Below are 56,965 nucleotides of genomic sequence, written 5' to 3'. Positions count from 1 at the left end.
GAGCGTGGCAACGCAGTACAGCCCCGCGACGCCGTCGTCGCCGAGCAGCACGGACGTGCTGGCCACGGTCTGCCCGGCCACCACGCCGGACAGCCGCACCAGTTCGCCGCGCGGCGGCCGATAGTCCCGCTCCGCACGCTCGGTGACGGGCAACGCGCCGTCCGGGATGCCGTTCGGCCCGGCGTACGCCCGCACGTACGCGCTCAGGTCGCCGTCGCGGATCACGGTCAGGCCGGGCACGGTCACCGGTGCCGGCACGTCCATGAGCTCACGCTCCATGAGCTCACGCTCCATGATCGGCACCTCGCCGGCCGGCTCCGCGCCGTGGGCGAGCAGCGCCTCCGCGGTGCCGGGGTCGCTGTCCGCGCCGGCCCACCAGACCCAGCGCACGCCGGCCAGGCGGGCCCGGGCCTCCGCGATCGCGTCGCCGATCGGCCGGTCCCGGACCCGGAGCACGCCGTTGAGCAGCGCGTGCGGGATCTCGGAGCGGTAGATGGGCAGGTCGGCGTCCGGGTCGCCGCCGGCGGCGCCGCTCCACCCCGTCCAGTAGGCGCGGTTGAGGCCGTGATGCCACACAGTCGTTGCGGTCATGCGCACTGGATGCCGGGAGACGCGGAAAGTGCGCCGATGAGACCCGGATCACACGACGCGCGGGTGACGCGACCATCGGCATAACGGCACAAAGGGAAATTTCCCCCACAATCCATGAACCTCCCGGCGCGCGGCGCGTTGAGAACCGGCATGCGGAGTTTTCTCTACGGCGCGATCGCACGGGCGCTGCGCGTCGCGGGTTGGGTCTGGTGGCACCTCGTGGTGCGGCATCGGGCGTCGTCACGGTCCCAATGATCGGCCGGTGCGCGGGCGCTGTCCTCGGACCACGGTCCGATCCGCGCAGCCGCCCCCGGGTGGCAGGATCAGATCATGGCTGATGCAGGCAGAGACCGGTTCGGCCCGCCGCCCGCGGGTGAGCGGCGCGGCGACCGGATCGACTACCGAGACGCGTTCGTGGCGCAGGAGCAGGGCTACCGTCCGCTGCTGCTCGACCTGGTCGTGCCGGCCGGCGCGGCCGGCCCGGTGCCGGTGGTGCTGTGGATTCACGGCGGCGGCTGGCTCAACGGCTCACCGAAGGTGACGCCCGACTGGCTGGCCGGGGAGGACCACGTGGGCCGACTGCTCGCGGCCGGGTGCGCGGTGGCACTCCCGGCATACCGGCTCAGTCGCGAGGCCGCGTTCCCCGCGCCGCTGCACGACCTCAAGTCCGCCATCCGCTACCTGCGTTTCTACGCCGCGGAGCTGGGCATCGACCCGGAGCGGATCGGCGTGTGGGGCGAGTCCGCCGGCGGGCTGCTGGCGTCGCTGCTGGCCCTGTCGACGGACGAGGGCGCGGTCGGCGTGACCGAGGGCCACTCCGCGGTGCAGGCGGCCGTGTCCTGGTACGGTCCGTCCAATCTGGCCACCATGCAGGCGCACCAGCACCCGCGCGCGACCGGCGACCACGACGCCGACGACTCGCCGGAGTCACTGCTGATCGGCGAGCCGGTGACCCGCTCGCCGGAGCGGGCGGCCGCGGCCAGCCCGGTCACGTATGCGCGTGCGGACGCGCCGCCGATCCTGCTGTTGCACGGCGAGGAGGACGTGGTCGTCGGCTACCGGCAGAGCGTCGAGCTGGCCGAGGCGCTGCGAGCGGCCGGCGCACCGGTCGAGCTGGAGCTGGTGCCGGGCGCGGATCATCTGTTCGGCGGCGCGGATCTGGGCGCGCAGGTGCGGCGCAGCGTGGAGTTCCTCACGCGTACCCTCAACGGCCCTCAAATGTGAAGGGCGACTAGTGCGAAAAGGATCTCTTCCGGCATAAGGTCTCACGCATGGCCAAGAACGCTCCCACCGACGACGTCGGAGACCGCGATCTCCATGTGGCACCGCCGAAGCAGGCCGCGGCCGGGGTGCCCGGCGTCCTGCACGGGCTGGCGGCCGCGCAGCAGCAGATGGGGGTTCGCCGCAGCGCACTCACCCTGCTGAAGCTGAACCAGGCCGGTGGTTTCGACTGCCCGGGGTGCGCGTGGCCGGAGCCCGCCCCGGACAAGCGCAGCCACTTCGAGTTCTGCGAGAACGGTGCCAAGGCCGTCGCCGAGGAGGCGACGCTGCGGCGGATCACGCCGGAGTTCTTCGCCCGGCACTCCATATCCGAGCTGGCGGGCCGGTCCGACTACTGGCTCGGCCAGCAGGGGCGGCTGACCACCCCGATGATCAAGCGGGCGGACAGCGACCACTACGAGCCGATCGGCTGGGGCGCGGCCTTCGACACGATCGCCGCGCAGCTCAACGCGGTCGAGCCGGACCAGTCCGTCTTCTACACCAGCGGACGCACCTCGAACGAGGCCGCGTTCGCCTACCAGCTGTTCGTCCGGGCGTACGGCACGAACAACCTGCCGGACTGCTCGAACATGTGCCACGAGTCGTCCGGGGTGGCGCTGATGCAGACGATCGGCATCGGCAAGGGCTCGGTCACGCTCGAGGACGTGCACCGGGCAAAGTTGATCATCGTGGTCGGCCAGAACCCGGGCACGAACCACCCGCGCATGCTGACCGCGCTGGAGAAGGCGAAGAAGGCCGGCGCCACCATCGTCGCGGTCAACCCGCTGCTCGAGGCCGGCCTGCTGCGGTTCAAGAACCCGCAGGCCCCGGACGGCGTGGTCGGCAAGGGCACGTCGCTCGCCGACCACTACCTGCAGATCAAGGTCGGCGGGGACCTGCCGCTGTTCGCCGCGCTCGGGCACCTGCTGCTGCCGCACGCGGACCGCGAGTTCATCGAGGCGCACACCGCGGGCTTCGCGGAGTACGCCGCCGCCCGCGCCACCGTGGACTGGGACGTCATCGAGACCCAGACCGGTCTGGAGCGCGCGCAGATCGAGCAGGTCGCGCGCCTGATGGCGGAGTCCGAGGGCACCATCGTCTGCTGGGCGATGGGCCTGACCCAGCGCTCCGACTCGGTGCCGACGATCCGCGAGGTCGTCAACGTGCAGCTGCTGCGCGGCATGATCGGCAAGCCGGGCGCCGGCCTGTGCCCGGTCCGCGGGCACAGCAACGTGCAGGGCGACCGCACCATGGGCATCATCGAGAGCCCGCCGCCGTGGGTCGACAACATCGAGCGTGAGCTGGGCATCGAGGTGCCGCGCAGGCACGGGTTCGCGGTGGTCGACGCGATCCGGGCGATGCGCGACGGCCGGGCCCGGTTCTTCATGGCGCTCGGCGGCAACTTCGCCGCCGCGGCCCCGGACACCGACGTCACGCTGGCCGCGCTCGCGTCCTGCGACATGACCGTGCACGTGTCCACGAAGCTGAACCGCACGCACGTCACGCCCGGCCGGGTCTCGCTGATCCTGCCGTGCCTCGGCCGCACCGAGCGGGACCCGGCCGGGTTCGTCACGGTCGAGGACTCGATGTCGGCCGTGCACGCGTCCACGGGCCGGCTCGCGCCCGCCTCCCCCGACCTGTTGTCCGAGCTGGCGATCATCTCCCGGCTGGCGCAGGCGACGCTCTCCGCCTCGCAGCTGCCGTGGTCGTCGTGGGAGGCGTCCTACCCGGCGATTCGCGAGGTGATCGCGAAGGTGGTGCCGGGCTTCGACGACTACGAGGCCAAGGTGACGCCGCGGGAGGGCTTCACGCTGCCGCACGGGCCACGGGACAGCCGCGAGTTCCGCACGCCGGACCGCAAGGCGCACTTCACGGTCAACACGATCGTCGAGCGCCACCTGCCGCCCGGCCGGCTGATGCTGCAGACGATGCGCAGCCACGACCAGTACAACACCACGATCTACGGGATGGACGATCGCTACCGGGGCATCTCCGGCGGGCGGCGCGTGGTGTTCGTCAGCGCGAAGGACCTGGCGGCGCTGGGCCTGACGGACGGGTCGATGGTGGACATCGTGTCCGAGTGGAAGGACGGCGTGGAACGACGCGCGCCCGGCTTCCGGCTGGTGGAGTACCCGATCGCGGCCGGCTGCGCGGGCGCCTACTTCCCGGAGGCGAACGTGCTGGTCCCGCTGGACTCCACGGCGGAGCTGTCGCACACGCCGACGTCCAAGGAGATCGTGGTCCGGCTGGAACCGGTCGCCTGACCGAACCGCCGTTCGCGCCGCGGGCATCCGGGCCGGCGAACCCGGGTCCCGCGGCCGCATCCCAGCCGTCCGGTTCCGCGGCGACCTTGCGGGCGCGCCGCGGCTCGGCCCGGACTCTCGTCTCGGCCGAGCCGCGGAGTGTGAAGGCCAGGTCGCACCGGGGTTCGGATCGCGGCGGATCCCGATGTGACCGGGGAGCCACGCCGGGCGGGCGGGCCGGTTACCGCTCCTCGCGGTCCTGCGGGCGGGACCGGACGCGCAGCGAGCCGGCATGTGCGGTGGCGGACGGGTCGCGGCGGACCTTGATCAGGCTGGCGACGATCGCGATGAACAGCACGCCGACGATGACGGAGAGCGACAGCGGCGTGGAGACCGTGGGGACCGCGTCGCTCAGGTCGTGTGCCCAGTGCAGGATCAGCTTGACGCCGATGAACGCGAGGATCACCGCGAGCCCGACGGACAGGTAGACCAGCCGGTCCAGCAGGCCCTTGACCAGGAAGAACAGGGCGCGCAGGCCGAGCAGCGCGAACGCGTTCGCGACGAAGACGATGTACGCCTCCTCGGTCACACCGAACACGGCCGGGATCGAGTCGAGCGCGAACAGCAGGTCGGTGCCGGCGATGGAGATGAGCACGATGAACAGTGGTGTGGCGACCCGGCGGCCGTCGACCCGGGCGAACAGGTGGCCGTCGTGGTACTCCGTGGTGGTCGGCAGCACTTTCCGGGCCACCTTGACCAGGCCGTTGTCCTCCACGTCCGGGTCCTCGTTGCGGTGCCGGAACAGCTGGACCGCGGTCCAGATCAGCACCAGGCCGAAGATCAGGAACATGAACGAGAACAGCGACAGCAGCGCCGCACCGAGCGCGATGAAGATGACGCGCAGCACGAGCGCGGCCAGGATGCCGAACGTGAGCACCTTGTGCTGGTGCTCGACCGGCACCGCGAACGTGCTGATGATGATGACGAAGACGAACAGGTTGTCGATCGAGAGGCTCTTCTCGACGATGTAGCCCGCGAAGTACTCGGTGCCGTACTCCCAGCCGACCTGCGACGCGAAGATCAGGCCGAACACGAGCGCGGCCGCGATGTAGGCGACGGACCAGGCCGTCGCCTCCCGGAAACCGACCGCGTGCGGGCGGAGCCAGCCGGCCATCAGGTCGATGGCGAGGAGCGCCACGATGGTGCCGATCGTCAGCGCCCAGCCGAGCGCGGATACCTCCAGCATGCGAGTCCTTTCGGTGCGGAGTCCGCAGCCTCTTACCCGGCGGACGCGTCCATTACGCGGCCCAGCAGGTCCTTCAGCTGTGCGATCTCGTCGGAGTCCAGCATGGCGTAGGGCGTGATCGCCAGCGTCGCCCGGATCAGCTCGGCACGAACGTCCCGGCCGCGCGTGGTCAGCGCCAGCACCCGGGAGCGGCGGTCCGCCGGGTCGGTGTCCCGGGTGACCAGGCCGCGGTCGATCAGCTGGTTCGCCAGAAACGTCAGGTTGGGCGCGTTGCAGTGCAGCCGGTCGGTCATCACCTTCATCGACGGCGGCGGCTCGGCCGGATCGATCGCCCAGAGCGCGTGCGCGGTGGCCGGGGTGAGCCGGTGCTCGGCCAGGAACCCGGTCAGCCGCTCGGTGGTCCGCATCTCGATCTCGAAGGCGGCGGCGACCACGGCGAGCAGATCCATGCCGCCCATCCTAGCGATGTTTCGAGTCTCGAAGTATGTGTTACGGTGCGAATTACTTCGAGTCTCGAAAGGAATCCCATGGACTACACCGGCATCACCGCGCTCGTCACCGGTGCGTCGAGGGGCATCGGCCGGGCATCCGCCCGCGAACTGGCCCGGCGCGGCGCACACGTCGTGCCGCTGGCCCGGTCGGCCGACGCACTCGACGCGCTCGCCGCCGAGATCCGCGCCCGGCACCCCGTCGACGTCCACCCGCTCGCCGCGGACCTGAGCACACCGGACGGCCCGGCGCTCGTGGTGCGCGAGCTGGCGGCGCGCGGCATCACGATCGACCTGCTGATCAACAACGCCGGCGCGGGTACGGTGGGGCCGTTCCTGCACCGCCCGTACGGGCCGCAGCGCGCCACCGTCGACCTCAACGTGCACGGGCTGATGGCGCTCACCCACGCGATCGGCGGGCAGATGGTGGCCCGGGGCCGCGGCGGCATCATCAACGTCTCGTCCACGGCCGCGTTCCAGCCGATGCCGTACCAGGCCGGTTACGCGGCCACGAAGGCGTTCGTGCTGTCGTTCACCGAGGCGCTCGCGCACGAGCTCCGGGACAGCGGCGTCCGGGTGATGGCGGCCCACCCGGGCGCGGTCGACACCGGCTTCTTCGACGGCACCACCGCGGTCATGGACCCGCGCGTCACCGACTCCCCGGACCGGGTGGCCGCGAAAACCCTCGACGACTTCGCCCGCGGCCGCCTCAACTCGTACCCGGGCCGGCCACTGCACCGCGCCCAGACCGTGGTCGCCCGGTTCCTGCCCCGCGCCACCGTCGTCCGCGCCACCGGCGCGGTGAACCGCCGCCTCGGCCACCACACGGCCACGGACGCCTGAGACACCGCCCCACGAACGTCGCCCGCCGGGCGCGAACACCGAGCCGGACCCCCATTTTCCCGCTCCCGGCGTGGTGCGGCCCGCATGCTCCCGCGGGCAAACCCGCGGCGGCCTCCGCCGCCGCTCGGCCGCCGCGTCGGAGCCGGTTCCGCGGGTGGCCCGGACGAGCACACGGGACCGGCCACCGGCACGCCGCCGGCTCCGGCTCGACACGGGACGGCCACCGGCAAGCCGCCGGTTCCGGCACGGCACGGGACGGCACAGCAACCGGCACGCCGCCGGTTCCGGCACGGCACGGAACGGCTCGGCACGGGACGGCTCGGCACGGGACGGCTCGGCACGGGACGGCTCGGCACGGGACGGCTCGGTTCGGCGCGGGTGGAGCCGCGTCGCCCGTGCCGGTACCGGCCCGCGGACGGTAACCGCACCGACCGCCACCGCGGGGACCGCACTCGACGAGCCCGTTGCCGGGTGCCGGCTACGCGGCCAGGACCGGTCCGGATTCGCGGGCGGGGCGGACGACGGGGAACCGTACGCCGGTGAGGTCCTCGGAGGCGGCCCACAGGCGCTGCTGGATCGTCACGTCGTAGGACTCCGGGCTGGACAGGACCGGGCGCGGGTGGCCCATGATCTCGTTGCGGCCGCCGGGCCCGTAGTACTGGCCGCCGAGCACCGCGGGGTCGGTGGCGGCGCGCAGCGTGGGCAGCGCACCCATCTCCGGTGTCTGGGTGACCATCGGCGCCAGCAAGTCGATCGGGAGCCGGAAGGCCGCGGGCGTGTTGCGGGTGAGCTCGGTGCTCGACAGGCCGGGGTGCGCGGCCACCGCGACGGTCGTGCCGCGCGCGGCGAGCCGGCGCTGCAGTTCGTACGTGAACATCAGGTTGGCCAGCTTCGACTGGCCGTAGGCGCCGGCCCGGCTGTACGACCGCTCCCACTGCAGGTCGTCGAAGTGGATCGCGGCCCGGATGCGGTGGCCGGTGCTGCTGACCGTCACCACCCGGGAGCCGGCGACCGGCAGCATCAGGTCCAGCAGCAGCCCGGTGAGCGCGAAGTGGCCGAGGTGGTTGGTGCCGAACTGCATCTCGAAGCCGTCCCGGGTGGTCCGTTTCGGGGTGTACATCACGCCGGCGTTGTTGATCAGCAGGTCGATCCGGCCGAGCCGGGACCGCAGTGCCGCCGCGGCGGACCGGACCGAGTCGAGCGAGGTCAGGTCCAGCGCCTGCACGGTCACGTCACCACCCATCCGGGTCGCGGCCAGCCGCCCCTTCGCGACGTCGCGCACGGCGAGCACCACGGACGCGCCCCGCCCGGCGAGCGCCTTGGCCGTCTCGTACCCCAGGCCGGTGTTGGCCCCGGTCACCACGGCCACCCGGCCGTGCTGGTCCGGGATGTCCGCGGTCGTCCACTTCGTACCCATGGCGAGCTCCCTAGCTTTAAAGTACCGGAGGTATCTTGCTACGTCGACGATAAAGTACCTCCGGTACTTTGGTCAACGTACCGGAGGTACTTAAGTTAGGCTGATGATCGTGACGTTCCAGCGGGCGCGAACCGAAGAGCAGCGGGAGATCCGCCGGCGGGCCATCCTCGACACGGCGTCGGCGATGCTCGACGAGATGCCCGTGGCCGCGGTCACCCTCAACGAGCTGTGCCGCCGCGTGGGCCTGGCGAAGCCGAACGTGCTGCGCTACTTCGAGTCCCGCGAGGCGGTGCTGCTCGAACTGCTGGACCACTTCCTGCGGCAGTGGCTGACCGAGCTGGCCGCCGAGCTGGCCGCCGGCATCGACGTGGAACTGCCCATGGCCGACCGGGCGGCGGCCGTGGCCGAGATCCTCAGCGGCTCGCTCGCCCGACGGGTGGTGATGTGCGACCTCTTCGGCGCGCAGACCGGCGTCCTCGAGCACAACGTGTCCGTCGAGGTCGCGACGCGTTACAAGCGCGCCTCCCTGGAACGCCTGACGACCATGACCGCGCTGGTCCGGAAGTACCTGCCGGAGCTCGGCGACAACGCATCGATGTTCAGCCTGCAGACCATGCTCACGGCCGGCGCGCTGCCCGCGTACAGCACGCCGCCGCCCAGCATGCAGGCCGTCTACCGGGCCGAACCCGACCTGGCCGGCTTCCACCTGAGCCTGGAGGACTACCTGCGGCCGGCGCTGACCGCCACCCTCCTGGGCGTGCTCCCCCGCCCCTGACCGGCCGACCGCCCGGCAACCGTGTCACCGGCCGCGACCGCGCGCCTGGTTGCGGTCGAGGAGTGCCATCTTCCGCAGCTGCGAGATCGGCAGCCACGCGGCCAGGACCGTCGACACCAGGATCGCCACCACGCACACCGGCCCGGCCACCAGCGGCAGCCAGCCGTCGGTGCCGGCGACCAGGACGGCCACGGCCGACGCCTCGCCGACGACGATCAGCGTGCCGCCCAGCACGCCGTTGCGGATCCACCGCCGGAACGCGTTCGCCGTCAGGACGTCCACGACCAGCCGCTTCTCCTCGGGATCGGAGAAGTACGATCCGGGCCGGTCCGGCGAGTTCGAGGCCGCGTAGTGCGCGAACACCCGCAGGTGCGCGCGCAGCACGGCGCTCATCTGCACCAGCAGCGCGATCAGCAGTGCCGGCAGCACCTGCGCGGCCGTCGAGTAGAACGCCTCGTTTCGCACGCCCGCCATCGTGTCACCGACCGGCCACTCCGGACGGCCACCACGATCCTCGACGACCCGGTCGACGGCCCGGCGGCCGCCGCGCGGTTGACCCGCGGGGACGTGCGGGCCGCGCACCACGCCGGAAGCGGGAGATCGTTCGCGTGGTCCTACTCGTGTGCCCACTCCCAGGCGGCCAGGAAGCCGCTGCCGGCGCCGGGGAGGAAGTAGCCCCAGGCCGGGGTGCCGCCGTGGTGGGTGCCGATCTCGGCGAAGGTGGCGCGGGCCAGGTCCTTGCGGCGGCCGAGGAAGGCGGCGAGCGCGAGCCAGTGGCGGCAGGTCATGGCGCGGCCCGGCGGGTGCGGTGCGCCGGCGCGCCACTTCGCGGCCCAGGTGTCGAGTTCGTCGCGGATCTCGCGGCGCTGGAAGTAGGTGGCGACGGCGGCGAGGGACGTGCGGTCGCGGCGGTCCCAGCCGAACTCGCGCATCGCGTACTCGAAGTGCGCCAGGTACGGGAGCATGACCGCGTTCGCGCCGGCCGGGGCGCCCTCGGCCACGGTGCGGGCCGCCTCGAACATCCGGGCGTGCGAGCCGTACCACTTCTCGCAGTACAGGCTGACCAGCGTCAGGTGCAGCTCGAAGTGGTACGGGGAGCGACGGCGGGCCTCGGTCGCCTGCGCGTCGAACTCGGGCGTGTCCACGGTGCGGCCCGCGAACGCGCCGTTGAGCAGGAGGATCAGCGGGCTGGGATCGTCCGGGCCGGCCAGGTCCAGCGCGCGGCGGGCGGCGCTGACGGCCTGGGCGGACAGCGCCTGGAACTCGGCGAACTGCTCGCGCGTGGTGTTGCGCGCGGACGCGCCGCCGCGTGCCTTGGCGGCCCGGCGGTGCAGCGACTCCGCGTAGATCAGCGCGGCGGCCGGGTCGTCCGGCGCGGCCTCCTGCCAGTCGTCGAGCCAGGCGCCCTCGGCGGTCGAGGCGTCCTCGCCGAGCACCCGCAGCCGGAACGTGCGCCGTTCCCAGTCGGTGCCGGTCTCCGCGACCACGTCGCGCAGCGCGGTCCAGTCACCGGTCGTGTGCGCCCGGTCGCGGGCCGCCCGCAGCCCGAGATCGTCCATGGCCGGGTCGGCGTCGATGATCGGCGGTTCCGGGCGCGGGCCGCGGCGAAACAGACGTGACAGCACGGCGGGATCATAGGACACCGAAGATCCGCCGGGGGTACGGACGGCCCGCACTGCGCCGGGCCCCGACCTTCTTTAGGCTGCCGGGATGCCAGCCGCGCGAAACGCGAAACTCTTCACGAAGTCTGCCCTGGTGACCCTCTCGCACGCGATGGAACGGGCCGCGCTGGCCGCGGCCGAGGACGGCCCGATGCTCGTCGTGGCGTTGTTCCAGCGCCTGCCCTACTTCACCCGCGAACGGCGGGTCTACGAACGCATCGCGGAACGGGCCGCGGTGACCGTCGTCGGCCTGGTCGGTGACCAGGCCGCGCAGCTGCCGGCCGGCACGCACCTGGTCACGCTGGACGGCGACGAGCCGTACGCGCGGGAGTGGACGGTCCTGGTCCTGACGCCCCGGTTCGGCGCGGTGCTGGAGGCGCACGACCGCGAGGAGGTGGACGGCGCGGCCACGACGCTGGAGGCGGGCCGGCTCTTCGACGGGTGGTGGAGCCTGCGCCGCGACGACGCGCTGCACAAGGCGCTCGCGTTGCAGGCCGCGTTCGCCGACCGGCTGCCCCCGGACGCGCGCGCCGCCCTGGCCGACGTGCTGTCCTACGTGCGTGACCTGCCCGCGGGCGCCGGGGAGAGCCGGGCGGACGCGCTCGCCGGGCTGCTGGTCGCGCACGCGGAGCGGACCGGCACCGAGCTGGCCGCGCTGCGCCGGCAGCTCGCGCCGGCCGACCGGTCACCGCTGACCGGGCCGGACGAGCTGCGGCGCTGGGCCGGCGACGCGTCCGGCACGCTGCCGGTGGCGCTGCTGGGGGTGCGCGTGCCGGCCCCGCACCGGTTGCCGGAGCAGACCGGCCGGCGCACCGGCGCGCTGCGCAACGAGGGTCTGCTCGCGGTGCTGTCCCGGGTGCTGCGCGACACCGACCGGCTGACCCGCCTGACCGAGGACGACTTCCTGCTGATGCTGCCGGCCCGCTCGATGGACGACGCGGTGCGGATCGCGCACCAGCTGCAGGCGGACCTGGCCGCGTCCGCGGCGACCAACGCGTTCCTCCCGGACGGCGCCTTCCAGCTGGTCATGACGACCCGGCGCCGCCCGTTCCCGGTCGACCGCATCGTCGCGGCACTCGACTGGGCCGAACAGGAGGGCGTCCCGATCGCCCAGCTGGACGACGACGGCCGATGACCGTCACCCGCCGATCCGGAACGTGTTCATCACCATCAGGTCGAAGTCGGCGATCAACCGGTCCGCGCCCGGTTCGTCGCCGTAGATCGCCAGCGACAGCGTGTACCGGGTGCCGCCGCCGTCGAACGTGTACTCGATGATCCGATCGCCCGGGCCCTGCGCGCCGGTGAACTCGCTCGCCGAGATGGTGGCCGACGACCGCTGCCCGCGTGCGCCGCTCGCGGTGGTCACCTCGGACACCTCGATGCCGGTGTAGAAGTCGGCGCTCGGCGTGTCGATCGGGCCGGTCGCCTCGGCGGTGCGCACCCACACCCGGTAGTAGATGAAGTCGGTGGGCACGCACTCCGGGATCAGGTCGGCGCGCTCGGCCAGCCAGTGGTTGAAGCTCGGATCGAGCCGGCACTCCTCGGACACCCAGGACGGCGGGTGGCGCAGCGAGTAGCCCTGGTCGGCGCTGGCGTACGCGGTCCAGCCGGCGGTCGGGTCCGGCGGCGCGGGCAGCGTGATCTCGGAGGCCTCCGGCAGGTCCGGGACGGTGAGCTGGTCCAGCACCGCCTCCAGCGCGTCCGGCGTCTGCGGGAACACCGGCGTGCCCGCGCCCGCCGCGCCGGCCAGCAGCGTGAGCCCTTCCCGCTCGGCCTCCGGGACCCCGAAGCCGACGAACCGGAAGTCGAGGTCGAGGCCGCTGTCGCGGATCCGCTCCTCGATCCGCGCGGAGACCGCTGCCTGGTCGGTGTGGCACGCGTCGGTGCCGTGGTGGGCGATCACGATGATCCGGTTGGTGAGCCGGCCGCGGAACGGGTACCGCCGGTCGAAGTCGCCGATCGCGGCGAGCACGCCGTCGAGCAGCGCGGGCCGGCCGGCGGCTTCGACCGTACCCATGGCGTCGGTGATCCGTTGTTTGTTCCCGGTGCCCGCGCCGACCAGCTCGCGCGTGGTGTCGCCGGTGCCGCACTCGCCACCGAACCGGCGCAGCGCCAGTGCGTCGCGATCGCCGGTGTTGCCGGCCGCGGCGCCGACGGCCGCGCGGACCGCGGCGGGATCACCACCGGCCGAGCCGTCGACCAGGAACGTCATCCGGTGATCGGGCACGGTCCGCAGCACCACGGCGGTGCCGACCGCGACCGCGGCGACGGCCGTGACAACCGCCACGATCAACACCCATCGGCGGGTACGGGTCATCGGGTCCCCTTCGGAGCGGTGGCGCGCAGCGCGGCGAGCGCCGTGTTCATCGCGTCGGCCTCGGCGTTGTACTCGTCCGCGACCGTGGCGAACGCGGCGTGCCCCGGTCCGAGCGGCTCGCCGTCACGCGCGTCCGCGAGCAGCGTCTCCGCGGACTCGACCACGTCACGCTGCAGATCCTTGAGCAGTCGCGCACGCCGGTGGAGATCCGTGGCCGCCTCGGTGCCGGTGCGGCCGTCCAGGTCCTCGAACGCGAGGTCCGCGGCCGTGATCGCGTCCCGGGCGTCGTCGATGCGCCGTTCGGCCACGTCGAGCCGGCCGTCCATGGTGGCGGCGACCGCCTCGTTGACGGTGCCGACGGTCGGGTTGAGCACGTCGACCACGGCCTTCGCGTTGCGCAGCACCGGCTCGACGTTCGTGAACCAGTCCAGTGCCGCGTCCAGGTCGGCGGAGGTGTCGACGAACATCGGCGCGGGCGCGCCGGACCCGGCCGCGAGCCGTGCCAACTGGTCCTGCTGCCCGTCCTCGACCTGATAGCCGATCATCCGGAACTCGATCTCCAGCCCGGCCGCCTCGATCCGGTCGCTGATCTCCCGCTGGACGTAGGCGGTGTCCGGGTCGCAGCCGTCCGCGCCCTGCCTGGTCACCACGACGATCCGGTTGACCTGCTTGGCGGCCTGCGCGAACGGTCGGCTGAAGTCCTCGATCGCCTGCACGATGCCGCGCTGCAGCGTCGCGGTCCCGCCACCGCGGACACCCGCGGCCGCCGCCGCGATCGCGCCCCGGTTGCCGGTGCCGAAGTCGACCAGCTGCGTGGTGTTGTCGTCCGCGCCGCACTCCCCGCCGAAGCTGCGCAGCGCCAGCGAGTCCCGGTCACCGGAGTTGCCGACCACGGTCCGCAGCGACTCGGTGATCTCCGCGAGCCCCGCCGGGTCGGCCGCGGCGGACGCGTCGATCAGGAACTCGGTCTTGTAGGTCGGCGCGAACTGCGGCAGCACCAGCCGCACCACCGCGGTCGTGGCCGCGGCTGCCACGGCGAGCGCGAGCACCGAGATCATCGTGACCCGCACGCTGCGCGGCAGGTCCATCCGAAAGATGTTGTACTGCCGATTGTGGTCGCCGCGCTGAACACCGAAGGCGCCCCTCGCGTCGACATCGGCCGGTTCGCGCGCCACTGCTGAAGTCCCCCCGGAATGCGTCGGCACGGTCCTTTGTAGCGCCGATCATCCACCGGCCCGCCGCGTTGTCCCGAACCTGACAATCGCCGTCCGCGAATGCGGCCACAGGCGACACCCGGCGGGCCGAACAGCCGCCGCCCACGGCCGGCCGGACGAGGTGACCGGGACGCGCGACCGGCGGGCCGATCAGGCATGATCATGCAGGTCGCCGGCCTGCTGCGGCGCACGGCGGCGGGGCACCCCGGCGGTGGCGGAAGGGAGCGCGGCGCATGGAGTGGTGGCAGACGCTGGCCGGTGTCGCCGCGGCACTGCTGCTGGCCTGGCTCGGCCTGCTGGTCGCGCTGCTGGCCGCCAAGCCGGACGGGGCCCGGCTCACGGAGGCGCTGCGGCTCCTGCCCGATCTGCTGCGGCTGCTGCGGCGCCTCGCCGCCGACCGGGACCTGCCGCGCGGGGTCCGGGTCCGGCTCGGGCTCCTGCTCGCCTACCTGGCCCTGCCCTTCGACCTGATTCCGGACTTCGTCCCGGTCCTCGGCTACGCCGACGACGTGATCATCGTGGTCGCGGTCCTGCGCTCCGTGGTCCGGCGGGCCGGCCCGGAGGCGGTCCGCCGGCACTGGCCGGGCACCGACGACGGTTTCGCCGCCCTCAGCCGCCTCACCGGGCTCGGCCGCTGAGCCACACCACCCACCCGGGCCACGACGGTCGCCGCACCGCACTCGGCCGGCCACCGCACCGCGAGCTCCCCGCCACGGGACCACCACCGGCCGGCAGGCCGACGAGAAGCCGGCGGCACCTCACCGCGGAGACCGGCAACCGGGTGGCCGGGCGACCAGCGGGCCGCGTGGCCGGGCGACCAGCGGGCCGCGTGACCGGGCGATCAGCAAGCCGCCTGGTCAGGCGACCAGGCGGCCGCGTGACCAGGCGGCCGGGCGAGCGGGCATGACCAACTGGCCGGGTGACCGAGCGACCGGCGACCGGGAGAACGCAACCGGCAGAGCAGCAGCCGAGGGGGCGGCCGGTCAGGCGGAGGTGCGCCAGATGATCGGCGACGGGAGGACGACCGGGTCGGGGTGTTCGCCGCGGATCTGGCGGAGGACGAGGTCGGCCGCGACCGCGCCGATCTCGCGGGCCGGCTGGTGGACCGTGGACAGGGGCGGCTGTGCCCGCAGCGCCCAGGAGCTGTCGTCGAAGCCCACCAGGCCGACCTCCGTGGGTACGGACCGGCCGGCGTCGCGCAGCGCCTCGAGCGCGCCGGCCGCGACCGCGTCGGAGGCGGCGAACACGCCGTCGATCGCGGGTTCGCGGGACAGCAGCTCGCGCATGCCCTTGACGCCGGACGCGTAGTCGTAGAGCGGCACCTCCGCGACCAGGCTCGGGTCGAAGCGGTCGCCGAGCGCGGCGCGGAAGCCGGCGAGGCGGTCGGCGCCGGAGTCGCGGTCGAGCGCCGCCGCGATCATGCCGATCCGGCGCCGACCGCCGGCCGCGAGGCGGGTGACCAGCGCGCGGGCGGAGCCGGCGTTGTCGATGCCGACCCACGGGGTGTCGCGGGCCAGGTCGGGTGGGTGGCCGACGAACGTGGCGGGCAGGCGGAGCGCGGCGATCACCCGGGTGATCGGGTCGTGGGTGCGGGCGGAGACCACGATCGCGCCGTCGACGAACCCGCCGCTGAGGTAGCGGGCGACGCGCTCGGTGTCCCGGGCGGAGTCGACGACGAGGCTGACCATCTGGTGCTCGGCGACGGACAGCTCCTCGTTCGCGCCGAGCATGATCGCGCCGATGTTGGGGTCCTCCAGCAGCAGCGAGTGCGGTTCGAGCGTGAGGAAGCCGACGGCCTGGGTGCGGCGCCGGACCAGGTTGCGCGCGGCCGTGTTCGGCACGTAGCCGACGTCGGCGATCGCGGCCTCGATGGCGGCGCGGGACTGGGCGGAGACGTACCCGCCGTTGAGTACCCGGCTCACGGTGCCGCGGGAGACGCCGGCCGCGGCGGCCACGTCGTGCACCGTGGCGCGCTTCTGCGGTTGCGTCCGTGCCACGCGGCACAGCGTAGCCGTGCGCGCTTGACCCTCGATCGGCCGCGTGACACCGTGTGCACGTTCACACACCCGATCCGCGGGCATCGTACGGCCTCGGTGTGTGCACGTGCACACACCGAGGGGGCGCTCCATGACCGGTCGCTGTGCCGCCCGGCGCGCCGGGTCCGGGCGGCCGGCGCGCGGCGATTCCCGTGCCACAGTGGTTCACGGGCGGCGCCGTCGCGGCACACCGGGGAGGCGCGGCGCCCGGCCATCGACACCGACCTCGCGGTCCGTACCCGGCAAGGAGTAGTGCCCTGATCCGCCAGCTTCGCGCCGCGGGTGTCAGCCTCGTGCTGGACGCTCGCGACGCACGACCGCCCGCCGTCGTCCACTGGGGTGCCGACCTCGGCGACCTCCCGGCCCCGGCGCTCGCCGCGATCGCCGACGCGTCGGTGCCCGCGGTGCCACCCAGCAGCATCGACGTGCCGTTGCGGCTGCCGCTGCTGCCGTCCTTCGCGGACGGCTGGAGCGAGCGCCCCGGGCTCGACGGGTTCTTCACCGACCGGTCACCGGTCTCGTTCCGCGACTGGTCCACCGACGCCGGTCCGGGCTGGACAAGCATCACCGCGGACGGCCCGCTGGCCGTCACCACCCGGCTGGAGCTGTCCGGGGAGGGTGTGCTGCGGATGCGGCACACCCTGGTCAACCGGGGCGCGTCGGACTTCGTGCTGACCGCGCTGGACCTGCAGCTGCCGGTGCCGGACCGGGCGCGGGAGGTGCTGGACTTCTCCGGGCTGTGGGCGCACGAGCGCCGGCCGCAGCGCGGCGAGCTGCGCCAGGGCGCGTGGATGCGCGAGTCCCGGCACGGCCGCCCCGGCCACGACGACGCGTTCCTGCTGGCCGCGGGCGTGCCCGGGTTCGGGTTCCGGAGCGGCGAGGTGTGGGCCGCGCACCTGGCGTGGAGCGGCGACAAGCGGGTCTGGGCGGCCCGGTCCGCGCTCGGCCCGGCCGTGCTCGGTGCCGGTGAGCTGCTCGGCGCGGGCGAGGTGACACTGGCGCCGGGCGCGCAGTACACCACGCCGTGGCTGGTCGCGGTCTGGTCGGACCGCGGGCTGGACGGGCTCTCCGACCGGCTGCACCCGTGGATCCGCGGCCGGTCCGAGCTGCACCGGCCGCGGCCGGTCGTGCTGAACACGTGGGAGGCGGTCTACTTCGCGCAGGACCTGGAGACGCTCGGCGCGCTCGCGGACGCGGCCGGCGAGGTCGGCGTGGAACGGTTCGTGCTGGACGACGGGTGGTTCACCGGGCGGCGCGACGACCGGCGCGCGCTCGGCGACTGGTTCGTCGACACCGAGGTCTGGCCCGCCGGACTGCACCCGCTGATCACGCGGGTGCACGACGCCGGCATGGACTTCGGCCTGTGGGTCGAGCCGGAGATGGTCAGCCCGTCCTCGCAGCTCGCCGCCGCGCATCCGGACTGGGTGCTCGGTGCGGAGTCCTCCCCGACCTGGCGGTTCCAGCGCGTGCTGGACCTCTCCCACCCCGACGCGTACGGGTACGTGCTGGAGCGGCTGAACGCGCTGCTCACCGAGTACCCGATCGCGTTCCTGAAGTGGGACCACAACCGGGACGTGCTCACCCCGGGCGTAGCGCACGCGCAGACCACCGCGCTCTACCGGTTGCTGCGCGAGCTGCGGATGGCGCACCCTGACGTGGAGATCGAGAGTTGCGCGTCCGGCGGCGGGCGCGTCGACCTGGGCATCCTGGAGCTGGTCGACCGGTTCTGGACCTCGGACACCAACGACCCGCTCGACCGGCAGAGCATCCAGCGGTGGACGTCGGTCCTGGTGCCGCCGGAGTATCTGGGCGGGCACCTCGGTGACCGGGCCGCGCACATCACCGGCCGCACCACGGATCTCGCGTTCCGGCAGGTCACCGCGCTGTTCGGCAGTGCCGGCATCGAGTGGAACCTGCTGCGGGCCACGCCCGAGGAGCGCACCACGATCGGGGAGTGGATCGCGCTGCACAAGCGGCTCCGCGAGCTGCTGCACACCGGCCGGGTGGTCCGCGCCGACACCGCCGACCCGGCCCAGCTGGTGCACGGCGTGGTCGCGCGGGACCGGCGCGCCGCGGTCGTCGCCTACGTGACGCTGGACGCGCCGCAGGCCGCGCTGCCCGCGCCGCTGCGGATCCCGGGCCTGGACCCGGACCGGCTCTACACGGTCCGCCCGCTGCTGACCGGCGCGGTCACCCAGGACGCGCCGCCGCCGTGGCTCGCGTCCGGCGCGGTGACGCTGCCCGGCCGGGTGCTGTCCGAGGTCGGGCTCGCGGTGCCGTTACTCAAGCCGCAGCAGGCCGCGCTGTTCGAGGTGTCGGCCGCCTGACGGTCCCGGTGAGCCGGGTGGCGAGGCGTTCTCGGCACCCGGCTCGCCGCGGACGGCCGGTCACCGCCGGCACCGGCGGGGGTTCACCAGCCCGCGCGCCAGTACTGCGGGGCGTACGGGCGGTCGGCCGCGGGGACGCCCAGGTCCGCGGCGGCCTGGGTGGCCCAGTGCGGGTTGCGGAGCGCGGCGCGGCCGACGGAGACGGCGTGTGCCTGGCCGGTGGCCAGGATCGTCTCGGCCTGGGTCGCGTGGTCGATCAGGCCGACCGCGCTGACGACGACGTCCGTGCCGGTCAGCGCGTCGGTGAGGTGGGCGGCCAGCGGCACCTGGTAGCCCGGGCCGACCGGGATGGTGGCGCCGTGGCCGAGGCCGCCGCTGGACACGTCGACCCAGGAGACGCCGTGCTCGTCGGCGAGCGCGCGGACCAGGCGGGCGGAGGCCGCCACGTCCCAGCCGCCGGGGACCCAGTCGGTGCCGCTGATCCGGATGCCGAGCGGCTTGTGTGCCGGCCACACCTTGCGGACCGCGGCGACGACCTCGTGCACCAGGCGGGTCCGGCCGCGCTCGTCCCCGCCGTACCCGTCGGTGCGGGTGTTGGTCAGCGGCGACAGGAACTGGTGCAGCAGGTATCCGTGCGCGGCGTGGATCTGGACGACGTCGTAGCCGGCCTCGTCGGCGCGGCGGGCGGAGTCGGCGAAGGCCTCGACGACGGCGGTGATGCCGGGCTCGTCGAGCGCGGTGGCCGGGTCGAGCGGGGGCAGGACCGGGCCGTCGGCCGCGCTGACCGTGGACCACCCGCGCTCGGCGACGGGCACGGTGGCGACGGGCATGCCGGGCAGCGAGGGGTAGGTGGAGGCCTTCCCGCCGGCGTGCGCGAGCTGGACGCCGGCGGCCGCGCCCTGGGAGTGGACGAACTCGACGATCCGGGCGTGCGCGGCCTGCTGCGCGTCGTCGTGCAGGCCGACGTCGCGCGGCGAGATCCGGCCGCGCGCCTCGACCGCGGTGGCCTCCGTGACGACCAGGCCGAAGCCGCCGGTCGCGAACGAGCCGAGGTGGACCAGGTGCCAGTCGGTCGGCACGCCGTCCTCGGCGTCGACGGAGTACTGGCACATCGGGGCGACGAACGCGCGGTTGCGCAGGCGCAGGCCCACGCCGTCGGCCGCGGGCAGGGTGAGGGGCTGGAACAGTCGGCTGGTCACGGCGGTCACGCTTCCCCGAGGAGATGAGATGCCCGGGACCTGCGCCGGCCCCGGAGGCGTCCTGTCGGTCGCCAGATTAGATGCACACGCGCATAGTTTCCAACGCGTGGTAACTGACGTCACGCGCCCGCGATCCGACTCAGGACGTGAAGATCAGGCCGAGGTGGGCGTCCAGCGCGCGCATCGCGGTGTCACCGTCGTAGTGGCCGCCGAGCACGTAGATCGACAGTCCTTCCATCGCCGCCAGCAGACCCGCGCCCGCGGCCGCCGGGTCGAGGCCCGGCGGGGCGGCACCCGCGGCCTGCGCGGCCCGCACCTGGTCGGCCAGGAAACCGGCCATCTGGCGCGTGTTGTCCCGCAGCAGGTCGGCGGCGCCGGGCTCGACCGCGGAGTACGCGAGGAACGCCAGGCCCACCCGGCCGTCCGCGCGCCGCTCATCGTCGAGCGGCAGCAGCGTGGTGAGCAGCATGCGGACCAGCTCGGCCGGGGTGACCGGCTGCGGCAGCCGGCCCGTCGCCGCCTCCACCCGGGCGGTCGTGCGCTCCACGATGCCGTTCAGCGCGAACCGCATCATGTCGTCCTTGGTCGCGAAGTAGTGCTGCACCATCCCGGTGGTGACGCCGGCCTCGGCGGCGACGTGCCGCAGGCTGATCGCCTCCAGACCGCCGGTCGCGGCGACCCGCATCAGCGCGTCGACGATGAGCTGGCGGCGTTCGCGGTGGTCGACCCTCTTCGGCACGCGACCCATGTTTTCACATTGCAGTCGTATTGACACCTCGGCCGGCGGCTTTTACATTACAGGTGCAACGTAAAAGAGGGGGGCGACATGATCAAGCTGCTCACGAAGGCCGTCCGGTGGGAGATCGCCCTCTGGGTGAGCCTCTACCGGCTGACGTTCCGGCGGCCGATGCCGATGGAGCCGGGCGCGAAGAGCTTCGGATACGTGCGGCCGGTCGCGCCGGTCCTCGGCGTCTTCATCGTGGTCTCCGCCATCGACATCGTCGCGATCGACCTCGCCCTGAACCATTTCCTGCCGAACTGGGGCTGGCTGCGCGTGGTCGCGCTGGTTCTCGGCGTGTGGGGCCTGCTCTGGATGATCGGCCTGGCCGCGAACCTCATCACCCACCGTCACCTGGTCGGCCCGTCCGGGCTGCGCGTGCGCAACTCGCACACGCTCGACCTGGCGATCCCGTGGCACACCGTCGCCACCGTCCGGGCACACAGCCGCTACCTGACCGAGAGCGACACCGTGCAGCGCGCCGGGGACGTGGTCAGCATCGCGACGGGCAGCCTCACCGCGATCGACGTCGTGTTCCGCGAGCCCGTCACGCTGGACCTGCCGAAGGGCCCCGCGACGGGCGTCACCGAGCTGCGGTTCCACACCGACACGCCGGACGAGCTGCTCGCGCACGCCCGCACGTTCCTGCCCGACCCGGTCACGGCCTGACCCGGCCGGATCCGGCCACGCCGATACGGGGCGGCGTGGCCGGATCGTGGTGGGTAAGGAGCGTCACGGTGGCGCCACCACCGTCCGTGACGTAATTTCGGAACTTAGCGAAATACCGAAGGATGGTACGTGTGCTGGACGAGTGCAAGGCGCTGGCGAACGAGACCCGCCTGAGCATCCTGGAGTGGCTGAAGGACCCGGCCGCGCACTTCGCGCACGGCGCCGGTGACGAGCCGCTCGGTGTCTGCGTGGGCCTGATCCAGCAGCGCGCCGGGTGCTCCGCCTCGACCGTCTCCGCGCACCTCGCCGTCCTGCAGCGTGCCGGGTTCCTGCAGGCCACCCGCCGCGGTCAGTGGACGTACTACCGCCGCGACGAGGCACGCATCCGCGCGTTCGCCGCACGCCTGCACCACGACCTGTAACCGGAAGGCGACATGATGCCCACCGCACTCTCCCTGCTCGACCTCGCCCCGATCGCGACCGGCCAGACCGCGCGTGACAGCTTCGAGGCCAGCGTGGAGCTGGCCCGCGCCGCGGAGCGCAGCGGTTACCAGCGCGTCTGGTACGCCGAGCACCACAACATGGCGACGATCGCGTCGTCGGCCACGAGCGTGCTGATCGGGTACGTGGCCGCGCACACCGAGTCGATCAAGCTGGGCTCCGGTGGGATCATGCTGCCGAACCACTCGCCGCTGGTCATCGCGGAGCAGTTCGGCACGCTCGCCACGCTCTACCCCGGCCGCATCGACCTGGGTCTCGGGCGCGCACCCGGCAGCGACCAGGTCACCATGCGCGCGCTGCGCCGCGACCACCTGTCCGCCGAGTCGTTCCCGCAGGACGTCCTCGAGCTGCAGGGCTACCTGACCGGGAGGACCCGCATCTCCGGCGTGCAGTCCTACCCGAAGCCGGACGGCGAGGTCCCGCTGTTCATCCTCGGCTCGTCGCTGTTCGGCGCGCAGCTCGCCGCGCAACTCGGCCTGCCGTACGCGTTCGCCTCGCACTTCGCGCCGGACGCGCTGCACCAGGCCGTGCAGGTCTACCGGGACACGTTCACCCCGTCCGTGCAGCTGTCCGAGCCGTACGTGATCGCCGGCGTGAACGTGATCGCCGCCGACACGCACGAGGAGGCCGAGGACCAGAAGACCCGCGCGTACCGCAACCGGACCCGCGCGTTCATCACCCGCGGGTCGGTCGGCCAGAACTTCACCGACGCGGAGATCGACGCGTTCCTCGCCTCGCCTAACGGGCAGCAGCTCGCGCAGATGACCCGGTACACCGCGGTCGGCACGCCCGAGGAGGTCCGCGACTACCTGGAGGCGTTCGCCGCGTCGATCCGCGCCGACGAGCTGATCACCGCCCACCACGCCGAGGACGTCGCGGCCCGGACCAGGTCCGTGGAGCTCACCGGCGCGGCCATGACCGCGGCCGCGGCCGCCTGACACCCGGCACCCCATCAGCGGGTACGCGCCCCGCGCCGTTCCCGGCGCGGGGCGGGCGTACCGCGCGCGCCGGCCTCGCGCACCCGGTGGGCCCCGGCCCGGAACGGCCTCCGGCCGAGGGCTCCGCACGCCGGCGGTGGCGCCCGGTGGCCGGAAAGTCCGGGGCCGCGGCGGCGAGGCGCGGTACCGTACCACTGTGGATGTCAGGGGCATGATCGCCGCGGAACGGCGTGGGATCGCCGACCTGATCGACTCGCTGGACGCCGGCCAGCTGCGCGCGCCCAGCCTGTGCGCGTCGTGGACCGTGCAACAGGTCGCCGGCCACCTGGTCGCCGCCGTGTCCGATCTGGACGCGGCCACACTGCTGTTGCTGGTGCGCAGCGGATTCCGCGTGCACCGGGCCAACGACCGCCTCGCCGTGCGGGTCGCGCGACGGCCGGCCGGTGAGCTGGCGGACCTGCTGCGGAAGAACGCGGACAACCCGTTCCGGCCGCCGGTCGTCGGCTATCCCGGGCAGCTCACCGACCTGCACGTGCACGGGCAGGACATGCGACGGCCGCTGGGCCTCCCGCACGCTCTCCGGCCGGACGCGCTGCGCGTGTCGCTGGACTTCCTCGTCGGCGGTCGCGCCGTCGGCTTCACGCCGAAGCGCCGCCCGGCCGGCCTGCGCTTCGAGGCGACCGACCTCGGCTGGTCGTGGGGCGCCGGCCCGCTGGTGCGCGGCACCGGCGAGGCCGTGCTGCTCGCGCTGACCGGCCGCACCGTCGTGCTCCCCGAGCTCGACGGGGACGGCGTGCCGCACCTGACCCGCCGCCTCCACGCCTGACCCGCCTGACGGCACGCTCTCCGCAGGCGTGCCGGGTCAGTCGGCGGAGCGGCGCTCGTGGCGGGACCGGGCCACTCCGTGCGCGGTGCGCAGCAGCTCGCGGACGGTCCCGGCGGTCCTCGGCCCGGGGTTCACGATCGACAGCCAGCCCATCGTGCCGTACACCGGATGGGGAAAGACCGTGTCCGGCTCGCTCGGGTCCGCGGAGACCCGGCCGGCGTCGCGGGGTGCGTGGCCGGTCAGCCGGGCGAAGTCCTCCTTCGGCACGTGCACGTTCACCCGGAACGCGTCCGGCCGGTCGAGGCGCGAGGACGTGTCGTCCAGGTAGTCCTTGGTGACGATCGTGGCGAACGGCTGGACCGTGGTGGGCACGGTGCCGTCCGGCGAGTGGTAGAAGAACGCGTCACCCCAGGCGATCTCCGGCGTGCCGTCGCCCTCCCGCGGGCGCAGCGTGAGCACGCCGCGGTCCAGGCCGGACACGTACGCAATGATCTCGTCCATCGTCATGCCTTCAAGCCTGCCATTGAACTGCTTGTGGAGACTTTCGCACCGCGAACCCGAGGCCGGCCCGGGTGCGGGTCTACAATCGGGCGATGCGGACGGTGGACGTGGCCCGGCGGTCCGGATACTCCGTCCAGCAGATCCGCAACCTCGAGCGCGACGGCGTGCTGCCGCCCGCGGCGCGCACCGCCACCGGCCACCGCGCCTACACCGACCGGCACGTGCTGGCCGCGACCGCCTACCGCGCGCTGGCCGCCGGCACCGGGCCGGCCGAGGCCCGGGCGATCGTGCGCGCCGCACACCAGCCGCCGCCCGCGCGCTCGCTGGCGCTGCTCGACGCCGCGCACGCGCGCCTGGACGCCGAGCGCCGCAGTCTGCGCCTGGCCCAGGAGGCCGCCCGGACGATCTCCGCCGAACCGATCCTCGACGTCCGCGCCGGTGACGCGATGACCATCTCCGAGCTGGCCGCCGCGCTCGGCGTGCGCGCGTCCACGCTGCGCCACTGGCACGCCGAGGGCCTGGTCGTCCCGGACCGGGACGCGGCCGGCCGGGACCGCGTCTACTCCCCCGGCGCGGTCCGGGACGCCCGCGTCACCGACCAGCTCCGCCGGGCCGGATACCCGATCGCCACGCTGCGCGCGCTGCTGCCGGAGCTGCGCCACGCCGACGCCGGCCCCGCGCTCGGCACCCGGGAGGCGGCCCTGACCGCCCGCTCCCACGCGCTGCTGCACGCTGCGGCCGCGCTCAGCGCACTGCTGCCGTCCGCGACCGACACGCCCGACTGGCCGGCGGGTTGACGCGCAGGTCACCACGCCGGCGCAGACCTCCCGAACCGTGCCGCCGGCTCAACCGCCATCCCGCGCCCGGCCCCGGGCGGGTGGTGGTCACGGGGTGCGGCGGAGCTCGCGGAGGACGCCGTGGCGGTGCAGCGTCCAGGCGAGGCGGCGGACGCCGGGGTGACGGACGAACAGCAGCGCGGCGCGGCGCAGCAGGCCGAAGCGGTGGCCCGCCACCTGGTCGTCGACCGCGGCCCAGATCAGCGCGCGGGCCCGGGCGTCGTCCAGCACCGCCCGCACCTCGCGCCGCACCGCCGGGTCCTCGGCCGCGGCGGCGACCGCGGCAGCCAGGGCCGGGCGGTCCGCGAAGGGTTCCGCGGTCGCGGCGACCAGCGGGCGGCGCACCTCGTCGCGCTCCAGCAGCAGCATCACGGCCTCCCGGATCTCGGCCCGGTCGAGCGCGGACCGCAGCAGCTCCAGCAGGCTGCGTTCGACCTCGCCGTCGCGCTCGGCATCGGCGACGGCGAGCGTGGCCAGCAGCATCGCGACCTCGTCGAGATCGATCAGGTGCCGGAGCCCGTCCCGGAACTCGGCCAGCTCCCAGGCGGCCCGCAGGCCCTTGACGAGGTTACGGTTCATGGCTCCTCGCTACCCGGCCCACCGGCCGCCGAACCGCCGCCCCGCGACGCCGCGGACCCGGCGCCGCGCACCGCTACGGCGCGGGCGTCTCCGGCGGCCGGAGCGCGAGGGTGGCGTGCAGTTGGCCGAGGCGGACCGTGGTGTCGAGGAAGCCCCAGAGCGCCTGGTCGACCCGGTCGGCGTTCTCGATGTCGCCGCGGAGGTCGCCGTACAACTGCTCGGCCTCGGCGACGAGTTCCTCCGCGCGGGTGGCGTGCTGCTCCGGGGTCATGCCGCCATGGTGTCACCCGGGCGCGACCCCGGAGCCGAAGAAGCGGACGATGTCGTCCGCCGCGGTCGGCGACAGCATCATCGCCTGGGCGCGGGCGGACGCCTCGGCGATCGGCCGGACCCGGGCGAACATCGCCGCCTCGTACGCCGGGATCGCCCCGCCCGGATCGGCGGCGAGCGCGGCCGCGAGCTCGGCGCACCTTGACGCGTCCACGGTGGACTCGCCGGCCGGCACCGACCCGGCCAACATCGCCAACCGTACGTACACCGGCGCCGGCACCCAACTGGAACCGACCACGGAGCTGCGCGGCCAGATGTTCACGGAGAACACCCGTGCCCGGCGCAGACACACCACCACGGCGGTCCTCGACGCGTTCGTCACCGCCACCCGGCTCGCGCTGACGGACTGACGACCTCTTCCGGCGGCCACGGCCCGACTGCTCCCGCGGGCACCGATGCCACTCGGCTTCCCGAGGGGCACGGGTCCGGACGCGGTCGGCACCGGGGCCCGGGCGGTGCCGCGGTCGCGGTCGATCGGGTGTCGTATCGTCGGGCCGTGCCCGATTCCGTGACGAACAGCGACAGCGCGGCTGCCCGGCGTACCACCGGCGCACCGCGTGGCAACGCCGGTGGACAGCCGCGTGGGAATGCCGGTGGACCGCAGCGCGGGAATGCCGGTGGACCGCAGCGTGGGAGCGCCGGTGGACCGCAGCGTGGGAGCGCCGGTGGACCGCCGCTCAAGACGAAGGCCGAGAAGCGCGCGGAGGCCAAGGTCGCCAAGGCCCGCGCCCGGGCGCGGCAGCAGCGGCGGCAGATCCTGACCGTGGCCGGCGCCGCCGCGATCGTGCTGGCGCTCGTCGTCGGCCTGGTCGTGTGGATCAGCACCGCGACGGGCCGGGATCCCGCGGCCACGACCGCGAGCCCGGACGCGGCCGCCCCGAGCCCCACCGTGGCCGCGACGGACACGGCGTTCCCGCCGCTGCCCGCGGGTGCCGACCCGGCCCTGGGCCAGAAACCGGCGGTGACCGCCGGCACCGGCGCGGTCGCCGAGCTCACGACGACGACCCTGATCAAGGGCACCGGTGCCGCGGCCCAGGCCGGTCAGACGATCAACGTGAACTACGTGGGCGTCACCCACGCCGACGGCGCGGAGTTCGACTCGTCCTGGAGCCGTTCGGAGCCGTTCACCTTCCAGCTCGGCGCCGGGAACGTCATCCAGGGCTGGGACCGGGGACTGGCCGGCGTGACCGTGGGCAGCCGGGTCCAGCTCGACATCCCGGCCGACCTGGCCTACGGCGACAACCCGGGCGGCGGCCGGCCGGCCGGCGCACTCCGCTTCGTCGTCGACCTGCTGTCCGCCTCCTGACCCCGCACCCAGCCACCGGCCGGCCGGCCGACCGCACCTCGGCCGGCCGCACCCGACGCGCGACGGCCGTCGCGACACGCGGCGGCCGTCGCGACCGGCAGCGGTGGCCGCGCGCGCTAGCGGGACCACCCGCGGCGGAGCGCCGGCGAGGGCTACGGCACGGCCAGCAGACGCTGCACCCGGTTGACCAGCTCCTGCGGCCGGAACGGCTTGGTCATGTAGTAGCTGGCGCCGAGCGTCATGCCGAGGTCGATGTCGTCGGCGGCGTCCCGGCCGCTGAGCATCAGGACCGGGATGTCCGTGGTGCGCGGCTTGGCCCGCAGTTCGTAGCAGATGTCCAGACCGTTCATCCCGGGCATCACCACGTCGAGCAGGATCAGCTCCGGACGGTGCTGGACCGCGAGGCTGAGCGCGGACAGACCGTCGCCGGTGGTGAGCACCCGGTAGCCGGCCGCCTCGAGGGTGAACTCGATGAGCGCGCGGACGTCCTCGTCGTCGTCCGCGACCAGGACGCACGGCGCGTCGGACGGGCCGTGCGGCTCCGGTTCGGGCAGCGTGGCGGGAACGATGAACGCGCTGGTCAGGTACGGCATGGTGGTCTGGCGCACGATGCTCGCCTCCTAGCGGCGCTGGATGCCGAGGTCGGGGACGTCGCCGTCGGGCAGCGGCGGCAGCGGGGCGTGCCGGGCGGCCGCGATCGGGCTCCGCGCGCCGGGGTCGAGCGCCACCGGATCGTGGGTACGAAGCGTGTTGGTCACCATGCCGCCGTCCTGTCTGCCGTCCGCGGGCGGCGGGTGGATCCGCCGCACACGATGATGAAGCCGTGGCCCGGTGGCGGGCCGGGTGCACCCCGGTTGCGGTCCGGTTGCGACCGCACGCGGGCGCGGCCGGACGCGCCGCACCCATTCCCTTAGGTCTATGTGATTGTTACCGTCCCGGCATGGGCGGCCGAGCCGACCGGTTCGGCCCTCGATGGGAGGTTCGGATGGCGAGACGAGTACGGCTGTCGATGGCGGCCGGGTTCGCGGTGCTGATCGGCTCGTTCGGCCTGCCGGGCGCGTCGGCGGCGGCACCGGTCGAGGGCACGATCCTCGCGGTGCCGGGCGCGGAGGTGGTGCCGGACAGTTACGTCGTGGTCCTGGAGGACGGCGCCTCGGCCGCGGACCTCGCGAAACGGCACGGCGCGACCGTGCGGGACACCTACGAGCACGCGGTGCACGGGTTCGCGGCGACGATGTCGGCGGCCCAGGCCCGGCGGCTCGCGGCCGCGCCCGGCGTGGCGTACGTGCAGCCGAACGTGATCCACACGGTGCGGGCCACGCAGCCGAACCCGCCGTCGTGGGGGCTGGACCGCATCGATCAGCGCAACCGGCCGGTCGACGCGTCGTACACCTACGGCACCACCGCGAGCTCGGTGACCGCCTACATCATCGACACCGGCATCCGCACCACCCACGGTGACTTCGGCGGGCGCGCGGTGAGCGGGTTCGACGCGGTCGACGGCGGCACCGCGGACGACTGCAACGGGCACGGCACGCACGTCGCCGGCACGGTCGGCGGCACCGCGTACGGCGTGGCGAAGGGCGTGTCGCTGGTCGCGGTGCGCGTGCTGGACTGCGAGGGCAGCGGCACGACCGCGCAGGTGGTGGCCGGGATCGACTGGGTGACCGCGAACGCGGACGGCCCGTCGGTGGCGAACATGAGCCTGGGCGGCGGCGCGGACACGGTGCTGGACGACGCGGTGCGCCGGTCGATCGCGGGCGGCGTGACGTACTCGATCGCGGCCGGCAACGGCTTCCTCGGCATCATCGCGCTGGACGCGTGCACGCAGTCCCCGGCCCGGGTCGCCGAGGCGCTGACCGTGTCCGCGACCGACTCCAGCGACCGGAAGTCGTCCTGGGCGAACCGCGGCACGTGCGTGGACCTGTTCGCGCCGGGCATCAACATCACGTCCGCGTGGTCGACGAACGACACGGCGACGAGCACCATCAGCGGTACGTCGATGGCCGCGCCGCACGTGGCCGGCGCGGCCGCGCTCTACCTGGAGTCCAACCCGGCCGCGACGCCGGCGCAGGTGAACGCGGCCGTGATCGCGGCGACGACACCCGGCGTGGTGGTCAGCCCCGGCACCGGCTCGCCGAACCGGCTGCTCTACACGGGCGCGTTCTGACCGCGGCGTGGGGTGCGGAGCCCGGCTCCGCGCCCCACGCACGCGCGGGCGCCGTCAGTAGGTGGCACGGCCGCCGCTGATGTCGTAGACCGCGCCGGTGGAGAAGCTGACCCGGTCGGACGTGAGCCAGGCGACGAGTTCGGCGACCTCCTCGGGACGCCCGACGCGGCGCATCGGGATCAGGCCGGTGATGTGGGCGAGCGCGTCCGGCGCGGTGTGCGCGTTCATCGGGGTCTCGATGACGGCCGGGGCGATCGCGTTGACCAGGACGCCGCTGGTCGCCAGCTCCTTGCCGAGCGACTTGGTGAGCCCGATGACCGCGGCCTTGGACGCGGAGTACGGCGACATGTTCGGGTTGCCGTCCTTGCCGGCCATGCTGGCGATGTTCACGATCCGGCCCCAGCCGCGCTCGCGCATGCCGGGCACGAACGCGCGGCAGGTGTTCACCGTGCCGTGCACGTTGACCGCGAACACGCGGTCCCAGCCGTCCCGGCCGATCTCCCACAGCGGCGCGTTCGGGCCGACGATGCCGGCCGAGTTGACCAGGATGTCGACCGGGCCGATCCGGCGGGCGGCGGCGTCGACGGCCGCGGTGTCGCTGACGTCGACGCGCACGTCGGCGCCGTCGGTCACGTCCAGCGTGAGCACCCGGACGCCGTCGGCGGCGAGCCGGGCCGCGGTCGCGGCGCCGAGACCGCTGCGGCCGCCGGTGATGACCGCGGTACGGGGCATGGTGTTCCTCCGTCGGTGGGTGCCGGCCGCCGGTGCGTTCCGGTGTCAGTGGGACTCGCGGGAGACCTGGTCGCCGCTGCCGCCGAGCAGGAAGTCGCAGTCGGCGCCGGTGTCGGCCTGCCCGACCGTGTCGACGTAGAGCCGTTCCCAGCCGCGGGCCGGTGCCGCGAACGCCTTGACCATCTCCGGCGCGGGCTCGCGGGCGGCCAGCTCGGCGTCGGGGATGTCCACGTCCAGCCGCCGGGCCTCCACATCCAGGACGATCATGTCGCCGGTACGGACCTTGCCGAGCGGGCCGCCGGCCGCGGCCTCCGGGGTGACGTGCAGGACCACGGTGCCGTACGCGGTGCCGCTCATCCGGCCGTCGCAGATGCGCACCATGTCCCGTACCCCCTCGGCGAGGAGCTTCGCGGGCAGCGGCATGTTGGACACCTCGGGCATCCCGGGATAGCCGCGCGGACCGCAGCCGCGCAGGATCAGCACCGAGTCCGCGGTCACCTCCAGGTCCGGGTCGTCGAGGCGGGCGTGCAGGTCCTCGACCGAGTCGAAGACGACCGCCGGGCCCCGGTGCCGCAGCAGGTGCGGGGACGCGGCCGCCGGTTTGATCACGGCACCGTCCGGCGCGAGGTTGCCGCGCAGCACCGCGATCCCGGCGTGCGGCTTCAGCGGGTCCGCGCGGGGGCGGATCACCTCGCGGTCGTAGACGAGCGGCGTGCCGAGCTGCTCGACCAGCGGCCGGCCGGTGACCGTGAGCGCGGCGGGGTCGAGCAGGTCCCGCACCTCGGCGAGGACCGCGTGCAGGCCACCGGCGCGATACAGGTCGTCCATCAGGAACCGGCCGGCCGGCTGGAGGTCGACGAGCAACGGCACCCCCGCGCCGGTACGGTCGAAGTCGTCCTGGGTGAGCGGCACGCCGAGCCGGCCGGCGATCGCGAGCAGGTGCACGACCGCGTTCGTGGAGCCGCCGAGCGCGGCCAGCGCCACGATCGCGTTCAGGAACGAGCCCCGGCTCAGCACCGTGCTCGGCCGGCGGCCGGTGTCGGCCAGCTCGACCGCGAGCACACCGGTGGCATGCGCGGCCTCCAGCAGCCGGGAGTCCGGCGCCGGGGTGCCGGCGATGCCGGGCAGCGTCATGCCGAGGACCTCGGCGAGCAGGCCCATCGTGGACGCCGTACCCATCGTGTTGCAGTGGCCCTTGCTCCTGATCATCGACGACTCGGAGCGCTGGAACTCGGCCGCGGACAGCGTGCCCGCGCGGACCTCCTCGCTGAGCTTCCAGACGTCGGTGCCGCAGCCGAGCGGGACGCCGCGGAACGTGCCGGTCAGCATCGGCCCGCCCGGCACCACGACCGCGGGCAGGTCGACCGAGGCCGCGCCCATCAGCAGCGCCGGGATGGTCTTGTCGCAGCCGCCGAGCAGCACCACCGCGTCGATCGGGTTGGCCCGCAGCATCTCCTCGATCGCCATCGCGGCCATGTTCCGCCACAGCATCGCGGTCGGCCGGACCTGTGTCTCCCCGAGCGACACCACCGGCAGGTTCATCGGGATGCCACCGGCCCGGTGGATGCCGTCGGCGACGCTGCGGGCCACCTCGTCCAGGTGCGCGTTGCACGGCGTCAGGTCGGAGGCGGTGTTCGCGATCGCGATGTGCGGGCGGCCGTCGAACGCGTCCGCGGGCAGACCGCGACGCATCCAGGCACGGTGGATGTAGCTGTTCCGGTCGTCACCGGCGTACCACTGAGCGCTGCGCCGTGCCTGCATCAGATGACCCCTCGCGATCTAGATCAGTCGATGGAATCGTGTTCGCATGGTAGGCATACCGGAACGCGCCTGCCCACTTTTCCGGACGTTCGGCACCGGCACCGCGATACGCGCCGGCCCGTCGGCGGCGTCCGTCCACATCGCACGGACCGCGCCGGGTGCGGCCGTGGTGGCGGTGCGGTGAGCTCGCGCGCGCCCGGGCCGCCGGGTGCCGATTTGCCCCGATCGGCGCCGCGGAGTTACATGGCCGGGTGCTCACCTTCGCCGTGCTCGGTCCGCTCGAGGTGCGTGACGGGGATCGGCGGGTGGAGCTGGGCGGGCGGCTGCCGCGCCGGCTGCTGGCGCTCCTGCTGGCCGCGGACGGGCAGCCGGTCGGCGACGACCGGCTGGCCGACGGCGTGTGGGCGGGCCGGCCGCCGCGCGAACCCACGGCGGCACTGCAGGTGTACGTGTCCCGGCTGCGCCGCGTGCTCCCCGGCGCGGGGCTGCGGCGCGCGGACGGCGGATACCGGCTGGCGGCCGGCACCGACGCCGGACGGTTCGCGGAACACGCGGCGCGGGCCCGCGCGCTCGCGGCGGCGGGCCGGCCGGGCGAGGCGCACGCGGCCTTCGAGGCGGCGCTGCGGCTGTGGCGCGGCGAGCCGTACCCGGAGATCGCGGACGTCGCCGCGGTGAGCGCGGTGCGCGCCGAGCTGGCCGAGCACCGGGAGAGTGCGCGGGAGGACGGCGTGGCCGCGCTGCTGGACGCGGGTGACCACGCCACCGCCGCCGCGGTGCTGGAGGGGCTGGTGCGGGACGCCCCCTACCGGGAACGCCGCTGGCAGCTGCTGGCGCTCGCGCTCTACCGGGCGGGCCGGCAGGCCGAGGCGCTCGCGGCCGTGCGCCGCGCCCGCACGCTGCTCGCCGGCGAACTGGGCGTGGACCCGGGTCCGCAGCTGCGCGACGTCGAACGCCGGATCCTCACCCACGACCCCACCCTGCTGCCCGCCGGCGGCGACCGGCCGCGCCGGCCACGCCCGCTCCCGACGCCACCCGCCGAATCCGCGCCACCCCCCGAACCCGCGCCGTCCGACGAGCCCGCGCCACTCCCCGAACCCGCGCCGTCCGACGAGCCCGCGCCACCCGCCGAGCCCGCACCGTCCGCCGGCCGCGCCCCCGGCCCAGGGCCGCGCGGGAACGGGCGGGTGCCGTCGCCGTCCGCCGGCCGCGAGCCCGATCCGGAACCGGTCGGGAACGGACGTACACCGTCGTCATCCGCCGGCCGCGAGCCCGATCCGGAACCGGTCGGGAACGGACGTACACCGTCGTCATCCGCCGGCCGCGAGCCCGATCCGGAACCGCCCCGGGACGGACGGCGTGGCGGGCGGGCGCTGTCGTCGTTCGTCGGGCGGGCGGCCGACCTGGCGCTGCTGGGCCGGCTGATGGCGGCGCACCGGCTGGTCACCGTGCTCGGCCCGGCCGGGGTCGGCAAGACGCGGCTGGCCGCCGAGTGGGCGCCGGCCGGCACGCTGATCCGGCTCGCCGACGTCACCGATCCCGCGCTGCTGGTCCCGGCGCTCGCTGCCGCGGCCGGCGTCACCGGCCCGGTCCGTGATCCGCGCGCGGCGCTGGTCGACCGGCTGCGCCGGCTGCGGGAGCCGCTGGTGCTGGACAACTGCGAGCATCTCGCGGACCACGTCGCCCGGCTGCTCGTCGACCTGCTGGACCGGGTGCCCGGACTGCGGGTGCTGGCGACCAGCCGGACCCCGCTCGGCATCGACGGCGAGCACGTCCTGCCGCTCGCGCCGCTGGCGCCCCCGGACGCGGTCACGCTGCTGACCGACCGGATCCGCGCGGTCCGGCCCGGCTGGACGCCGGCCGCCACCGACCGGCACGACCTGCGGAACCTGGCCGACGCGCTGGATCGTCTGCCGCTCGCGCTGGAGCTGGCCGCGGCCCGGGCCCGCACGTTCGGCCTGCGGGAGCTGACCGGCCGGCTCGACGACCGGTTCGCGCTGCTCGGCCGGATCCCGCGCGGCGCGGTGACGCCGCACGCCACGCTGCACGAGGCGGTCGCGTGGAGTTTCGACCTGCTGTCGGACGCCGAGCGTGAGCTCGCGGTGCGGCTGTGGCCGTACGAGGGCGGGTTCGGTCTGGAAGTGGCCGGTGACCGGCTCGACGACCTGGCCGCGCTCTGCGACCAGTCGGTGGTCACCGCGGACACCGGCACCGTCCCGGTCCGCTACCGGATGCTGGAGACGATCCGGGCGTACGCCCGCGCGATCGACGCCGACCCGGACCGCTCCCGGGCGGCGCATGCGGCCTGGGTGCGCGGCCTGGTCGCCGAGGCCGCGGCGGACCTGCGGGGCAAGCACTCCGCGGACGCGATGGACCGGCTGCGCCGGGAGCTGCCGAACATCCGCGCGGCGATCGCCCACGACCTGGCGCACGCGCCGGCGCACGCGCTGCGTACCGCCGCGGAACTGATGTGGTTCTGGGTGCGCGGTGGCCTGCCCGGCGAGGGCGACCGGGTGTTGAGCGCCGCGCTCGCCGCCGCGCCGGACGCGCCGCTGGAGGACGTGGTCCGGGCCGAGACCGCGCTCGGCGGTCTGCGCTACGTCGCCGGTGACGTCGAGGCGGCGCGGCGCATGCTGTCCGGCGCGGCCCGGACGGTGACCGGCGCGACCTCGCACCGCGTGCTGCTCGCCGAGGTCCGCTACTACCAGGGGCTCGTGCAGGTGCCGTCCGGGGACGCGGAGATCGCGCTGTCCGCGGCGGCCGAGGCGCTCGACATCGCCGTCGAGACCGGCACCGGATGGCTGGTCGCGGCGTCGGAGATGACGCTCGGCGCCGCGCTCGTGCTGGCCGGCCTGGTCGGCGCCGGGCAGGAGCGGCTGCGGGCGGCCGTCCGGCACGGGTACACGTGGACGGCCGCGTTGAGCGAGCTGATGCTGGGCCAGACCATGGTCGCGGCCGGTGACCGGGACGCGATCGCGGTGCTGTGGTCGTCGCTGCGCCGGTTCCGGGACGAGGGCGACCTGAGCAACGTGCTGGCGGTGCTGCACAACGGCGCGCTGGCCCTGGACGCGGCCGGCGACCACGACGGCGCGGCCGTGCTGCACGCGGTGGTCCGGATCCACCACGTCCGCAACGGCATCCAGCCGGCCGGCGCCTACATCGGGACGGACGCGCCACCGGCCCGGCCCGCCGGTGACCCGCCCGCGGACCCGCCGTCGCTGGCCGACGCGATCGCGGTCCTCGAGGCCGCCGCGGCCCGCCACGCCGGCACGGACCCGGCGCAGCACCCCACCCAGGTTCCGGGATCGGCGCTCCGGCGGACCGACACTCATTGACGTTCATCGAACTCTCTGGGTAGCCTTCCAGAAAAGTTTGTGGAACTTTCCGGTTAATTTCCGGTAATCAAGGAGCGGTCGATGGCGGAACTGGCGCTGCTGGGAGCGGAACTCGTCGCGGTTTCCGTGCTGGTCCTGGCCCTGTACTTTCCGCGGCACCGGCGCAAGGACCTGGTCGTCGCGTACTTCGGCGTCAACGTCGGCGTGCTCGCGGTCGCCAGCGCGCTGCGCACCAGCAGCACCGGCACCGGCCTGGGCATGGGCCTCGCGCTGTTCGGCGTGCTGTCGATCATCCGGCTGCGCTCCACCGAGCTGGACCAGAACGAGGTGGCGTACTACTTCTCCGCGCTCGCGCTCGGCCTGCTCGGCGCGCTCAGCACCGCCTCGATCTGGTGGAACATCGGCCTGATGGCGCTGATCCTCACCGTTATGGCGGTGGTCGACAACCGGCGGGTGCTGGCCCGGTTCGAGCATCAGACCGTGGTGCTGGACGCCGCCGTCCTGGACCGGGCCGAGCTGGTCCCCCGGCTGGAACGCCTGCTCGGCGGCACCGTGCACTCCGCCCGGGTGCAGCGGGTCGACCTGATCAACGACTCCACCGTGGTGGACGTGCGGTACTCGGCCGCGGCCGCGCGACCGGCCGGCCCGGGGACGCCGGCGACCGCGAAGGCCCCGGCCACGGCCGGAGCGGGCCGATGAGCCCGCTGGCGGCGCTGCCCGCGATCGGGCTGGCCGAACTGGAGGAACGGGCCGCGCTGCTGAGCCGGACGGACCGCAAGTACATCATCCCGGCCGGTCACGTCGACCGGCTGCTGGACCGGCTCGCACCGGCCGCCCGGGTGCTGGAGATCGGCGGTGTGCGGCGGTTCGGCTACGAGTCGCTCTACTTCGACACCCCGCACCTGCTCGGCTACCTGCGCACCGCCCACCGGCACCGGCGCAGATTCAAGATCAGAACGCGGGCGTACGTGGACACCGGCTCCTGCTTCCTGGAGATGAAGGTGCCGGGCGCGCGCGGCAGCACGCTCAAGTACCGGGTGGCGCACGAGCTGACCGGCCGGCGCGCCATCGGGCTCGGCCGCGACTTCGTCGACGAGGTGTTCTCCCGGCACGACCTCGGCGACCAGCGCGACGCCGAGCTGGGCCCGGTGCTGCGCACCGAGTACCGGCGCTGCACGCTGCTGCTGACCGGCGACGCCAGCCGCGTCACGATCGACACCGGGCTGCGCTGGGCGACCGCCGACCGGGAACTGCACCTGCCCGCGATCGCCATCGTCGAGACCAAGACCCGCCGGGCCGCGGGCGAGGCGGATCGCACGCTCTGGCAGCAGGGGCACCGGCCGGTCGCCGTCTCCAAGTACGCCACCGGGCTCGCGGCGCTGCGGGCGGACCTGCCCGCGGCACCGTGGCGGCGCGTGATCCGGCGGCACTTCCGCCCCGAGGAGGACAACGATGAGTAGCTGGAAACGTACCGTGGCGGCCCTTGCGGTCCTGGTGGTGGCCCTGCCGAACTGGGGTGGCCCGGCCGCCGCGGAACAGGCACCGGTCCCCGCCTCGGCCCCGGCCGACGACCTGCGCGGCGACATCACGTTCTCGGTGCCCAGCGGCACCTTCACCGACCCGGTCACGGTGGCGCTCGGCACGGCCGCGCCGAACGCGCAGATCCGCTACACGACCGACGGCAGCGTGCCCACCGCGACGTCCACCGTGTACGGCGGCCCGCTGCGGCTGAGCGCCACCACACAGCTGCGCGCACAGGCGTTCACCGGCGGGACCGCCACCGGCCGGACGGGCACGCAGCTCTACGTCCGGCGGTCGGCCGACGCGGCGGGCAACGACCTGCCGCTGGTGCTGATCGACGACTACGGCAAGGGCAAACCCGGCCGCGAGTACGTGGACGCGGCCGTGATGCTGTTCGACCCGGGCACCGCCGGCACCACCTCGCTGGCCGCCGCGCCGGCCGTCGCCACCCGCGCCGGCGTGCACCTGCGCGGCCAGTCGTCCGCGATGTTCGACAAGGCGCCCTACCGGGTGGAGTTCCGCGGCAACGACGATGACGACGCCGACCATCCGGTGCTCGGCATGCCGGCGGACTCCGACTGGGTGCTGCGCGGCCCGTTCCCGGACAAGTCGCTGATCCGCGAGGCGCTGGTGATGGAGCTGTCCGCCCAGCTCGGCCTCGCGACGCCGCGCCACCGGTTCGTCGAGCTGTACTTCAACGTCGACTCCGGGCCGGTCGCGGCCGCCGACTACCAGGGCGTCTACCTGCTCGAGGAGACCATCAAGAACTCGAAGGACCGGCTCGACCTCAAGCAGCTCGACCCGGAGGACGTCACCGAACCGAAGATCACCGGTGGGTACATCTTCTCGTTCGAGTGGCTGGCCGCGGAGGAACCCACGCTGCCCTGCACCGGTCCGGCCGCCACCTGCTGGAACTTCCTCGAGGTCCGCGATCCCGACCCGCTCGCCCCGGAGCAGCGGGCCTGGCTCACCCGGCACGTCCAGCAGTTCCACGACATGCTGCACGGCCCGAACCGCGCCGACTACCCGTCGTGGATCGACGTGGACTCGTGGGTGGACACCGTCATCATCAACGAGCTGTCCCGCGACATGGACGCGTACGTCCGCAGCACGTACTTCCACAAGGACCGGGGCGGGCCGATCGTGGCCGGGCCGATGTGGGACCACGACCTCACGTTCGGCGTGGGCGGTTTCGCGAACAACACCCAGACCGCCGGCTGGCAGCACCAGAACCTGCAGATCCGGCAGCCGCAGGCCAACGACTGGTTCACTGTCCTGGCCGCCGACCCGGCCTTCGCGGAGCGGCTGCGGACGCGCTGGCGGACGCTGCGCACCGGCGTCCTGTCCGAGGCGTCGCTGACCGCGCTGATCCAGCGCCTCACCGGGCCGCTGACCGCCGGCGCGGCCCGCAACTTCCAGAAGTGGCCCAACCTGACCGCGCCGGTGGTCGGCCCGTTCACCACGCCGACGGATCCCACCTGGCAGGGGCAGGTGCAGACGCTGCGCACCTGGCTGCGTCAGCGCGCGGCCTGGCTGGACAGCGCGGCCGGCTGGGGTGGGGGAACCACGACGCCGCCGGCCGGTGCCTGCACGGCCACCTACAGCACGACCGGCCAGTGGACCGGCGGCTTCCAGGCCGAGGTGCGGGTGACCGCCGGCGACGCACCGCTGCGCGGCTGGACCGTCGCGCTGACGCTCGCCGACGGGCAGCGGATCGACCAGGTCTGGAACGGCGTGCTGACCACCGGCGGCACCGGCGCGACCGTGGGGAACGCGAGCTGGAACGGCACGGTCGCGGCCGGCGCCAGCACCACGTTCGGGCTGACCGGCACCACGTCCGGCGCCACCACCGCACCGTCGGTGACCTGCACGGCGACCTGACCGCGGGGCGGGTGACCCGGGTGGCGCCGGCCGCACGGCGCCACCCGGCCGCCTCGCGGCCCACGCCACCCGGCCGCTGCGGGCCTCGATTCGCGGTCACGCCCCGCTACTGGACACCTCGGCTTACCGTTCGGGCGTGACGCTCCAGACCCACGACCCCCACGGTGCCGGCCGGCCGGACGACGTCGGCCGGCGGGCGCTGGTCCACGCGGTGCTCGCGGCGTCCGCGGTGCTGGTCACCGGCATCGTCGCCGCGGCCGTGCTGTTCGTGGCCCGGGACGGCGGCGAGCGCACCGACGCCCGGGCCACGCCGTCCGCCTCCGCCACCCCGCCCGGCACGCCGGGGACCGGCGCACCGGAGCCGGCCGCGGGCGGGGACCCGGACGAGGCCGCCGCCGGGTGGCCGACGCTGCCCTCGCTGCCCGCCGGCACCGCGCCGAGGGACCCGACGAGCACCACGAAGACCCGGATCTCGTTCGAGAACCACACCACCGACGTGTACACGGTCTCCTGGCTGGACACCGACGGCGAGGTGACCCGGTACGCCACGCTCCACCCCGGTCAGTCCTACGTGCAGGACACCTACGCCGGCCACTACTGGGCGGTCGGCGTCGCCGGCGGCGCGACCACGGCCGTGTTCCTGGCCGGCGAGCGGCCGGGCCGGGCCGTCATCACCTCATGATCACGCGCCGCCCGGACACGGCGATCCCGCCGCTGACCGCCGCCGAGGCCGGGTTCGCCGCACCCGCTCCGCGACCGTCGCCGCGGGTCTGCCGGCCCGGGCGACGGCTCAGGCCGTGGCCGCCGGCACCGACCATTCGTGGCCGTCGCGGACGTACTCGTGGCTCTCGAAGGTCTCGAACCGGTCGTCGTCGGTCCAGCGGCGGATGGCGATGGTGAGGCGGTCACCGGTGGCGTCGATCAGGTTGTAGCTGTTCGGTTCGCCCTTGAGCCGGTTGGAGACCGCGGTGCCGCACTGCGCGACCACCAGGCCGTCGACGATGCCGCTGTACGCCAGATGGATGTGGCCGCCGAGCAGCAGGTCGGCGCGGTGCCGCAGGTGACGCAGCGCCAGCCGGGACCGGCCGACCAGCCCGCGGCCGCGGACCGCGTCGGTGAGCAGGAACGGGTGGTGCGCGATGACCACGCGCAGGTCGTCACGCGGCGCCTCGTCGAACGCGGCGCCGATCGCGGTCAGCTGCCGCATGTTGATCCGGCCGCGGGACCAGTCGTGGTGGAACGTCCAGCGGCGGGCCGAGTTGACGCCGACCGCGATCAGGCCGTCCGTCTCGTAGCTGACGGCGCCGTGCGGGTCGCTGGCGATGTGCTTGCGCCAGCGCCGCCACGGTCGGGTGAACCGGGTCCAGAACCGCCAGCCGGGCAGGTCGTGGTTGCCGGGCACGACCACCGCGGGCGCCGGCAACCGGTCCAGGAACGCGCTGGCCGCCCGGAACTCCGCCTCGGCCGCGGTCTGGGTCAGGTCGCCGCAGACCGCGATCAGCGTCGGCTGGACCGCGCGCAGCTCCTCGATCAGCGTCTCGGCGACCGCCGGCACGTCCCGGCCGAAGTGCAGGTCGGCGATCTGCGCGATCCGCACGCCGGCCGGCTTCACGCCGCGGCCCCGGGGGCCAGGACCGCGAGCGCGCGGGGCCGGATCTCGTAGCGCAGCGGGGTGGCCAGCTGGGCGTTCTCGCCGTCGCTCATCACGCTCATCAGCGCGAGCCGGGTTGATCTCACCTCTACAGTCTTACCCTCGTAGACGCGGATCCGCTCGTCCTGCTGCCAGCCGCCGTTGAACAGCTTCGTGACCACCTCGACCAGGTCCCAGCTGTTCCGCTCCCTGGTGACGTAGACGGCGAGCCGCCCGGCGTCGAGACGCTTGCGCCCCGGGATCGGCGCCGGCCCGGCCGCGAGCAGGTTGCAGGAGATCACGACCGCGCGGGTACGGGTGAGGTGCTCCGCGCCGTCGACGGTGATCGAGAGCTCCATCCGCGGGTAGCGACGGATCAGCCGGAACGCGCGGTCGACCAGCCGGAACACGCCGAGCCGCTGCCCACGGACGCGCTCCCGGATGCGGCCGAGGTGCGGCAGCATGGCCAGCATCGAGCTGTGCAGGAAGGGCGAGTCGTTCACGGTCGCCACGTCGATCCGGTCCACCGGCGCGGTGAGCAGCGCGTCCACCGCCTCCTCCAGATCGTCGGGGACGCCGAGGTCGCGGGCGAGCAGGTTCATCGTGCCCAGCGGCAGGATGCCGAGCGGCACGTCACCACCGGCCAGTTGCTCCGCGAGCGCCCGGACCGTGCCGTCGCCACCGGCCACGAACAGCGCGTCCGGCTCCGCCTCGAGCAGCCCTTCGACATCGATCCGCAGCGTGCCGGGTTCGAACGGCCGCAGCCGCACGTCGACGCCGCGCTTGGCGAACAGCTCGGCCAGCTGGTCCTCCGGCGAGGCCTCGGCCCGGGCCAGGAGCGCGCCGGAGCGCGCGTTGTACACCACCGCAACGCGTTTCACGGCGAAAGTCTAGGGTCGCCCGGCCTCCGGCGCGCGCCGGAGGACACGGCCCGGCGGGCGCGCACCCCGCGGACACCGGTCGCGCACCGGCCGGACGCGCACGCCTCGCGCCGCGATCGGGTGCCGTCCGCGCGTACCCGTCGCCGATCTGGGTATGTCCCGTTGATCTGATGACGCCCGCGGAACAGGAGGACGACCGTGCGGACTCTCCCCATCGGCGCCGCGCTGCTGCTCGTGACCGCGTGCGGCACCGCGACCGAACCGGTCGCGCCGGTCCCGCCGCCGAGCGCGGCCGAGCCCACCCCGTCCGGCACCGGCGCGTCGCCCAGCGCGCCCGCGGAGTCCGGGCAGGGCGCCGGGCTCGACGCGATCAAGGCGGGTGACCGCAAGATCCTGCTTCACCTGGCCGAGCCGGACCGCGACCTCAGCGCCACCTACGAGGGGCCGGTCACCACCGGCGACGGCACGGACGACGGCGCGCTGTTCCGGCTGCTGCCGGTCGTCGACGGCCAGTACCTGATCGAGGCGCTGCGCCCGCGCGAGGAGGGCGGCCGCTGGTGCGTCGTGGTCGACGACCGGGCGACGCCGCGCACGCTCGGGACCGCGGAGTGCGCCGAGGACCAGCGGAGCCGGTTCGCGCTCACCGAGACCGGCGCGTCGGACGACAAGGGCCGCCCGACCCACCACCTGGTCAACGACGTGTACGGCGCCGTGCAGTACTCCGGCGAACGCCAGTCGCTCTACGTCGAGGAGGTCGGTGACGCGCCGATCGCCGGCTCGTTCAGCCTGGTCGACCGCGGCGCTGTCTGACCGGCCCGCCCGGGGCCGGCCCGCCCGGCCCGGCCGGCTCAGCTCGACTTTGCGATGAAGGTCGGGTTCTCGATCAGGAACGTGCCGAGCGTGCCGTCCTTGGCGGCCGCGAGCATGTCCATCGACAGCGAGTCCAGCGTCTCCGCGGACGAGCCGTTCGCGTCCGTGACCGACCGGAACTGACCGTTGTTCGTCTTGATCAGCATCAGGTCGTTCGCGGCCACGCCCTTCAGCGTGTAGATGAAGTCGACGACCGGCGTACCCTGCGTGTCCAGGATGAACGCCTCACCCGCGGCCTGCACCAGCCCGTTGAGCTTGCCCAGGTCGGTCAGCACGCCGGACGAGGTGGCCTGCTTCGCGATCGCCTTCATCAGCTGCTGCTGGTGCCGCTGCCGGCCGTAGTCGCCGTCGCTGAGGCTCTTCCGGATGCGCGCGTAGTCGAGCGCGAGCGTGGAGCTCATCTTCCGGCAGCCCAGCTTGTGCACGTACGGCTCGTAGCCGGCCGGCAGCCCACGCACCTGGTCCGCGGCCTCGTCGTACCAGCCCTGGTAGAGGTGGCCCTCGTCGTTGACGCCGAGGTGGATCGAGGTGGCCTGCTCGTCGACGCACATGTCGACGCCGCCCATCGCATGGATGATCTTCTCGAACCCACCGAAGTCGATCAGCGCGGCGCCGTTGAACTTGATCCCGGTGATCTTGTTGAGCGTGTTCGCCAGCGACTCCATGCCGCGGGCCCGCTTCTCCTGCTCCGAGCCGTCCCCGTCGTAGCCGACCGAGAACGAGGAGTTGATCTTCTGGATGCCGCCAGGGAACCCGGTCTTCGCGTACGGCGGGATCTGCACGCTCCAGTCCCGCGGTATCGAGATCAGGTACGCCTGGTCGTGCGTCTCGGGTATGTGCAGGATGATGATCGTGTCCGCGAGCACCGACGTGGTCGCCGACTCCTTGTCCCGCGCGTCGATGCCGGCCAGCAGCATGTTCACCGCGCCGCTGATGTCGTTGCCCTCGTCACCGCCCGCACCGGCCGCGTCGAGCAGCGAGTCCGTGGTGATCGAGTTGGTCGCCGACGCGATCAGCGTCTGCGCCGCGACCAGCGTGCCACCGCTCGCCACCAGCAACACCGCGCCGAAGATCAGGACTATCCGCGCCCACAGCGGATCCTTACGACGCTTGGACGCCACTCGTCACCCTCTCGTCTTCCATTACCGCCACCCGAAGCGCTCGAAAGGCTACAACCCACGGGGTGACGCTTCAAGGTCGCTTTCGCGAGCGCCCGGTGGCTCTGCGTCGATCCGTCCCCGTTCGCGGGGGTCCGGCCCCGCTCGTTCAGACCCTCCGGCCCCGCGAAGATCAAAACAATAGGGGCGATTTTCCCGCTTCCGGCGTGGTCACGCCGGGCATGCTCCCGCGGGCACCGGTCGTCGCCCGGGGGCTCCTCCCTGCCGGTTCCCGGGTGGCCCCGCCACACCCCACGCAACCCCACGCGTCTGCGCCGCATTCGCCACGCGACCGCCGCCGCACCCGCCACCGCACGCGCCGCCACCGCACGCGCCGCCATGGCCGGCCGCTACAGCGAAGCACCGAGACCGCCGCCACTCGACGCGACCCACACGCCGGACACGCGCCCCCGCGACACCGCCCAACGCCGAACACGCGCCCCCGCGCCACGGCCCGAACGCCGAACACGCACCACGCGACACGGCCAAGACGCCGAACACGCGACCACCCGGCACTGCCGCGCCGCGTCCCGACCACCCGACCCGGCCGGAACGGGCGCACCGCGTAGCGACCCGACGCGGCCGAGACTCCAGAACCTCGCCGTCCAAGCCGGCCCGATGCCCGCACCGCAACCATCCGACGCGGCCGAGCCGCCGGAAGCCCGGCCACCCGACACGGCCCCAACGCCCACACCCCAGCCAACCGACGCAACCGAGCCACCGGCAAGCCGACCGCCCAACACGACCCAACGCCCACACCCCAGCCAACCGACACAGCCGAACGCCGGAAACGCGGCCGGCGGCATGGGCGCACTGCCGGCGGCGCGGCAACGCGTCGCGCGGCAGCGACGCCGATCGACCGGCAGGGATCATGCGCGGGCAGCGTGGTGGCGCGGTGGCCCCATCGTGCCGCGGTGCTCCTCGGGGGGCCGCGTCTGGGGAGCCCTTTCGGCCGCGTGCGTGCGGGTCCCCGGCCGCGTGCGTGCGGGTCCCCGGCCGCGTGCATGCGGCCTCTCCAGCCGCAAAGCGCACGGGTCTCCAGCCGCGTGCGAGTCTCTTCGGCCGCGAGCGTGCGGCCTCTCCGGCCGCGAGCACGGGTCTCCAGCCGCAAGCGCACGGGTCTCCGGCCGCAAGCGCACGGGTCTCCGGCCGCAAGCGCACGGGTCTCCGGCCGCGAGCGTGCGGCCTCTCCGGCCGCAAGCGCGCAGGTCTCCAGCCGCAAGCGCGCAGGTTTCCAGCCGCAAGCGAGTCTCTTCGGCCGCGAGCGTGCGGCTCCTCCGCGCCGCGAGCGCGGCGACGACTGATCGGGTCCGCGCGACCGACTCGAGATCGCACGCCGGGTGTCCGCCCCGCCGGGATTTCCGGGTCGGGCTCGGGCCAGGGGGCACGATCGGCCGCGCGTGTGCCGGCCGTCCGGCGCATCGCGCCGTCATCGCTGCGTGACTTGGTGGTGACCGTGGATCACTGTGTAGGCATGGCTACCGGAGCTGCCGTCATCTCAGCGATCGCCGCCTCCGTGGCGGCGATCCTCACCGCCGTGAACCTCAACCTCACCGGCCGGCGCGACCACACGAAGTGGGCGCGGGAGACGTCGGTCGAGGTCATGATGGCGTTCGTCGACGCGAGCTTCGCCGGAAAGGACGCCGTCAAGTCGGCTATCCGCGACGGCGGGCCCGACGCGTGGCCCCCGAGCCCGGACGCCCGGTGCCGGGCCGACGCGCTGACCGCCAAGGAGCAGATGCGTACCATGCAGTCGCGGTTGCGCCTGTTGTCGACGCCCGAGGTCGTCGATGCCGCCCAGATGCTGAGGGCCGCCACCGGCGAATACGTGCGGCTCCTCGACGCCGACCGCGCGACCGCCGTCGACCGGGACGCCGACATGCGGCGCAGACTCTGGTGGCTGCGCCAGTCGTTCATCAACGAGGCCAAGAAGGCGCTCACCCTCCCCCGCGCCTGGCGACGGTTGCCGAGAACCAAGCCGTCGGAAGCCGTCGCCGCCACCGGCCCGACGTCGCCGACCCGCATCACCCCGGGCGAGTAGGCACCACGTGACCGCGACCGGCTGCCCGGCCGGCCACGCGCCGCCGCGCTCGGCGACGGCCGCGGCGCCCCGGCCGGAGCTCCGCACGAGCGGCGGCCGGCGCGGCCGGTGCCAGCACGTCCCGCCGCGCGCGGCACAAACCGCGCGGCACAAAGTAGGGCGATCGCCTCGCTGGCGTCTCGGCGGCGCAACCGCGGACGCTCTCACCGGGAATATCCGGGCATTTCCCTTCCTGGACAGTTCAGTGGCCAGGCCGAGCCGACGGCCGAACATGGAGCCGCACCGAGACCGTCAGGTGGCGTGAGCGAACGGTGTGCAGCGCCGGCCGGGCTGTCCGAGCGCGGTCTTTCAGGCCTCCGAGCGTGACGACTCAGGAGGTCCGAGCCTGATCGGCGCAGGGGGCCGAGCCTGACGGCGCAGGGCACTAGTCTTGGCCGGACTGATCGACGGGGAGGATCGGGACCGGTGAGACTCGGGATAGATTTCGGCACGTCCACGACCGTGGCGGTGACCGGTGACGGCCGCGCGGTCCTGTTCGACGGCGTGCCGCTGCTGCCGTCCGGCATCTGCGCCGCCGGCGACCGGCTGATCACCGGCGGCGAGGCGCTGGGCCGGGCCTCGATCACGCCGGACGCCTACGAACCGCACCCGAAGCGGCGCGTCGACGAGGGTGCCGTGCTGCTCGGCGACTTCACGTTCCCGGTCGCGACGCTGTTCGCCGCCGTGCTCGGCCGCGCGGCCGAGGAGGCCACGGTCGCCACCGGTGAGCCGGTGACCGCGCTCGTGCTGACCCACCCGGCCTCCTGGGGCGCGGACCGGCAGCGCATTCTCGCCGACGCGGCCCGCGAGGCCGGGCTGCCCGTGCCGGAGCTGCTGCCGGAGCCGGTCGCGGCCGTCCGCGGGCTGCCCGGCCCCGGCGTTCCCGACGGCGGGTCGGTGCTGGTCTACGACTTCGGCGGCGGCACGTTCGACGCGACCGTCCTCGTCCGCACCGGCGCCGGTCTCACGGTCGTCGCCACCGAGAGCCTGCCGGACGCGGGTGGCCTGGCCGTCGACGAGGCGCTGCTGAGCTGGCTGACCACGTCCGGCCACGCACCGGCGGAGACCTGGCAGCGGCTGCTGGAGCCGCGGACGTCCACGGACCGGCGCGCCGCCCGGCGACTCCGCGACGACATCCGCACGGCCAAGGAGACGCTGTCGGGTACGCCGTCGGCCACGCTGCGCGTACCGCTGGTGGATCGGGACGTGGTCGTCACCCGTCAGCAGCTGGAGACGCTGGCCGCGCCGATCGTCGACCGCACGGTCGCCTCGTGCGGGTCCGTGCTGCGCGCGGCCGGCACCGGCGCACCGGCCGCGGTGGTCATGACCGGCGGTTCCAGCCGCATGCCGCTCGCCGGCACGCGGCTGCACCAAGCGCTGGGCGTGCCGCCGGTGCGGCCGGCCGACCCGGACCTGGCGGCCGCGACGGGTGCTGTCCTCGGCCCCGGAGGCGTGCCGGTGAGCGTTGCGTCCGCATCCGGTTCCGCGCCGGGCCCGGCCCCGATGCCCGGCACCCCGGTCCCCGCGGCGCCCGTCTCGGGCATGCCCGTTCCCGCGACGCCCGTCTCCGGCATGCCCGTCTCGGGCACGCCCGTTCCCGCGACACCCCTCTCCGGCATGCCCGTCTCGGGCACGCCGATCTCCGCGACGCCCGTCTCCGGCACGCCGGTGTCCGGGACGGCCGCGTTCCCGCCGGCGGAGCGGGACAGCGTCGCCGCGATCCGCCGGTGGGCGATCGTCGCCGGGGCGGCCGCCGCCGTCGCCGCGATCGCCGCCGCCGCCGCGCTGCTGCTCCCGGGCGGCGACGACACGCCCGACGACCGGGTCGCGCTGCCGTCGGCGGTGAGCGCCGCGCCCGGCCAGGGTTCCGTCACCACCGGGCAGCCGCGGACGTCCGCGAGCCCCTCCCCCACGCCGGCCGCGCCGACCGGCGCCGTCACCTCCGCGCCCGCCGCCGCGGCCACCACGGGCCCGGCCGCGCCGCCGCCGGCGCGGAGCGCCACGTTCGCCGTACCGGAGACGCTCTGTCCGGCCGTTCGGTACGGTGCGGTCACCGCGCTCGTCGGTGAGCAGGTCAGCGCGCCGGTCCGGTCGAGCTTCGACCCGACCATCCCGGAGCTGCGCACCTGCCAGGTGGACTTCGTCAGCGGCGGCTTCCAGGCGCTGGCGATCTCGCTCGGCAGCGAGGCCGAGGCCCGTGAGTACATGACCGGTGTCCGCGAGTTCGAGGCCGGTGGCGGCGGCATCGAGGGGGCCCGCCCGGAGCTCACCGAACGGGACGCGGCCGCGCTCGGCGTGGGCCAGGAGTCGTTCAGTTTCGCCGCGGAGGCACCGCACGGCACCCGCACCGGCCTGGTGCTGCGCAACGGCAACCTGGTGATGGAGTTCGAGATCTACGGCTACGACCCGCTGGTCAAGGATCGGTCCAAGCGCGACACGGTCACGAACGCGATGGCGCGGGCCGTCCGGGAGACGTTGCCGCAGCTGCGCTCATGACGCGTACCGGCGGACCAGTGCCTCGAGCGTGGCCGTGATGCCCTTGGCGTTCTGCCGCGGGAAGCCGAGCAGCCGCGCCATCACCACCGACTTCGACGTGCCGTAGTCGAACGTCTCGGTCACCTCGGTCCGCCCGGCGCCGGCGTCCGCGAACTCCCACCGCCACCGGTGCCCGAGCGGATGCTGCCACTCGACCAGCCGGTTCTCCTCGAACCCGGTCACCACCGACGTGATCTTGTATGGCATGCCCATCTGGCGCATCGGCACGGTGAACCGGTCCCCGGCCGTCAGCCGGTGCGGTCCCTCCACCGTGTCCGCCCGGACCGTGCCGGACCCGTCCAGTTCCGCGTGCCGGTGCGGGTCCGCGACCAGCGCGAACAACTCGGCCACCGGCGCGTTCACGATCGCGCGCCGGGACACCCGGTGCGCACCGGTGTCGACTGTGGTTACCGTGCCGCTCATCGGCGGTCCCTCCTGTCGGCCGCGCGCATCGTACCGTGCGCGGCGGTTCGGTCAGGGTGTCACGGTGACGATCGCGACGGCCGGCCGGCTGCTGCCGGCGACGTCGCCGACGACGTCGAGCGGGTTCACCGACGACGGCACGATCGTGGACCTCTTCACGGAACTCACGCTCGGCCCGAGTGATCACGACGTGTGCACCGGATTGCGGCGGACCGCGCTGACGGCCGTGTCGAAGCACCTGGAGTCGGCGATCACCGAGATCCGGCGGAGAAACGCGACGACGATCGTCGTGACAGCCGACATCGCGAGCTGGCCGCACCCGATCACGCGTGCCGACACGACGGAGACGCTGCGGATCAGGTTGCTTGAGGCACACGAGCTGGAGACACAGGCACAGGTCGAGAGGGCGGAGCGGCGCCGGGGCCGGACGTGGCGCGGCTGCCTCCTCGCAGGCGTACTCGGGTTCTTCGCCGCCGGGTGGACACTCGTCGCGGGCTCGCCGCCCGCGGTGCCCGCGTTGCTCGCCGCCGCCGGAATCGCCGCCGCCGGATGCGCGGTGTGGATCCGTGGACGCACGCCCACCGAGGTGACGGCGTTGCGGCAGGCCGCGAGACGGACCTCGTCCGGGCGGAGGAGCGGCTCGACCGGTACACCGCGACTACCGGCGGCTCTGCGAGGAACATGACGCCGATCTGGCGGAGGCCGACCACCTCCGGGAGCTGATACGCCGGGTGGAGGAAGCCGCCGCGCGCGAACCGGGACCGCCGTCCATCGTGGAACCACCGCCGGGCCGGTACCCGGCGTGGAGCGTCCGGCCGAGTGAGGAGGTGCGTGGTCAGGCTGTCCCGTGACGGTGCGACGCGCGTACCGTTGCACCGTCGCGCGCGGGGTCCCCGGGGAGTCCGCCGCAGGAGACCCCGCGCGCACACGGCGACGACCTGACGGACATGTCTAGTGGGCCAGGCGTCGGCGTCCGGACGGGCAGTGATCCGGCTCGTCGGGCAGGAACTCGGCGAGCCGGTGGGCGGCCGGGTGGGCGCCGAGCCGCTCCAGGATCTCCCGGGCCGTCCGGAACGAGTCACGGCCGGGCCGGTCCTCGCCCAGCGCGGTCAGGCACCGGCCGATGCCCTCGTGTGCTCGCGCCTGTTCCTCGCCGCTGCCCGCGCGCTGTGCCAGGGCGAGTGCGCGGCGGTGTTGCTGCAGCGCTCGCCGTTCGCGCTTCCGGAGACGGTTGAGGTCGCCCTGCGCGTTGAGGACCTCCGCCTGCCCGAGCGGGTGGTTCAGCGACACGAAGACCTCCAGGGCCTCCGCATGCGCCGCCTCGGCCGCGGCCAGGTCGCCGGCGAGCCGGTGCAGGATGCCGAGCTGGTTGAGCACGCCGGCGTACCCGGGAAGGTTGCGTAACTCGCGGAACATCGACAGCGCCCGGCGGACCGCGTCGCCGGCTTCCCCGTGCCGGCCGAGCCCGAGATAGGCCCGGCCCAGGTAGTCGTGGCAGTGCGCGCTTCCCGAGGGCGACCGGAGACGCGCATGCAGGTCGCGCGCCTCCTCGAGCGCCTCGGCCGCGCGGCCGTACTCACCGGCCTGGCAATAGAGATGACCCACGTAGTTGAGACTCACCGCGGTGCCACGCGCGTCCCGGATCGTCCGGCACACGTCCAGCGCATGCTCGTGCAGCGCGACGGCCTCCGCGTTCTCGCCCTGGTTCTGCAGCGCGGCACCGAGCCGGTTCAGCACGTCCGCGCATGCCTGTGCCGTCCCGTGTTCCCGCATGATCGAAGCCGCCTCCCGGAGGACCTCAGCCGCGGCACCGAACTCGCCGTCCACCAGATGCAATGTGCCCAGTTCGGCGAGTGCCTCGCCCTCACCCGCACGGTCACCGGCCCGCCGGAACAGGGCCAGCGCCCGTTCCAGATCGGCGCGGACCGGCGCGTGTTCGGGGAGCCTGCGCCGCGCCGCGGCGAACCTGATGAGCGTCCGCGCCTCCGCCGCGTCGATGTGCTCGCCGTCCGGGTGTTCGCGCAGCGTGCCGAGCGCCTCCTCGAAGACCGGCTGGGCCGCCGGGTAGTCGCTGCGCAGGTAGAGCACGGTGCCGAGCTCGCGCAGCGCCGCGGCGCGTGCGGTATGCGCGCCGTTGCGTCCCGCGCACTCGGCGGTGACGCGGTACAGCGTGAGCGCCTGTTCCCACGGGCCGGCCTCGCGCAGGAACGCCGCGAGCCCGGTGGCCAGCCGGGTCATCAGGTCGTGCTCCTGCGTGCGCGCGAGCGCGGTCGCGCAGGCCATCAGGTTGACGCGCTGCTGCTGCAACCAGGCCAGCGCCGCGGCGCGCGCCGCCACCCGGGCCGGATCCGGCGGGTACGGCACCGCGAGCGCCGAGTCGGCCGCGTGGACGCGCCGCGCGTAGTCACCGGCGAGCCGGACGAGCGCCGCCACCCGCTCCGCCTCGCCGTTGCCGTGCACCGAGTTCCGGGAGCGGGCATAGTCGCCGATCAGGTCGTGCAGCTGGTAGCGGCCGTCGTGCCCGACGGAGACCAGATGTTCCTGGACGAGCGTGTCCAGGAACATCTCGGCGCGATCCGGACCTACCCCGGCGAGCGCCGCGGCCGCCGGGACGTCGACGTCCGCGCCCGGGTGCAGGCCGAGCCGGAGCAGGAACCGGCGCAGCGGCTTCGGCAGGCGCCGGAACGACAGGTCGAACGCGGGGCCGACCGCGAGATCCTCGGCCCGCATCCGGGACGTGGGATGGACGGATTGGCGCAGCTCGCGCAGCAGGTCGGCCGCGCGGCGGTACGGGCGGGCCCGCAGCTGGGCGGCCAGCAGACAGATCGGCAACGGCAACGTGCCGCAGTCCCGGACGATGTCCGCGATGGCGTCCGCCTCGTCGCCGTGCGCATCCCGGCCGGACCGGTGCGCGAACAGCTCGGCGGCGGACGCCTCGGTCAGCGTCGGCAACTCCAGGGGATCCGCGGCGTGCTGCGCCAGCAGGCCGGCGAGTCGCCGCCGGCTGGTCACCAGCACCACGCTGTCCCCGCTCGCCGGCAGTAGTGGTGCCACCTGCGCGCGGTCCAGCGCATTGTCCAGCACGACCACGCAGCGTCTCTTCGCCAGGCGGCTGCGCCATTGCGCGGACCGGGCCTGTACGCCGACCGCGATCTGACCGGGCGTCAACCCGTCCGCGATGAGCAGCTGGTAGAGGGCGTCGTCCGGCGTCACCGCGCGCATTCCGGCGGTATGCGCGTGCAGGTCGACGAAGAAGTCGCCGTCCGGATACCGCGCGCTCAACAGGTGGCCGACATGGACCGCCAGCGCGGTCTTGCCGACCCCCGGCATCCCGTCGATCAGGTAGAGGGCGTGCCCGGACAGCAACGTCGCGATCTCGGCGTCGCGCCCCACCAGTGGTGCCGACTCCCTGGGCAGCATCCGCGCCGGTTCCGGCCGCTCCCCCGGCGACCCGAAGATGTACTGGTTGCCGCCGGCCTGGAACACCTCGGCGCCGCCGTCCGCGCGCAGCGACCGCCGCCCCCCGCTCTCATCGCCTGACATGACGGCCGCCGGCGAGGCTCGGCAGCCGGTCGCGGCCACCCCGTCGAAAACGTGATCCCCCGAAAGCATGCACTCGCATGATCCCCCCTGGCAAAACCGCACCCGATATGACTCACTCATCATCACCGCGGGCGCACAACGGAATTCCGGCGCGATGCGGAAGCCGAACGCCGGTGTCGGAGCGTTTCCTGCACATGCACAGGCATTCGCACGTTCGGCCGACACGAAGGCGCTCTCAACTGGGCAGACTCATTCGATCATCCGATGGGGGGTGGGCCGCACGCCCGACATTCATTCATTTTCATTCACCGTCGACGATGCACAATCTGCATATTTGACCACTGCGACGATCTTATTCCGACGGCATTTCACAGGCGATGCACTAATCTCCAGGGAGATCGAGTGATCCTTCGGGGGGAATGGATGAGCTCATGGACCGATGACGGTGCCCGGAGCCCGGGCCGGCCCGGGCCGGCGGTCCCGCGCCAGATACCGGCTGGGCCGGCCGGATTCACCGGCCGCACCGGCGAGCTCGGTGCGCTGGACGCCCTCACCGCGCGACCCGACGGCCCGGCGGTCGTCGTGCTCACCGGCGTCGGCGGGGTCGGCAAGAGCGCGCTCGCGCTTCACTGGGCTCGCACCGCGTCCGTCCGGTTCCCCGACGGTCAGCTCTACGCTCAGCTCGGCGCGTTCGGTCCGGCCGGCCCGGCCGATCCCTCGGACGTCGCGGCGGCGGCGCTGCGATCACTCGGCCTGCCGGAGGACCGGATCCCGGCGCGGGCGGCGGAACGCGCGGCGCTGTTCCGGACCGTAACCGTCGATCTCCGCCTCCTGCTGGTGCTGGACGACGCGCTCTCCGCGGCACAGATCCGTCCGCTGCTGCCGGCCACCGCCGGCAGCGCCGTGGTCGTCACCGCACGGTGGCGACTCGGCGCGCTGGCCCTTGACGGCGCCCGCTTCCTACCGGTCGAGCCGCTGCCCGAGGACGCCGCGGCCGAGCTGCTCCGGCACCGGGTCGGCGCCGCGCGGCTCGACACCGACCGGGAGGCGACCCGCGCGCTGCTGCGCCACTGCGCGGGGCTCCCGGTCGCCCTGGCGGTGTCCGCGGCCCGGCTCGCGAGCCGCCCCCGATGGCCCGTACGAAGAATGGTGGACGAGTTGAACCAGGACGGCGTTGCCCTGACCGACGAGATGTCCCTGACCACGGTCTTCGACCTCTCCTACCGGGAGCTGGACGAGCCCGTCGCCCGCGCCTACCGGGCGCTCGGCGCACATGCCGGCGCGGAGTGCGGCGTGCCGGTCATCGCGGCGATGCTGGACGTCACCCCCGCCGAGGCGGCGGCCCTGCTCGACCAGCTGGTGGAGGCGAGCCTGGTGGCGGAGGCCGGCCCGGACGGCGACCGGTTCCGGCCGCACGACCTGGTGCGCCGGCACGCGCGGCGGGCCGCGAGCGCGGACCCGGAGTGGAACGCGCTGCTGCGGCGGGCCGCCGAGTGGTACCGGGACGGCGCGGCGGTCGCGGGGCGGCTGCTCACGCCGTACCGCAATCGGCCGGTACCGGAACGGCGACCGCACATTCCGGACCGGCCGGCCGCCCTGGCCTGGTTCGACGTGGAACGACCCAACCTGGTCGCGACCGTGCTCGCCGCCGCCGAGCCGTTCCCACTGCTCGCCTGGCAGATCGCGGACGAATGCTGGCCGATGTTCCACCTGCGCCGCCATCACACGGACCGGCAGGTCGTCGACCGGGTGGCGGCCGACTGCGCTCGCCGGCTGGGCGACCCGGCCGGCGAGGCAGAGATGATCAAGCGCCTGGCCTGGTCCCTGTACGACACGGAGCGGTTCGACGAGGCGGAGCCCTTGTTCACCCGGGCGATGGCGCTGGCCGACGGCGCGGGCGACCGGGCCGGGGTGGGCGGCGCACACGCGGGGCTCGGCACCGTAGCGCTGGCACGCGCCCGGTTCGACGAGGCACGCGAGCACTCCGCCGCGCAGCACCGTATCTTCACCGAGCTGGGCGACGTACGGTCGGCCACGCTCGGCCTGCTGCGGCTCGGCATGGTGGCGAACGAGGCCGATCGCCCGGCGGAGGCGGTCACCTATCTGCGGCAGACGGTCACGCTGCTGTCCGGGCTCGGTGTGGACCCGTACAACGAGGCCCTCGCGCGAGTCGAGCTGGGACGCGCCCTCGGCGGCCTGGGTGATCATGACAGCGCCGACCGTGAGCTGACCCGGGCACTGTCCGACATGGACCGGCTCGGCTCGGAACGCGGCCGGGCGCAGGCGCTGCACCGACGTGGTGAGGTGCACCTCGCCACATCCCGGCACGCCGACGCGCGCCGGGACCTGACCGCGGCCGAGGATGCCTACACCCGCCTGGCCGACACCGAGGCCGATCAGGTCAGGCGGCTGCTCGACGACCTGCCCTGACGGGTGACCGAGCGCAGCAGCATCACGGCCCGCACGACGGAGACCGCGTCCGGCCCGGCCGGACCGGACCCCGCGCGCACCGCGGTCGTCACGCCGGAACCCGCGATCGCCGCGATCCGCCCGTGGCGATCCACCAGCGTGACGCCGCCACCGGGCTGGATCCGCGCTACCGCCGACACACCCGGATAACGTGCCAGCGATACCACCGGCGCCTCGCCCGCCACCGACGTCCACAACAGGACGTCCGCGACCGGCCGCCACCGCGCGCCACCACCCGGCATGACCACCACCAGGAAGACGTCGCCACCGTTCGGCACCAGATAGGCCCGGTCGCCGACCGCCACCGGATCGGTCCCGCCGGACGGTCGCGCGCGGACCCCGGTCACAGCGGCGCCCGGCGACGGTACGGCCGGGGCACCGCCACCGGGTGTGCCGTCACCCGTCCGCCCGGTTCCGGCAACCGCAGCAGCCGGTACATCTCGGCACGCAGCCGGTGCGCCGCCTCGCCCCGGGCCGTGCTCACCAGTCCCGGCACCGCGGCCGCGACCGCCGCTCGCCGCTCCCGCGCCCGCCGCAACTGCGCCGGCAGGGGCATGGTGACGTCGAGCAGTGCGGTCGTCCGGGAGAGCGCCTCGGCCGCCGACCCCGGCGCCACCCGTCCCTCCGGCGCGGGCAGGTGCAGCACCGGGATCCCCACGGCAGCGGCATACAACGTGGGCGACCCGTAGTCACCGATCCACACATCCGCGGCGGCCGCCAGTGCCCGCCAGTCCAGCGGCTCCACATACCGGAGGCCGGGCACCCGGCGGCTGCGCGCCCACGCCTCGACCTGCCGCGCGCCGTGGCCGTGCCACGTCGCGGGGTGGCAGACCGCGCGCACCGCGTACCGGTCGCGCGGCAGCTCACGCAGCGCGTCGCAGAGCGCCGGCCACACCCGCCGGAACAGCGACCACTCACCCCAGGTGCTGCTGACCGCGACCAGTGTGCGCACCGCGTCCACACCCAGACCCCGGCGGTACGCGGTGCGGCGCGGCAGGCTCGCGGTAAGCCGGTCGAGGCACAGGTCGCCGGTGAGTCGCGCGGCCGGGAGCGCCTGCGGGCACTGCCGGGCCAGCACGTCCCGGGCGGCCTCGTGCGCGATCGTGACGACCCGCGGGATCAGTCGCCCGTAACTGGTCAGCCACGGCGCGGCGAGCCCGGTCACCAGGCCGTCACCCGGGCCGCCGTCCGGCGACCAGGTGACCTTGTTGCTCGTGATGCCGTGCGGGAGCTGAATGATCGGCGCCCGCAGCTCGTGCAGGCCGGCGCAGTCCGCCGCGAGCGCGAGATCGAACGTGGACCGGATCGCCTGCTCCCACGGGATCACCACCGCGCCGAGCGAGCCCAGCAGCTCGTCCGTACCGTTGCTCAGCACGTCCGGCGCGCGAGTGAACACCACCTGCACACGCTCGTCCGGCTCGGCCAGCCCGACCGCGTCCAGCACGTGCTGCGCGCTCGCCACCGTGTGGCAGACCGCGAGCACCAGTCGCTGCACCGGCGCGGTGTGCCACCTCGCGGCGCCCGGCCCGGCCGGCATCTCCAGCCAGTGCGCGCTCACCACGTACCCCTGACTTCTCGCATGTCGTCCCGTCTCCCCTGATCGATGCGGTATGACGGTGCGAAGCATCGGGTGCCCGCGCGGACGGCGGACCGGACGCGAACCCGGACGGGAAACCGGACGCCGCAGGCCGGAGCGCCCAAGAAATTCGTGACGGGTGATGCCACACTTCGGGTCGGGGGTGACCGCGGATGGAGATTCGGCTGCTCGGCCCGGTGGAGATCACGAACGACGACCACAAGCCGGTACGTCTGGAGCGTTCGGCACAGCGCGGGCTGCTGGCGGCGCTGGCGCTGCAACCCGGCCGGCTGGTGAGCGCGGACACGCTGATCGCCGCCCTGTGGGACGGTGATCCGCCGGAGAAGGCGCAGGAGACGCTGGCACACTACGCGCGGGCCGTGCGGGCCGCGTTGCTCCGCGCCGGTGCCGCACCCGACGTGCTGACGAATCGGCGGCTCACGGGGTACGAACTGCACGTACCGCCGGACGACGTGGACTATCACCGCTTCACCGCGCTGGTACGGAACGCCACCCGCGAGAGCTCCGCCGCGGCCGCCGTGGATCTCTACACGCGTGCGATCGCGCTGTGGCGGGGCGACGCGCTGGCCGACGTGGGCACGGACTGGGCCGAGCGCAGCTCGCACCGCATGCGGCAGGAGTTGACGGACGCGTCCTGCGCGCTCTTCCGCGGCCAGATGGCGGTGGGCGCGCACGCCGCCGCGGCGGCCGGCGTCACGGGGCTGCTGGCCCAGGTCACGCCCACCGACGAGATCATCACGATCGGCCTGGAGGCGCTGGCCCGCGCCGGCCGCCACTCGGACATCGACGCGTTCCTCAACGACGCCGCCGCACGCATGTGGCGACTCGCCGCGGCCCGTCCCGGCGAGTCGGTGCACCGTCTGGCCGCACGACTGGTGACCGAGCCGCCGAGCGTGCCACGACCGCCTGAGGAATCCCACGGTGAGCATAAATCCGACGACTCCAACAACGCGCAGGTGCGGCAGACAGCGGTCAACTGCGGCACCGTCCACTTTGCCGGCCGCGATCAATACGTTTCATTCCCTTGGCGCCATTAGGTTTACGCGCCTGAGCCTCCACATAGAATCACCCGGTCGAGCGAACAGCGGATCTTCGGCTCCAATGGGGACATCGGAGAGCGTACGATGCTCTTCGCCTCGGCGGGAATTTCACGCGATAGTGGGAATCCGCCGAAAGCGCACCATGTCCGAACCCCTATCGGAGGCACGTTGCTTAACCCATTGATCTTGTACAGCACTGTCAAGATCATAGAAGCCATACTGCACATCGAAGATAAGATCACCCCTCTGGCGATCACCCTCTTCCTTCTGATGCTCTGAGGCCAGCCGACCTTCCACCCCCGGGGCCGACTGCAAGCCGGTCGGCCCCTCTCGCTCAGCGCGTCGACCCCGAGCGCCTGTCGCCGAACACCTCTCGGCAGGCACGCGCACCCGAGCACCCCAGCGCCCTGCCCCGCACTCCGTCCCGCGCCCTGTCCCGCGCTTCGCACGCCAGCGACCTCG

At 73.9% G+C, this 56,965-nt stretch carries 52 protein-coding genes and 1 pseudogene (1 of these 53 running past the window's edge); 27 read left to right on the top strand and 26 right to left on the bottom strand.

The window, feature by feature from the left end:
* Nucleotides 1–591 carry the 5' portion of a GNAT family N-acetyltransferase gene (locus J2S44_RS36760; protein ID WP_310424018.1) on the bottom strand. Its footprint begins 174 nt before the window's first position, so the window shows 591 of its 765 coding nt (coding positions 1–591); the start codon lies at nt 589–591; its stop codon lies off the left edge, out of view.
* Between the two features lie 330 nt (nt 592–921).
* On the opposite strand from J2S44_RS36760, the gene J2S44_RS36755 reads away from it, so the two are divergent.
* Together J2S44_RS36755 and J2S44_RS36750 are read left to right on the top strand one after the other, a co-directional pair.
* Nucleotides 922–1,815, top strand: a complete 894-nt coding sequence (locus J2S44_RS36755) for an alpha/beta hydrolase fold domain-containing protein (RefSeq protein WP_310424015.1) — start codon at nt 922–924, stop codon at nt 1,813–1,815.
* Between the two features lie 47 nt (nt 1,816–1,862).
* Nucleotides 1,863–4,115 (top strand): FdhF/YdeP family oxidoreductase, encoded by a 2,253-nt coding sequence (locus tag J2S44_RS36750; protein ID WP_310424012.1) that lies wholly within the window; start codon nt 1,863–1,865, stop codon nt 4,113–4,115.
* Between the two features lie 220 nt (nt 4,116–4,335).
* Here the strand turns inward: J2S44_RS36750 and J2S44_RS36745 are convergent, their stop codons facing one another.
* Both J2S44_RS36745 and J2S44_RS36740 read right to left on the bottom strand, forming a co-directional pair.
* Entirely contained in the window at nt 4,336–5,340 is a 1,005-nt protein-coding gene (locus J2S44_RS36745) for a TerC family protein (protein WP_310424010.1), read from the bottom strand.
* A gap of 32 nt (nt 5,341–5,372) precedes the next feature.
* Nucleotides 5,373–5,789, bottom strand: coding sequence for a MarR family winged helix-turn-helix transcriptional regulator (locus J2S44_RS36740; RefSeq protein ID WP_310424007.1), 417 nt, complete (start codon nt 5,787–5,789; stop codon nt 5,373–5,375).
* Between the two features lie 78 nt (nt 5,790–5,867).
* Here J2S44_RS36740 and J2S44_RS36735 point away from each other — a divergent pair, with 78 nt between their 5' ends.
* Entirely contained in the window at nt 5,868–6,671 is an 804-nt protein-coding gene (locus J2S44_RS36735; protein WP_310424005.1) for an SDR family NAD(P)-dependent oxidoreductase, read from the top strand.
* 478 nt (nt 6,672–7,149) lie between these two features.
* Here J2S44_RS36735 and J2S44_RS36730 read toward each other — a convergent pair whose 3' ends face one another.
* A complete protein-coding gene (locus tag J2S44_RS36730) occupies nt 7,150–8,088 on the bottom strand; it encodes an SDR family NAD(P)-dependent oxidoreductase (RefSeq protein ID WP_310424002.1) in 939 nt (312 codons plus the stop codon).
* 103 nt (nt 8,089–8,191) lie between these two features.
* Here J2S44_RS36730 and J2S44_RS36725 point away from each other — a divergent pair, with 103 nt between their 5' ends.
* On the top strand, nt 8,192–8,863 hold the full coding sequence (locus tag J2S44_RS36725; RefSeq protein WP_310423999.1) for a TetR/AcrR family transcriptional regulator: 672 nt from the start codon (nt 8,192–8,194) through the stop codon (nt 8,861–8,863).
* Nucleotides 8,864–8,887: 24 nt separating this feature from the next.
* On the opposite strand, the gene J2S44_RS36720 is transcribed toward J2S44_RS36725, so the two are convergent.
* Nucleotides 8,888–9,328 carry a hypothetical protein gene (locus J2S44_RS36720; protein WP_310423995.1) on the bottom strand — a complete coding sequence of 147 codons (441 nt, stop codon included), beginning with the start codon at nt 9,326–9,328 and terminating at the stop codon, nt 8,888–8,890.
* A gap of 149 nt (nt 9,329–9,477) precedes the next feature.
* Nucleotides 9,478–10,488, bottom strand: coding sequence for a DUF4034 domain-containing protein (locus tag J2S44_RS36715; RefSeq protein WP_310423992.1), 1,011 nt, complete (start codon nt 10,486–10,488; stop codon nt 9,478–9,480).
* Between the two features lie 85 nt (nt 10,489–10,573).
* Between J2S44_RS36715 and J2S44_RS36710 the strand changes: the two genes are divergently transcribed.
* Complete coding sequence (locus J2S44_RS36710; protein ID WP_310423989.1) at nt 10,574–11,659, top strand: DICT sensory domain-containing protein; 1,086 nt, start codon at nt 10,574–10,576, stop codon at nt 11,657–11,659.
* 3 nt (nt 11,660–11,662) lie between these two features.
* Here J2S44_RS36710 and J2S44_RS36705 read toward each other — a convergent pair whose 3' ends face one another.
* Nucleotides 11,663–12,811, bottom strand: coding sequence for a vWA domain-containing protein (locus J2S44_RS36705; protein WP_310423987.1), 1,149 nt, complete (start codon nt 12,809–12,811; stop codon nt 11,663–11,665).
* 26 nt (nt 12,812–12,837) lie between these two features.
* Complete coding sequence (locus J2S44_RS36700) at nt 12,838–13,929, bottom strand: VWA domain-containing protein (RefSeq protein WP_310423983.1); 1,092 nt, start codon at nt 13,927–13,929, stop codon at nt 12,838–12,840.
* A 359-nt stretch (nt 13,930–14,288) separates the two neighbouring features.
* Between J2S44_RS36700 and J2S44_RS36695 the strand changes: the two genes are divergently transcribed.
* Nucleotides 14,289–14,693, top strand: coding sequence for a YkvA family protein (locus tag J2S44_RS36695; protein ID WP_310423979.1), 405 nt, complete (start codon nt 14,289–14,291; stop codon nt 14,691–14,693).
* A gap of 345 nt (nt 14,694–15,038) precedes the next feature.
* Here the strand turns inward: J2S44_RS36695 and J2S44_RS36690 are convergent, their stop codons facing one another.
* Nucleotides 15,039–16,052 (bottom strand): LacI family DNA-binding transcriptional regulator, encoded by a 1,014-nt coding sequence (locus tag J2S44_RS36690; protein ID WP_310423977.1) that lies wholly within the window; start codon nt 16,050–16,052, stop codon nt 15,039–15,041.
* A 332-nt stretch (nt 16,053–16,384) separates the two neighbouring features.
* On the opposite strand from J2S44_RS36690, the gene J2S44_RS36685 reads away from it, so the two are divergent.
* Nucleotides 16,385–18,418: an alpha-galactosidase gene (locus J2S44_RS36685; protein ID WP_310423974.1), complete on the top strand. Its 2,034-nt coding sequence runs from the start codon at nt 16,385–16,387 to the stop codon at nt 18,416–18,418.
* A gap of 83 nt (nt 18,419–18,501) precedes the next feature.
* On the opposite strand, the gene J2S44_RS36680 is transcribed toward J2S44_RS36685, so the two are convergent.
* Nucleotides 18,502–19,617: an NADH:flavin oxidoreductase/NADH oxidase gene (locus J2S44_RS36680; RefSeq protein ID WP_310423971.1), complete on the bottom strand. Its 1,116-nt coding sequence runs from the start codon at nt 19,615–19,617 to the stop codon at nt 18,502–18,504.
* A 139-nt stretch (nt 19,618–19,756) separates the two neighbouring features.
* Nucleotides 19,757–20,356, bottom strand: a complete 600-nt coding sequence (locus tag J2S44_RS36675) for a TetR/AcrR family transcriptional regulator (RefSeq protein ID WP_310423968.1) — start codon at nt 20,354–20,356, stop codon at nt 19,757–19,759.
* 87 nt (nt 20,357–20,443) lie between these two features.
* Between J2S44_RS36675 and J2S44_RS36670 the strand changes: the two genes are divergently transcribed.
* From J2S44_RS36670 to J2S44_RS36655, 4 genes are all read left to right on the top strand, one after another.
* Nucleotides 20,444–21,064 carry a hypothetical protein gene (locus tag J2S44_RS36670; RefSeq protein WP_310423965.1) on the top strand — a complete coding sequence of 207 codons (621 nt, stop codon included), beginning with the start codon at nt 20,444–20,446 and terminating at the stop codon, nt 21,062–21,064.
* 131 nt (nt 21,065–21,195) lie between these two features.
* Nucleotides 21,196–21,486 (top strand): ArsR/SmtB family transcription factor, encoded by a 291-nt coding sequence (locus J2S44_RS36665; RefSeq protein ID WP_310423961.1) that lies wholly within the window; start codon nt 21,196–21,198, stop codon nt 21,484–21,486.
* A gap of 12 nt (nt 21,487–21,498) precedes the next feature.
* Nucleotides 21,499–22,503, top strand: a complete 1,005-nt coding sequence (locus J2S44_RS36660) for an LLM class flavin-dependent oxidoreductase (protein ID WP_310423958.1) — start codon at nt 21,499–21,501, stop codon at nt 22,501–22,503.
* Nucleotides 22,504–22,699: 196 nt separating this feature from the next.
* Entirely contained in the window at nt 22,700–23,329 is a 630-nt protein-coding gene (locus J2S44_RS36655) for a maleylpyruvate isomerase family mycothiol-dependent enzyme (RefSeq protein ID WP_310423955.1), read from the top strand.
* A 36-nt stretch (nt 23,330–23,365) separates the two neighbouring features.
* Here the strand turns inward: J2S44_RS36655 and J2S44_RS36650 are convergent, their stop codons facing one another.
* Nucleotides 23,366–23,836: a DUF6194 family protein gene (locus J2S44_RS36650; RefSeq protein ID WP_310423952.1), complete on the bottom strand. Its 471-nt coding sequence runs from the start codon at nt 23,834–23,836 to the stop codon at nt 23,366–23,368.
* An 86-nt stretch (nt 23,837–23,922) separates the two neighbouring features.
* Between J2S44_RS36650 and J2S44_RS36645 the strand changes: the two genes are divergently transcribed.
* Nucleotides 23,923–24,627 carry a MerR family transcriptional regulator gene (locus J2S44_RS36645; protein ID WP_310423949.1) on the top strand — a complete coding sequence of 235 codons (705 nt, stop codon included), beginning with the start codon at nt 23,923–23,925 and terminating at the stop codon, nt 24,625–24,627.
* An 87-nt stretch (nt 24,628–24,714) separates the two neighbouring features.
* Here the strand turns inward: J2S44_RS36645 and J2S44_RS36640 are convergent, their stop codons facing one another.
* The 3 genes from J2S44_RS36640 to J2S44_RS36630 form a co-directional block, all read right to left on the bottom strand.
* Entirely contained in the window at nt 24,715–25,245 is a 531-nt protein-coding gene (locus J2S44_RS36640) for a hypothetical protein (RefSeq protein WP_310423946.1), read from the bottom strand.
* A 73-nt stretch (nt 25,246–25,318) separates the two neighbouring features.
* On the bottom strand, nt 25,319–25,516 hold the full coding sequence (locus J2S44_RS36635; RefSeq protein WP_310423943.1) for a hypothetical protein: 198 nt from the start codon (nt 25,514–25,516) through the stop codon (nt 25,319–25,321).
* A 12-nt stretch (nt 25,517–25,528) separates the two neighbouring features.
* Entirely contained in the window at nt 25,529–25,729 is a 201-nt protein-coding gene (locus J2S44_RS36630) for a hypothetical protein (protein WP_310423941.1), read from the bottom strand.
* Between the two features lies 1 nt (nt 25,730).
* Here J2S44_RS36630 and J2S44_RS36625 point away from each other — a divergent pair, with 1 nt between their 5' ends.
* Nucleotides 25,731–25,925 (top strand): poly-gamma-glutamate hydrolase family protein, encoded by a 195-nt coding sequence (locus J2S44_RS36625; protein WP_310423938.1) that lies wholly within the window; start codon nt 25,731–25,733, stop codon nt 25,923–25,925.
* A gap of 146 nt (nt 25,926–26,071) precedes the next feature.
* Nucleotides 26,072–26,881: an FKBP-type peptidyl-prolyl cis-trans isomerase gene (locus J2S44_RS36620; protein WP_310423935.1), complete on the top strand. Its 810-nt coding sequence runs from the start codon at nt 26,072–26,074 to the stop codon at nt 26,879–26,881.
* A 152-nt stretch (nt 26,882–27,033) separates the two neighbouring features.
* On the opposite strand, the gene J2S44_RS36615 is transcribed toward J2S44_RS36620, so the two are convergent.
* A complete protein-coding gene (locus J2S44_RS36615; RefSeq protein WP_310423933.1) occupies nt 27,034–27,489 on the bottom strand; it encodes a response regulator transcription factor in 456 nt (151 codons plus the stop codon).
* A 12-nt stretch (nt 27,490–27,501) separates the two neighbouring features.
* The gene (locus J2S44_RS36610) at nt 27,502–27,642 is read right to left on the bottom strand and encodes a hypothetical protein (protein WP_310423930.1); all 141 of its coding nucleotides are present in this window, start codon (nt 27,640–27,642) and stop codon (nt 27,502–27,504) included.
* Nucleotides 27,643–27,866: 224 nt separating this feature from the next.
* Between J2S44_RS36610 and J2S44_RS36605 the strand changes: the two genes are divergently transcribed.
* On the top strand, nt 27,867–29,051 hold the full coding sequence (locus J2S44_RS36605; RefSeq protein WP_310423927.1) for a S8 family peptidase: 1,185 nt from the start codon (nt 27,867–27,869) through the stop codon (nt 29,049–29,051).
* 54 nt (nt 29,052–29,105) lie between these two features.
* Here J2S44_RS36605 and J2S44_RS36600 read toward each other — a convergent pair whose 3' ends face one another.
* Both J2S44_RS36600 and J2S44_RS36595 read right to left on the bottom strand, forming a co-directional pair.
* The gene (locus tag J2S44_RS36600; RefSeq protein WP_310423923.1) at nt 29,106–29,783 is read right to left on the bottom strand and encodes an SDR family NAD(P)-dependent oxidoreductase; all 678 of its coding nucleotides are present in this window, start codon (nt 29,781–29,783) and stop codon (nt 29,106–29,108) included.
* Between the two features lie 45 nt (nt 29,784–29,828).
* Nucleotides 29,829–31,544 carry an IlvD/Edd family dehydratase gene (locus J2S44_RS36595; RefSeq protein ID WP_310423920.1) on the bottom strand — a complete coding sequence of 572 codons (1,716 nt, stop codon included), beginning with the start codon at nt 31,542–31,544 and terminating at the stop codon, nt 29,829–29,831.
* A gap of 251 nt (nt 31,545–31,795) precedes the next feature.
* Between J2S44_RS36595 and J2S44_RS36590 the strand changes: the two genes are divergently transcribed.
* The 5 genes from J2S44_RS36590 to J2S44_RS36570 all read left to right on the top strand — a co-directional run bounded on the left by J2S44_RS36590 (nt 31,796) and on the right by J2S44_RS36570 (nt 38,960).
* Nucleotides 31,796–34,876, top strand: coding sequence for an AfsR/SARP family transcriptional regulator (locus J2S44_RS36590; RefSeq protein ID WP_310423918.1), 3,081 nt, complete (start codon nt 31,796–31,798; stop codon nt 34,874–34,876).
* Between the two features lie 81 nt (nt 34,877–34,957).
* Nucleotides 34,958–35,575, top strand: a complete 618-nt coding sequence (locus tag J2S44_RS36585; RefSeq protein ID WP_310423915.1) for a DUF4956 domain-containing protein — start codon at nt 34,958–34,960, stop codon at nt 35,573–35,575.
* The gene (locus J2S44_RS36580) at nt 35,572–36,336 is read left to right on the top strand and encodes a polyphosphate polymerase domain-containing protein (protein WP_310423912.1); all 765 of its coding nucleotides are present in this window, start codon (nt 35,572–35,574) and stop codon (nt 36,334–36,336) included. The genes J2S44_RS36585 and J2S44_RS36580 overlap by 4 nt, the downstream gene beginning before the upstream one ends.
* Nucleotides 36,329–38,278: a CotH kinase family protein gene (locus J2S44_RS36575; RefSeq protein ID WP_310423909.1), complete on the top strand. Its 1,950-nt coding sequence runs from the start codon at nt 36,329–36,331 to the stop codon at nt 38,276–38,278. Before J2S44_RS36580 ends, J2S44_RS36575 begins: the two co-directional genes overlap by 8 nt.
* 136 nt (nt 38,279–38,414) lie before the next feature.
* The gene (locus J2S44_RS36570; RefSeq protein ID WP_310423906.1) at nt 38,415–38,960 is read left to right on the top strand and encodes a VHL beta domain-containing protein; all 546 of its coding nucleotides are present in this window, start codon (nt 38,415–38,417) and stop codon (nt 38,958–38,960) included.
* A 108-nt stretch (nt 38,961–39,068) separates the two neighbouring features.
* On the opposite strand, the gene J2S44_RS36565 is transcribed toward J2S44_RS36570, so the two are convergent.
* Together J2S44_RS36565 and J2S44_RS36560 are read right to left on the bottom strand one after the other, a co-directional pair.
* A complete protein-coding gene (locus tag J2S44_RS36565) occupies nt 39,069–39,875 on the bottom strand; it encodes a metallophosphoesterase family protein (RefSeq protein ID WP_310423904.1) in 807 nt (268 codons plus the stop codon).
* An 11-nt stretch (nt 39,876–39,886) separates the two neighbouring features.
* The gene (locus J2S44_RS36560; protein WP_310423901.1) at nt 39,887–40,789 is read right to left on the bottom strand and encodes a diacylglycerol/lipid kinase family protein; all 903 of its coding nucleotides are present in this window, start codon (nt 40,787–40,789) and stop codon (nt 39,887–39,889) included.
* 198 nt (nt 40,790–40,987) lie between these two features.
* On the opposite strand from J2S44_RS36560, the gene J2S44_RS36555 reads away from it, so the two are divergent.
* Complete coding sequence (locus J2S44_RS36555) at nt 40,988–41,599, top strand: hypothetical protein (RefSeq protein ID WP_310423898.1); 612 nt, start codon at nt 40,988–40,990, stop codon at nt 41,597–41,599.
* A 38-nt stretch (nt 41,600–41,637) separates the two neighbouring features.
* On the opposite strand, the gene J2S44_RS36550 is transcribed toward J2S44_RS36555, so the two are convergent.
* Nucleotides 41,638–42,780 (bottom strand): LCP family protein, encoded by a 1,143-nt coding sequence (locus J2S44_RS36550; RefSeq protein WP_310423895.1) that lies wholly within the window; start codon nt 42,778–42,780, stop codon nt 41,638–41,640.
* A gap of 1,438 nt (nt 42,781–44,218) precedes the next feature.
* On the opposite strand from J2S44_RS36550, the gene J2S44_RS36545 reads away from it, so the two are divergent.
* From J2S44_RS36545 to J2S44_RS43035, 3 genes and pseudogenes are all read left to right on the top strand, one after another.
* On the top strand, nt 44,219–44,857 hold the full coding sequence (locus tag J2S44_RS36545; RefSeq protein ID WP_310423892.1) for a hypothetical protein: 639 nt from the start codon (nt 44,219–44,221) through the stop codon (nt 44,855–44,857).
* Nucleotides 44,858–45,322: 465 nt separating this feature from the next.
* A pseudogene (locus J2S44_RS43040) lies at nt 45,323–46,324 on the top strand (Hsp70 family protein); the annotation flags it as partial.
* 47 nt (nt 46,325–46,371) lie between these two features.
* Entirely contained in the window at nt 46,372–46,965 is a 594-nt protein-coding gene (locus J2S44_RS43035) for a pentapeptide repeat-containing protein (protein ID WP_374728047.1), read from the top strand.
* Between the two features lie 421 nt (nt 46,966–47,386).
* Here J2S44_RS43035 and J2S44_RS36535 read toward each other — a convergent pair whose 3' ends face one another.
* Nucleotides 47,387–47,854: an SRPBCC family protein gene (locus tag J2S44_RS36535; RefSeq protein WP_310423887.1), complete on the bottom strand. Its 468-nt coding sequence runs from the start codon at nt 47,852–47,854 to the stop codon at nt 47,387–47,389.
* Nucleotides 47,855–47,918: 64 nt separating this feature from the next.
* On the opposite strand from J2S44_RS36535, the gene J2S44_RS36530 reads away from it, so the two are divergent.
* Entirely contained in the window at nt 47,919–48,539 is a 621-nt protein-coding gene (locus J2S44_RS36530; RefSeq protein ID WP_310423884.1) for a hypothetical protein, read from the top strand.
* Between the two features lie 266 nt (nt 48,540–48,805).
* Here the strand turns inward: J2S44_RS36530 and J2S44_RS36525 are convergent, their stop codons facing one another.
* Complete coding sequence (locus J2S44_RS36525; RefSeq protein ID WP_310423881.1) at nt 48,806–51,397, bottom strand: ATP-binding protein; 2,592 nt, start codon at nt 51,395–51,397, stop codon at nt 48,806–48,808.
* 423 nt (nt 51,398–51,820) lie between these two features.
* On the opposite strand from J2S44_RS36525, the gene J2S44_RS36520 reads away from it, so the two are divergent.
* On the top strand, nt 51,821–53,827 hold the full coding sequence (locus J2S44_RS36520) for an NB-ARC domain-containing protein (protein ID WP_310423878.1): 2,007 nt from the start codon (nt 51,821–51,823) through the stop codon (nt 53,825–53,827).
* Here the strand turns inward: J2S44_RS36520 and J2S44_RS36515 are convergent.
* Together J2S44_RS36515 and J2S44_RS36510 are read right to left on the bottom strand one after the other, a co-directional pair.
* Nucleotides 53,794–54,213 carry a hypothetical protein gene (locus J2S44_RS36515; RefSeq protein ID WP_310423875.1) on the bottom strand — a complete coding sequence of 140 codons (420 nt, stop codon included), beginning with the start codon at nt 54,211–54,213 and terminating at the stop codon, nt 53,794–53,796. The genes J2S44_RS36520 and J2S44_RS36515 overlap by 34 nt on opposite strands.
* Nucleotides 54,210–55,424, bottom strand: coding sequence for a hypothetical protein (locus J2S44_RS36510; protein ID WP_310423872.1), 1,215 nt, complete (start codon nt 55,422–55,424; stop codon nt 54,210–54,212). Before J2S44_RS36510 ends, J2S44_RS36515 begins: the two co-directional genes overlap by 4 nt.
* 191 nt (nt 55,425–55,615) lie before the next feature.
* Here J2S44_RS36510 and J2S44_RS36505 point away from each other — a divergent pair, with 191 nt between their 5' ends.
* Complete coding sequence (locus J2S44_RS36505; protein WP_310423869.1) at nt 55,616–56,500, top strand: AfsR/SARP family transcriptional regulator; 885 nt, start codon at nt 55,616–55,618, stop codon at nt 56,498–56,500.
* Nucleotides 56,501–56,965: the final 465 nt, after the last annotated feature.

Source organism: Catenuloplanes niger (assembly GCF_031458255.1).
GTDB lineage: Bacteria > Actinomycetota > Actinomycetes > Mycobacteriales > Micromonosporaceae > Catenuloplanes > Catenuloplanes niger.
Note: the sequence above shows the minus strand (reverse complement) of the source record. Positions and strands in the feature narration are given on the sequence as shown.

Bases quoted from the DNA above. Each gene is read 5' to 3' on its own strand.
- J2S44_RS36585 (WP_310423915.1), top strand. From the start codon at position 34,958: ATGGCGGAACTGGCGCTGCTGGGAGCGGAACTCGTCGCGGTTTCCGTG.
- J2S44_RS36745 (WP_310424010.1), bottom strand. From the start codon at position 5,340: ATGCTGGAGGTATCCGCGCTCGGCTGGGCGCTGACGATCGGCACCATC.
- J2S44_RS36700 (WP_310423983.1), bottom strand. From the start codon at position 13,929: ATGGACCTGCCGCGCAGCGTGCGGGTCACGATGATCTCGGTGCTCGCG.
- J2S44_RS36535 (WP_310423887.1), bottom strand. From the start codon at position 47,854: ATGAGCGGCACGGTAACCACAGTCGACACCGGTGCGCACCGGGTGTCC.
- J2S44_RS36735 (WP_310424005.1), top strand. From the start codon at position 5,868: ATGGACTACACCGGCATCACCGCGCTCGTCACCGGTGCGTCGAGGGGC.
- J2S44_RS36660 (WP_310423958.1), top strand. From the start codon at position 21,499: ATGATGCCCACCGCACTCTCCCTGCTCGACCTCGCCCCGATCGCGACC.
- J2S44_RS36650 (WP_310423952.1), bottom strand. From the start codon at position 23,836: ATGACGATGGACGAGATCATTGCGTACGTGTCCGGCCTGGACCGCGGC.
- J2S44_RS36595 (WP_310423920.1), bottom strand. From the start codon at position 31,544: ATGCAGGCACGGCGCAGCGCTCAGTGGTACGCCGGTGACGACCGGAAC.
- J2S44_RS36580 (WP_310423912.1), top strand. From the start codon at position 35,572: ATGAGCCCGCTGGCGGCGCTGCCCGCGATCGGGCTGGCCGAACTGGAG.
- J2S44_RS36605 (WP_310423927.1), top strand. From the start codon at position 27,867: ATGGCGAGACGAGTACGGCTGTCGATGGCGGCCGGGTTCGCGGTGCTG.
- J2S44_RS36730 (WP_310424002.1), bottom strand. From the start codon at position 8,088: ATGGGTACGAAGTGGACGACCGCGGACATCCCGGACCAGCACGGCCGG.
- J2S44_RS36575 (WP_310423909.1), top strand. From the start codon at position 36,329: ATGAGTAGCTGGAAACGTACCGTGGCGGCCCTTGCGGTCCTGGTGGTG.
- J2S44_RS36710 (WP_310423989.1), top strand. From the start codon at position 10,574: ATGCCAGCCGCGCGAAACGCGAAACTCTTCACGAAGTCTGCCCTGGTG.
- J2S44_RS36755 (WP_310424015.1), top strand. From the start codon at position 922: ATGGCTGATGCAGGCAGAGACCGGTTCGGCCCGCCGCCCGCGGGTGAG.
- J2S44_RS36695 (WP_310423979.1), top strand. From the start codon at position 14,289: ATGGAGTGGTGGCAGACGCTGGCCGGTGTCGCCGCGGCACTGCTGCTG.
- J2S44_RS36610 (WP_310423930.1), bottom strand. From the start codon at position 27,642: ATGGTGACCAACACGCTTCGTACCCACGATCCGGTGGCGCTCGACCCC.
- J2S44_RS36645 (WP_310423949.1), top strand. From the start codon at position 23,923: ATGCGGACGGTGGACGTGGCCCGGCGGTCCGGATACTCCGTCCAGCAG.
- J2S44_RS36670 (WP_310423965.1), top strand. From the start codon at position 20,444: ATGATCAAGCTGCTCACGAAGGCCGTCCGGTGGGAGATCGCCCTCTGG.
- J2S44_RS36640 (WP_310423946.1), bottom strand. From the start codon at position 25,245: ATGAACCGTAACCTCGTCAAGGGCCTGCGGGCCGCCTGGGAGCTGGCC.
- J2S44_RS36740 (WP_310424007.1), bottom strand. From the start codon at position 5,789: ATGGATCTGCTCGCCGTGGTCGCCGCCGCCTTCGAGATCGAGATGCGG.
- J2S44_RS36600 (WP_310423923.1), bottom strand. From the start codon at position 29,783: ATGCCCCGTACCGCGGTCATCACCGGCGGCCGCAGCGGTCTCGGCGCC.
- J2S44_RS36525 (WP_310423881.1), bottom strand. From the start codon at position 51,397: ATGTCAGGCGATGAGAGCGGGGGGCGGCGGTCGCTGCGCGCGGACGGC.
- J2S44_RS36725 (WP_310423999.1), top strand. From the start codon at position 8,192: ATGATCGTGACGTTCCAGCGGGCGCGAACCGAAGAGCAGCGGGAGATC.
- J2S44_RS36635 (WP_310423943.1), bottom strand. From the start codon at position 25,516: ATGACCCCGGAGCAGCACGCCACCCGCGCGGAGGAACTCGTCGCCGAG.
- J2S44_RS36505 (WP_310423869.1), top strand. From the start codon at position 55,616: ATGGAGATTCGGCTGCTCGGCCCGGTGGAGATCACGAACGACGACCAC.
- J2S44_RS36750 (WP_310424012.1), top strand. From the start codon at position 1,863: ATGGCCAAGAACGCTCCCACCGACGACGTCGGAGACCGCGATCTCCAT.
- J2S44_RS36520 (WP_310423878.1), top strand. From the start codon at position 51,821: ATGAGCTCATGGACCGATGACGGTGCCCGGAGCCCGGGCCGGCCCGGG.